Origin of the sequence: Bifidobacterium sp. M0399 (assembly GCF_016100595.1) — a bacterium.
In the GTDB taxonomy this organism is placed as follows: Bacteria; Actinomycetota; Actinomycetes; order Actinomycetales; family Bifidobacteriaceae; genus Bombiscardovia; species Bombiscardovia polysaccharolytica.
Window position 1 is genome coordinate 229,531 of sequence record NZ_JACFSD010000002.1, and the last position, 57,671, is coordinate 287,201.

At 59.7% G+C, this 57,671-nt stretch carries 46 protein-coding genes and 2 tRNA genes (2 of these 48 only partly in view); 16 read left to right on the top strand and 32 right to left on the bottom strand.

The window, feature by feature from the left end:
• From argS to H3V09_RS05600, 4 genes are all read right to left on the bottom strand, one after another.
• A protein-coding gene (argS, locus tag H3V09_RS05585; protein ID WP_198191326.1) for an arginine--tRNA ligase crosses the window boundary here: on the bottom strand, positions 1 to 1,279 show its 5' portion. It extends 479 nt beyond the left edge of the window; the window shows 1,279 of its 1,758 coding nt (coding positions 1-1,279); it begins with the start codon at positions 1,277 to 1,279; the stop codon falls past the left edge of the window.
• 43 nt (positions 1,280 to 1,322) lie between these two features.
• A complete protein-coding gene (locus tag H3V09_RS05590) occupies positions 1,323 to 1,712 on the bottom strand; it encodes a Rid family detoxifying hydrolase (protein WP_198191325.1) in 390 nt (129 codons plus the stop codon).
• 103 nt (positions 1,713 to 1,815) lie between these two features.
• Positions 1,816 to 3,570, bottom strand: coding sequence for a pyruvate oxidase (gene spxB, locus H3V09_RS05595; RefSeq protein WP_110425807.1), 1,755 nt, complete (start codon positions 3,568 to 3,570; stop codon positions 1,816 to 1,818).
• 281 nt (positions 3,571 to 3,851) lie between these two features.
• Positions 3,852 to 3,927 (bottom strand) — tRNA-Arg (locus H3V09_RS05600).
• Positions 3,928 to 4,290: 363 nt separating this feature from the next.
• On the opposite strand from H3V09_RS05600, the gene H3V09_RS05605 reads away from it, so the two are divergent.
• Complete coding sequence (locus H3V09_RS05605) at positions 4,291 to 4,920, top strand: hypothetical protein (protein ID WP_198191442.1); 630 nt, start codon at positions 4,291 to 4,293, stop codon at positions 4,918 to 4,920.
• Between the two features lie 36 nt (positions 4,921 to 4,956).
• On the opposite strand, the gene H3V09_RS05610 is transcribed toward H3V09_RS05605, so the two are convergent.
• The 3 genes from H3V09_RS05610 to H3V09_RS05620 form a co-directional block, all read right to left on the bottom strand.
• A complete protein-coding gene (locus H3V09_RS05610; RefSeq protein ID WP_144178344.1) occupies positions 4,957 to 5,922 on the bottom strand; it encodes a co-chaperone YbbN in 966 nt (321 codons plus the stop codon).
• Positions 5,923 to 6,039: 117 nt separating this feature from the next.
• Positions 6,040 to 7,065: a hypothetical protein gene (locus H3V09_RS05615; RefSeq protein WP_198191441.1), complete on the bottom strand. Its 1,026-nt coding sequence runs from the start codon at positions 7,063 to 7,065 to the stop codon at positions 6,040 to 6,042.
• Positions 7,066 to 7,067: 2 nt separating this feature from the next.
• Positions 7,068 to 8,117, bottom strand: coding sequence for a hypothetical protein (locus H3V09_RS05620; protein WP_198191324.1), 1,050 nt, complete (start codon positions 8,115 to 8,117; stop codon positions 7,068 to 7,070).
• A gap of 112 nt (positions 8,118 to 8,229) precedes the next feature.
• Here H3V09_RS05620 and H3V09_RS05625 point away from each other — a divergent pair, with 112 nt between their 5' ends.
• Complete coding sequence (locus tag H3V09_RS05625; protein ID WP_198191323.1) at positions 8,230 to 9,165, top strand: FKBP-type peptidyl-prolyl cis-trans isomerase; 936 nt, start codon at positions 8,230 to 8,232, stop codon at positions 9,163 to 9,165.
• Between the two features lie 91 nt (positions 9,166 to 9,256).
• Here H3V09_RS05625 and H3V09_RS05630 read toward each other — a convergent pair whose 3' ends face one another.
• The 15 genes from H3V09_RS05630 to H3V09_RS05700 all read right to left on the bottom strand — a co-directional run bounded on the left by H3V09_RS05630 (position 9,257) and on the right by H3V09_RS05700 (position 22,623).
• Positions 9,257 to 10,168 (bottom strand): cysteine ABC transporter substrate-binding protein, encoded by a 912-nt coding sequence (locus H3V09_RS05630; RefSeq protein ID WP_198191322.1) that lies wholly within the window; start codon positions 10,166 to 10,168, stop codon positions 9,257 to 9,259.
• Between the two features lie 86 nt (positions 10,169 to 10,254).
• A complete protein-coding gene (locus H3V09_RS05635) occupies positions 10,255 to 11,127 on the bottom strand; it encodes an amino acid ABC transporter ATP-binding protein (RefSeq protein ID WP_232339455.1) in 873 nt (290 codons plus the stop codon).
• Positions 11,120 to 11,794, bottom strand: a complete 675-nt coding sequence (locus tag H3V09_RS05640) for an amino acid ABC transporter permease (protein ID WP_198191321.1) — start codon at positions 11,792 to 11,794, stop codon at positions 11,120 to 11,122. Before H3V09_RS05640 ends, H3V09_RS05635 begins: the two co-directional genes overlap by 8 nt.
• Positions 11,781 to 12,434 (bottom strand): amino acid ABC transporter permease, encoded by a 654-nt coding sequence (locus H3V09_RS05645; RefSeq protein ID WP_046323380.1) that lies wholly within the window; start codon positions 12,432 to 12,434, stop codon positions 11,781 to 11,783. The genes H3V09_RS05640 and H3V09_RS05645 overlap by 14 nt, the downstream gene beginning before the upstream one ends.
• 494 nt (positions 12,435 to 12,928) lie before the next feature.
• Positions 12,929 to 13,171, bottom strand: a complete 243-nt coding sequence (gene nrdH / locus H3V09_RS05650; RefSeq protein WP_046323381.1) for a glutaredoxin-like protein NrdH — start codon at positions 13,169 to 13,171, stop codon at positions 12,929 to 12,931.
• 226 nt (positions 13,172 to 13,397) lie between these two features.
• A complete protein-coding gene (nucS, locus tag H3V09_RS05655) occupies positions 13,398 to 14,201 on the bottom strand; it encodes an endonuclease NucS (protein ID WP_121912961.1) in 804 nt (267 codons plus the stop codon).
• Between the two features lie 89 nt (positions 14,202 to 14,290).
• Positions 14,291 to 14,587: a F0F1 ATP synthase subunit epsilon gene (locus tag H3V09_RS05660; protein ID WP_046323383.1), complete on the bottom strand. Its 297-nt coding sequence runs from the start codon at positions 14,585 to 14,587 to the stop codon at positions 14,291 to 14,293.
• A gap of 2 nt (positions 14,588 to 14,589) precedes the next feature.
• On the bottom strand, positions 14,590 to 16,074 hold the full coding sequence (gene atpD / locus H3V09_RS05665; RefSeq protein WP_046323384.1) for a F0F1 ATP synthase subunit beta: 1,485 nt from the start codon (positions 16,072 to 16,074) through the stop codon (positions 14,590 to 14,592).
• Positions 16,075 to 16,082: 8 nt separating this feature from the next.
• Positions 16,083 to 17,033, bottom strand: coding sequence for a F0F1 ATP synthase subunit gamma (locus H3V09_RS05670; protein ID WP_198191320.1), 951 nt, complete (start codon positions 17,031 to 17,033; stop codon positions 16,083 to 16,085).
• A 3-nt stretch (positions 17,034 to 17,036) separates the two neighbouring features.
• Positions 17,037 to 18,695 carry a F0F1 ATP synthase subunit alpha gene (gene atpA / locus H3V09_RS05675; protein ID WP_198191319.1) on the bottom strand — a complete coding sequence of 553 codons (1,659 nt, stop codon included), beginning with the start codon at positions 18,693 to 18,695 and terminating at the stop codon, positions 17,037 to 17,039.
• Between the two features lie 46 nt (positions 18,696 to 18,741).
• On the bottom strand, positions 18,742 to 19,569 hold the full coding sequence (locus H3V09_RS05680; RefSeq protein WP_198191318.1) for a F0F1 ATP synthase subunit delta: 828 nt from the start codon (positions 19,567 to 19,569) through the stop codon (positions 18,742 to 18,744).
• 51 nt (positions 19,570 to 19,620) lie between these two features.
• Positions 19,621 to 20,163: a F0F1 ATP synthase subunit B gene (locus tag H3V09_RS05685; protein ID WP_198191317.1), complete on the bottom strand. Its 543-nt coding sequence runs from the start codon at positions 20,161 to 20,163 to the stop codon at positions 19,621 to 19,623.
• A 50-nt stretch (positions 20,164 to 20,213) separates the two neighbouring features.
• On the bottom strand, positions 20,214 to 20,441 hold the full coding sequence (gene atpE, locus H3V09_RS05690) for an ATP synthase F0 subunit C (RefSeq protein WP_015022486.1): 228 nt from the start codon (positions 20,439 to 20,441) through the stop codon (positions 20,214 to 20,216).
• Between the two features lie 131 nt (positions 20,442 to 20,572).
• On the bottom strand, positions 20,573 to 21,385 hold the full coding sequence (gene atpB, locus H3V09_RS05695) for a F0F1 ATP synthase subunit A (protein ID WP_110425819.1): 813 nt from the start codon (positions 21,383 to 21,385) through the stop codon (positions 20,573 to 20,575).
• Positions 21,386 to 21,576: 191 nt separating this feature from the next.
• Positions 21,577 to 22,623, bottom strand: a complete 1,047-nt coding sequence (locus H3V09_RS05700) for a homoserine O-succinyltransferase (protein WP_198191316.1) — start codon at positions 22,621 to 22,623, stop codon at positions 21,577 to 21,579.
• Positions 22,624 to 22,718: 95 nt separating this feature from the next.
• On the opposite strand from H3V09_RS05700, the gene H3V09_RS05705 reads away from it, so the two are divergent.
• Positions 22,719 to 22,795, top strand: a tRNA-Met gene (locus tag H3V09_RS05705).
• A gap of 194 nt (positions 22,796 to 22,989) precedes the next feature.
• Here H3V09_RS05705 and H3V09_RS05710 read toward each other — a convergent pair.
• The gene (locus H3V09_RS05710; RefSeq protein ID WP_198191315.1) at positions 22,990 to 24,516 is read right to left on the bottom strand and encodes a DUF2130 domain-containing protein; all 1,527 of its coding nucleotides are present in this window, start codon (positions 24,514 to 24,516) and stop codon (positions 22,990 to 22,992) included.
• Positions 24,517 to 24,634: 118 nt separating this feature from the next.
• The gene (locus tag H3V09_RS05715) at positions 24,635 to 25,015 is read right to left on the bottom strand and encodes a hypothetical protein (protein ID WP_144178328.1); all 381 of its coding nucleotides are present in this window, start codon (positions 25,013 to 25,015) and stop codon (positions 24,635 to 24,637) included.
• Between the two features lie 830 nt (positions 25,016 to 25,845).
• On the opposite strand from H3V09_RS05715, the gene H3V09_RS05720 reads away from it, so the two are divergent.
• On the top strand, positions 25,846 to 26,853 hold the full coding sequence (locus H3V09_RS05720; RefSeq protein ID WP_198191314.1) for an aldo/keto reductase: 1,008 nt from the start codon (positions 25,846 to 25,848) through the stop codon (positions 26,851 to 26,853).
• A gap of 204 nt (positions 26,854 to 27,057) precedes the next feature.
• Here H3V09_RS05720 and H3V09_RS05725 read toward each other — a convergent pair whose 3' ends face one another.
• The 4 genes from H3V09_RS05725 to H3V09_RS05740 form a co-directional block, all read right to left on the bottom strand.
• Complete coding sequence (locus H3V09_RS05725; RefSeq protein WP_198199039.1) at positions 27,058 to 28,683, bottom strand: extracellular solute-binding protein; 1,626 nt, start codon at positions 28,681 to 28,683, stop codon at positions 27,058 to 27,060.
• Positions 28,684 to 28,755: 72 nt separating this feature from the next.
• Positions 28,756 to 29,685 carry a carbohydrate ABC transporter permease gene (locus H3V09_RS05730; RefSeq protein WP_198191312.1) on the bottom strand — a complete coding sequence of 310 codons (930 nt, stop codon included), beginning with the start codon at positions 29,683 to 29,685 and terminating at the stop codon, positions 28,756 to 28,758.
• Between the two features lie 18 nt (positions 29,686 to 29,703).
• On the bottom strand, positions 29,704 to 30,696 hold the full coding sequence (locus H3V09_RS05735; protein ID WP_198191311.1) for an ABC transporter permease: 993 nt from the start codon (positions 30,694 to 30,696) through the stop codon (positions 29,704 to 29,706).
• A 244-nt stretch (positions 30,697 to 30,940) separates the two neighbouring features.
• Complete coding sequence (locus tag H3V09_RS05740) at positions 30,941 to 31,945, bottom strand: LacI family DNA-binding transcriptional regulator (protein ID WP_198191310.1); 1,005 nt, start codon at positions 31,943 to 31,945, stop codon at positions 30,941 to 30,943.
• A gap of 193 nt (positions 31,946 to 32,138) precedes the next feature.
• Between H3V09_RS05740 and H3V09_RS05745 the strand changes: the two genes are divergently transcribed.
• Complete coding sequence (locus H3V09_RS05745; protein ID WP_198191309.1) at positions 32,139 to 35,906, top strand: glycosyl hydrolase 115 family protein; 3,768 nt, start codon at positions 32,139 to 32,141, stop codon at positions 35,904 to 35,906.
• 2 nt (positions 35,907 to 35,908) lie between these two features.
• Here H3V09_RS05745 and H3V09_RS05750 read toward each other — a convergent pair whose 3' ends face one another.
• Positions 35,909 to 39,820, bottom strand: coding sequence for an LPXTG cell wall anchor domain-containing protein (locus H3V09_RS05750; protein ID WP_198191308.1), 3,912 nt, complete (start codon positions 39,818 to 39,820; stop codon positions 35,909 to 35,911).
• 157 nt (positions 39,821 to 39,977) lie between these two features.
• On the opposite strand from H3V09_RS05750, the gene H3V09_RS05755 reads away from it, so the two are divergent.
• The 6 genes from H3V09_RS05755 to H3V09_RS05780 all read left to right on the top strand — a co-directional run bounded on the left by H3V09_RS05755 (position 39,978) and on the right by H3V09_RS05780 (position 43,327).
• Positions 39,978 to 40,469 carry an inorganic diphosphatase gene (locus tag H3V09_RS05755; RefSeq protein WP_144178316.1) on the top strand — a complete coding sequence of 164 codons (492 nt, stop codon included), beginning with the start codon at positions 39,978 to 39,980 and terminating at the stop codon, positions 40,467 to 40,469.
• Positions 40,470 to 40,619: 150 nt separating this feature from the next.
• On the top strand, positions 40,620 to 41,066 hold the full coding sequence (locus tag H3V09_RS05760) for a DUF3290 family protein (protein ID WP_045924896.1): 447 nt from the start codon (positions 40,620 to 40,622) through the stop codon (positions 41,064 to 41,066).
• Positions 41,067 to 41,069: 3 nt separating this feature from the next.
• On the top strand, positions 41,070 to 41,714 hold the full coding sequence (locus H3V09_RS05765; RefSeq protein ID WP_198177229.1) for a DUF421 domain-containing protein: 645 nt from the start codon (positions 41,070 to 41,072) through the stop codon (positions 41,712 to 41,714).
• Between the two features lie 152 nt (positions 41,715 to 41,866).
• The gene (locus H3V09_RS05770; protein ID WP_198191307.1) at positions 41,867 to 42,184 is read left to right on the top strand and encodes a type II toxin-antitoxin system RelE/ParE family toxin; all 318 of its coding nucleotides are present in this window, start codon (positions 41,867 to 41,869) and stop codon (positions 42,182 to 42,184) included.
• A 48-nt stretch (positions 42,185 to 42,232) separates the two neighbouring features.
• A complete protein-coding gene (locus tag H3V09_RS05775) occupies positions 42,233 to 42,547 on the top strand; it encodes an addiction module antidote protein (RefSeq protein WP_232339485.1) in 315 nt (104 codons plus the stop codon).
• A 216-nt stretch (positions 42,548 to 42,763) separates the two neighbouring features.
• The gene (locus tag H3V09_RS05780) at positions 42,764 to 43,327 is read left to right on the top strand and encodes a manganese efflux pump MntP (protein ID WP_198191305.1); all 564 of its coding nucleotides are present in this window, start codon (positions 42,764 to 42,766) and stop codon (positions 43,325 to 43,327) included.
• Between the two features lies 1 nt (position 43,328).
• Here H3V09_RS05780 and H3V09_RS05785 read toward each other — a convergent pair whose 3' ends face one another.
• Positions 43,329 to 43,991: a hypothetical protein gene (locus H3V09_RS05785; protein ID WP_198191304.1), complete on the bottom strand. Its 663-nt coding sequence runs from the start codon at positions 43,989 to 43,991 to the stop codon at positions 43,329 to 43,331.
• Positions 43,992 to 44,152: 161 nt separating this feature from the next.
• Between H3V09_RS05785 and H3V09_RS05790 the strand changes: the two genes are divergently transcribed.
• The 5 genes from H3V09_RS05790 to H3V09_RS05810 all read left to right on the top strand — a co-directional run bounded on the left by H3V09_RS05790 (position 44,153) and on the right by H3V09_RS05810 (position 55,845).
• The gene (locus H3V09_RS05790) at positions 44,153 to 44,983 is read left to right on the top strand and encodes a winged helix-turn-helix transcriptional regulator (RefSeq protein WP_198191303.1); all 831 of its coding nucleotides are present in this window, start codon (positions 44,153 to 44,155) and stop codon (positions 44,981 to 44,983) included.
• Between the two features lie 61 nt (positions 44,984 to 45,044).
• A complete protein-coding gene (gene nth, locus H3V09_RS05795; RefSeq protein WP_144178516.1) occupies positions 45,045 to 45,692 on the top strand; it encodes an endonuclease III in 648 nt (215 codons plus the stop codon).
• 10 nt (positions 45,693 to 45,702) lie between these two features.
• Entirely contained in the window at positions 45,703 to 47,235 is a 1,533-nt protein-coding gene (locus tag H3V09_RS05800; RefSeq protein WP_198191302.1) for an ABC transporter substrate-binding protein, read from the top strand.
• A gap of 44 nt (positions 47,236 to 47,279) precedes the next feature.
• Entirely contained in the window at positions 47,280 to 50,021 is a 2,742-nt protein-coding gene (gene valS / locus H3V09_RS05805; protein WP_198191301.1) for a valine--tRNA ligase, read from the top strand.
• 364 nt (positions 50,022 to 50,385) lie between these two features.
• Positions 50,386 to 55,845, top strand: a complete 5,460-nt coding sequence (locus H3V09_RS05810; protein WP_198199040.1) for an RCC1 domain-containing protein — start codon at positions 50,386 to 50,388, stop codon at positions 55,843 to 55,845.
• Positions 55,846 to 55,933: 88 nt separating this feature from the next.
• Here the strand turns inward: H3V09_RS05810 and H3V09_RS05815 are convergent, their stop codons facing one another.
• The gene (locus H3V09_RS05815) at positions 55,934 to 56,290 is read right to left on the bottom strand and encodes a chorismate mutase (RefSeq protein ID WP_198191299.1); all 357 of its coding nucleotides are present in this window, start codon (positions 56,288 to 56,290) and stop codon (positions 55,934 to 55,936) included.
• A 95-nt stretch (positions 56,291 to 56,385) separates the two neighbouring features.
• On the bottom strand, positions 56,386 to 57,671 hold the 3' portion of the coding sequence (gene iolD / locus H3V09_RS05820) for a 3D-(3,5/4)-trihydroxycyclohexane-1,2-dione acylhydrolase (decyclizing) (protein ID WP_198191298.1). 604 nt of this gene lie beyond the right edge of the window; 1,286 of the gene's 1,890 nt are visible here — the last part of the coding sequence; its start codon lies beyond the right edge, outside the window; it ends in the stop codon at positions 56,386 to 56,388.

Below are 57,671 nucleotides of genomic sequence, written 5' to 3' on the forward strand. Positions count from 1 at the left end.
TACGGGCCAGGGAGTACCGGGCGGCATCCACACCCACGGCATCCACCAGATCGTCAATGGTGACCACGTTGCCTGCCCGCTTGCTCATGCGCACGGCCTGACCGTCCTTGATGACGTTGACCATCTGGCCGATCAGGATCTGCATGTTCACGCCTGGGGTGTCCCCGAAGGCTGCGCAGATGGCCATCATCCGGCCGATGTAGCCGTGATGGTCGGCGCCCAGCATGTAGATGGCCTCGTCGCAGGGATCCTTGGGCCTGCGTCGCTTGTTCAGGTAGTAGGCGATGTCGGCCGCCACATAGGCTGCGTGGCCGTCGGACTTGATAATCACCCGGTCCTTGTCGTCGCCGTAGGTGGTGGAGCGGAACCAGGTAGCCCCGTCCTTCTCGAAGATGTCGCCCTTGGCCCGCAGCTCATCAATGGCCCGGTCCACCTGGCCGGACTCATACAGGCTGTTCTCATGGAACCAGACATCGAAGTTGACCCGGAAGTCACGCATGGACTGCTGAATCTCGGCGAACATCATGGGCACGGCCCGGGTGCGGAAGGCCTCGCGCTGGGGGCTGTCACCTTCGGCGCCGTCCTCGTCCTGCACCCTGGGCATAGCCAGGATGTCCTGCCCCTGGTCGGCGGCTTCCTTGACTACCCGCGAGGCAATCTCGTCAATATACGAACCCTTGTAGCCGTCAGCAGGCACGGGCTCACCATGGGCCGCCGCCACCAGCGAGCGGGAGAAGCGGTCGATCTGCGTGCCGTGATCGTTGAAGTAGTACTCCCTGACCACCTTGGCACCGTTGGCCTCCAGGACCCGGGCCATGGAGTCGCCCACAGCCGCCCAGCGTGTGCCGCCGATATGGATGGGGCCCGTAGGGTTTGCCGAGACGAATTCCAAATTGAGCGTGCGTCCACTCAGATGATCGTTGCTTCCGAAGGCGGATCCCGCATCCAGGACCGCATCAACCACAGCAGCCGCCGAGGCCGAATCCAAGGTTATGTTGATGAAGCCGGGCCCGGCCACATCCACCTGGGCGATCCCATCGGCCTTTCGCAGGGCCTCAGCCAAGGCCTGCCCCAATTCGGCAGGCCTCATGCCAGCCTTCTTGGTCAGCTGCATGGCGATGTTGGTGGACCAGTCCCCGTGGGAGCGGTCCTTGGGACGCATAACCGCCAGATGGTCGGCATCAGGAACCATGTCAGGCTCCAGGTTTCCCAGGCGGCCCGACTGGGCCATCTGGACGGCGGTCGAAGAGATGATACGGGCAAGTGCTTCAGGACTCATGCCCTCAAGTCTAGCGACGGCGGGGACCAGCAACCGACCTGTCTCAGGCCAGGGCCACGACCTCGATCTCGACCAGGGCCCCCTTGGGGATGTCCGCGCCACCGAACGCCACGCGGGCCGGCCGCACCGAGCCGATGAAAACCTGGGAGTAGGCCTGATTCACCTCGGTGAAATCCTCCACACGCCGCATAAGGATGGTGGCCTTAACCACCTTTTCCATGCCGGTGCCGGCTGCATCCAAGATGTTCTTGACGTTCTTCAGAGCCTGGGTAGCCTGGTCAGCCGCAGTGCCCTCCACCAGCTCGCCGGTGTCCGGGTCGATGCCCAGCTGTCCGGAGACAAAGACAAAGCCCCCGGCCTTCACAGCCTGGCTGTAAGCCCCCAAAGCCTGAGGCGCATATGGCGTGCCGATCTCTTCCGGTCCATCTTCCATGAGTCCGTCCTTTCTTCAGGTCCGCCGCACCCATGCCGGGCCGAAGCCCCGGGCGGACACCGTCCACTATAGGAGTGCCCGCCCAGCAGAAGCGGTACCAGTCTCAGCCCTTGCGAGCCTCCTGACCCATCCAGTAGGCCAGGGAGCGCAGGTCGCCGGCCTCGTAGGTCTTGACGAATTTCTCGACCTGGTCCGGATCCGAGCAGGTCTCCGGGAACCGCATATAGCGGGTGTCCAGAGGGCTGGCTCCTGTCAGCTTGATGTCGATGACCGAAGATCTGTCAGCCTTGCGAGCCTCGGAGAAAGCGTGGCGCGCGTCGGCCACCGTGCGCACAGTGAAGCCCAAGGCACCCATGCCCTCGCCGACCTTGGCCCAGTCGGTGTCGGGCAGGTCCACCCCGCTCAGAGGCTGATGGCTGTCATCGCGCTGCTCGGCCTCGATGTAGCCCAAGGATTGGTTGGAGAAGACCACGTTGATGACCGGGGCATGGTACTTGAGCTGGGCCAGCACCTCCTCGCCGAGCATGGCGAATCCGCCGTCGCCGCTCAGGGAGTAGACGGTCGATTCCGGATGCTCCAGCTTGGCAGCCAAGGCGGCCGGCACGGCATAGCCCATGGTGGCGTGCTTGCCGGAGACGGTCCAGCGGTTGGTGGGCTTCAGGTGCAGCAGACGCAGGAAGTCGATGTCCACATTACCCACGTCGGGGATGACAATGTCATTGTCCTCAAGCTGCTGATCGATGATGTGGTAGACGGGCTCGGGCCTTAGGGGCGTGCGGGTGTCTTCGTTGAAGGAGGCCAGCCACTGGTCCCAGTTCTCCTTGCTGCGCAGGCAGGCCCTGTAGAAGACGGATTCCTCCTGGTCCTGGCCGGCGGCGGTTATCGCCTTGAGGGCCTCGCGGGCATCGGCCTGGATGGCCAGGACCACGTTGGCCTGGAAGCGCTTGCCCAGCTTGACAGGGTTCAGGTCGATCTGGATGACCTTGGTGTTGGGAGTGACGAACATGGACCCGAAGGGGTTGTCCGAACCCACCCAGACCGTCAGATCCGAAGTGTAGATGGCCTCCGTGGCGGTCTTGGTGGCCACACGGCCGGCCGACTGCAGGTAGGCAGGATAGGTGTCCTCCACAATCCCCTTGGCCGGGAATGTGGACACCATGGGCATCTTGAAACGCTCGGACATGGCGACCAGTTCATCGCGGGCCCCGGCAGCACCCTGGCCGAAGTAGAGCAGCGGCGCCTTGGCGGACTGAATGATCTCAACCGCCTTGCTGACCTGGTCGGCCGCAGGCTTCAGCGGCTCCGGCTTGCGGAAGTTAGGCGCAGATGCCACCGGGCGGTCGTCGATCTCGGCCCAGGCCAGATCCTTGGGGATGATGACCACGGAGACCCCATGGCTGGCATAGGCGCGGCGGATGGCCTCGTCCACCAGGGCCGGCAGGCCTTGGGCGTTGGTGGCGGCCCGGGCGAATACGGCCACATCGGTAAAGATAGGCACCTCATCCATGGCCTGGAAGAAGTCCATGTTCATAAAGGCCTGGGGCACCTCACCCACCAGGGCCAGCACCGGCACGCCGTCCTCACGGGCATCGTAGAGGCCGTTGAGCAGATGGACCGCACCAGGGCCAGACGAGCCGAAGCAGACACCAATCCGGCCAGTCAGCTTGGCCTCTCCGGCAGCAGCCAGGGCTCCGGCCTCCTCATGACGGACCTGGATGAAGTCGATGCGCTCGCGTTCGTTGTGGATGGCGTTCATCATAGAGTCGAAGGAACCGCCGGGCAGGCCATAGATGCGCGGCACCCCCCACTGCTCCAGGACGTGAAGGACAGCATCCCCTGCATTGATTCGATTGGCCATGTGAACTCCTTTGCTTCACCGGGGAAAGGATGCTCCGCCACAACGCGGAAGCGTCAGTCCTCCCCGACGTTCGGTCTTACTCTTTCACTATGGCACCTGAGAACGAGGACACAAGCGGGCCAAGGGCCATGTTCCTCAAAAGCTTAGTGATTCACCACACATATCGTGACACATGGGTGCGCTTATCCCATCAAGTGGATGCCGTAATCTCAGACATCATGGCAGAAGACATCGTCTGAAGAAAAATCCCAGCGATCTTCCTGACTACAGGGATTGTATCTTGGTGGGCTCGAAGGGATTCGAACCCTCGACCTTCTGTTCCGGAGACAGACGCTCTATCCGCTGAGCTACGAACCCGACAGCCACTTTCCAGTGGACAACAGAGACCATACTAGGACATTTTATGCATTTTCGCACCCATGCGCGTCCTGACGTGTCGGTCCGGCTCCAGCCACTCTCGGCGTGTTGCCGCAGGATTCCAGGCGTTTCGTAGGTATCGTGATGGCAAGGCCTCGTGCCACCGCCCCGGTTGCGCCATTGCATCCTCATGCGGTGGCGCGAAGCCGCCAACATTCCCGGATGATCTTCTCTCGGGATAATTTATACTGTAGTTCCTTCACCCGGCCATCACAAGCCGCCTTCACATACCTGGACTTTGAAACGGCCATGGACAGCAAATGGTGGCCTCAACCCGCCTACCGTACCATGGGAAGCATGGCCATGAATGAGGACGAGGACGATTTCGAGTTCGAGCGTAGATTCTTTTGCCGGGACCTTCCTCGGGAGCTGCTCGGGGAGAGCCGACCGACCCTGATTGTGCAGAGCTACTACGTGCATGAGGACAACTTCGCCCTTCGTGTGCGTCTGCAGGGCCAGGTGGATCCGGTGGTGCCCATGACGGCCCGGACCGATGCCCTCCACACTCTGCTTGAGGAAGGCGACCACTTCGACGCTGCCTCAATGACGGCCAAGGGGCCCTCCGTCGGCGGCACCCGCTACGAGGCCGAACGGGCCATCGATCCGGGAATCGCCCTGGAACTGATCCTGCGCGGCGGCATTCCCATCGTCAAGAACCGGTATGGGGTCTGGCTGGACGAGGACTGGTGGAACCTGGATGTCTTCGGAGACGGCAACGCTCCCCTGGTGGTGGCCGAGGTGGAGCGGACCGGCCCGGTGACCGACCTGACCATCCCCGACTTCTGCGCCACGGAGATCACCGACGACCCGCGGTTCTCCAACGACGGGCTGGCTGACCACCCATTTGGCGACTGGGCAACCGACTTCGACCGAGAGTTGAAGGCCAGTGGACCGCGCTTCCTGACCAACTTCGACGGGAACCACGAGTCCTGACCCAGGATCGGTTCAGGCCGATACGCGGCAACCTGATCAGTACATTAGCGTGGACAAACGGCGACGGGCCTTGGCCAGCCGAGGATCGGTCGGTTCAGGAATAACGAAGTACTCCAGCAGACGACGACGGATGGGATCGGTCTGATCCCGGTGCCCGGCCAGAAAGTCCAGCAGGCGATCAAAGGCATCCTGGATCTGGCCGCCGATCATGTCCACATCGGCCACATCCAACTGGGCCTGCAGGTCGTCAGGGGCATCTGCAGCCGCCTGACGGACCTTACGGACATCGGCCTGGGCCGACCGGGCCATAAGCAGGCACTTGGCCTGTTCACGCTTGGCCAGGTCGTCGGTCGAGTCGGCCTGAACCAGCTTGTCATAAGCCTCGGCTGCAGCTGCATAGTCGCCCTCTTGGGCCAGTCGGTGGGCCTCCTGATGGGCAGGCGGGATGGCATCAGCCGCTGCTTGTCCAGCCTGCTCGTCCTGCCCCTGGTCGTTGGTCTCCTGGTAGGGGGCGCTGCCAGTGATACCGGTCTTCTGCGCCATCTGGACCACCTGTGGGATGAGCTGATCGGTGATCTGGTTCATTTCCTCATCGGTGGGCAGTCCTTGCAGGATGGGCATGGGCCTGCCGGCCAACAGGGCAAAGAGGGCCGGGGCATCCTGCACCTGGAAGGTCTGGGCGATCTGCGGATTGGTCGCGATGTCGATACGGGAGAGCTGAATGCGCCCCTCCAGGGCGTTGACGGCCTGGGCCAGGCGTGTGGCCAGGGGGAAGAGGCGGTCATCGGTGGGCACCCAGAGCAGAATCAGAATGGGGAAGGTGGCAGAGGTCTGAACCATGGCCTGGAAACTGGCCTCGGTTGTATCGATAACATAGCCGCCGGCAGCAGGCGCCCCTCCCTGCTGGCCTGGCTCGGCGTCAACCTGGTGCTTGAGCGCGCCCAGGTCGACTGCTCCTGCCAGCGAGACGCCCGGCTGCCCCTGCCCGTTTTTGTTCGCCATGTCAGTCCTCCTTAACCTGGCGGCCGCCGACTGCAGCTTCGGTCCGCCCTCGAATGCAAACTCCTGGAAGCCAATCTAGTCTAAAGTCCGGGCTTTCACCTAGCGCAATCCCGCCGTTCAGACCGCTTCCACCTTGATGGGCTCGCGCTCGGCGCCCACGGCCCTGATGGGCTCGTGCGAATCCGCCGAGGGCACGTAGAGGGCGATCACGTTGACATAGGTGACCTTCATAGTGCTGGTGGGCTTGCCCTGTCCAAAGAGGGCCTTCTCGGCATCCGAGGCGGGCGAGGACTCGCGGCCCTCACCCGCCTGCCTGGTCCAGACCGAATCAATCCGGGCCACGACCAGGTCGCCCCCATCGGAAGAGTGCATGACCCGCAGCTGCCCCTGTGCCGGGGTGAAGATCTGCGACTGGCTGCCCTTGTTGGCTTCGATTCCCTGCTGAACCACCTGAGTCAGCGTACCCAGAGAGTTGCGGAAGTCATCCTGGGCGAACTCCTTGGCATATTTGCTGCCCTGGGGATTCTGCAGGAGGTCGGCATAGCGGCGCACGGCCTCCACCGGCGTGGCCTTGAGACCCTGATCGTCGCCCTGCCCCATCCTGGCACCGATGGTGGCCACCGGGAACTTGGGCAGCTGGGCTCCTTGGAAGAGCCGTGCCACACCCCAGAGCTTGTAGTTCTCATGGGCGGACTCCTGATCCAGAACCAGGAGGCGCTTGGACTGCTGATCCTGCGTGGTGGTGGTAATCGAGAAGACCGAACGTGGCCACCCCGGATCGCCGGGAATGACTGTCTGGGCGATGGTGGTGGGAATGGTCGTCTTGGGATCCAGCTGCCCGGTGGCCCGGGCTATGGTCAGCTCGCTGGTGCGGATCTCCAGCTGGGGTCCGCTGACTCGCCGGTCCAACCCGGCCGGGTCCCTGGCCTCGTTGGCCTGGTCCAGAACAGCCCCGATGCTCTTGCGGATGCGGGCCTCCTGGGCCGGGGTCAGGTTGGGCGCAGGAGCAGTGGTTGCAGTGCTCTGAGGCTCGGTCCGGCTGGCCTGGGGAACCTGCCCCTCACAGGCAGACAGCCCCGGCAGAAGGCCCAGGGACAAGGCCAGCGCCGCTGCAACCCCTACCCTGTTCATCGGTTTGTTCATACTCATTGGCGCTCCTCCTCCCCCTCGTGGGCAAGCCTGGCCAGGTAGGAGGCCATCTCCTGGCTGCTGATGACCCTGGTAGACGACATATCATCGGCTCCCCGATCGCCGCTGACGGTACGGCCGTCGCCATCCTCCTGTTGGTCAGCGACCAGGTTCCGATTGCGCGGATCAATCACCACGGGTGGCCTGGGCGGGGGTCCTGGATCCCCCTGCCGTGCCTGTCCGCGAGCGTGACGCAGGCGTCGGCCTGAAACCGAGCTATGCCGATTTCCGAGACCAGGCAGAATGGCGCTGCCCAGGGCCTGAGCCACACTGACCTCGGGAGTCTCTTCAGCCTCTTGTTCAGGTTCGGTCTGCTTGCGGCGCTTGACCGGATCCATAGCGAAGACTGTTGCTGAAAGAACGGCCAGCAGGGCCAGCAGCCCGCCGGCAAAATAGAAGGGCATGGCGAAGTTGGGCAGCCTGTCCCGCTGCCAGAGCATTTCCAGACCCAAGGAATGGGAACCCTGAGGGACCGCCACCAGCAGGACGGCCTGCGGGTCGTCGGTCTTCAGGGACATGGACACGTCGTTGTCGGAGCAGGTGACCTGTTTCCACATGTCCGAATCCTGAAAAGCCACGCCCTGATTACTTTTGACGGCCTTACCGGGGCTGGTGTCCCTGCCGACGGACAGGGTGTGCCAATCATCCAAACCTCTCACACGTGCCACATCTTGCCCGGCCGTCCAACCAGCTGCATCCTTGGCCGTGGTCAGGGCCATACAGACGGTAGGCTTCTGTGAATTCGAATCTGCGGACGCGGCAGTTCCATTCGATGTTACATCCACTCGCATGGTCACTTTGCTGTCCACCAGGGGAAGCACGCCTGGATCGGTCACCACATAGGCTGCCTTCGTACGCGCATGCGCATCCACATGAGCCGAAGGCTTCCAGACCGTGGCGTTGAAAATACCCAGCACAATGGCCGTTACAGCCAGCAGTCCGAAGATGGGGGTGACGATGCCGCGCATGATCGTGCTATGACGCGAAGGCTTTTCAGGCCGCGTCATCTCATCTTTTTCCTCGGGTACTCGCTCCATATTATCGACATTCTACCGTCGGCTCCCTATGATCTGGTTCCAAGCACAGGGAAATCACCCATAAGCCCTAAACTGTTCTTCTATGACCATCATCGCAAGGAAATCAGGCAGCAAGCGTCTGCTGGGCGCCATGACGGCTCTGGCCCTATGTCTTGGGCTGTCAGCCTGCAGCGGGAAATCTGACGGGGACGCGCACGCGGGCGACACCATGCAGGGCGTATCAGCCAGTGGCAAACTTGGCAGCAAGCCCGACATCAGCTTCAAGACCCCCTTCAAGGTCGAGAACCAGGCTCATCAGGTCATCCAGGAGGGCAACGGCGAGGTCATCCGCGACGGGGATCGTGTATGCACAAGGAGCCTGGCCCTGGATGCCAAGACCGGCAAGGTGCTCAACTCCACCTGGGACAAGAGCAGTCCGGAGTGCTCGATCGTCATCAGCAAGAAATCCATCCCGGCATACTACGACACCTTCAAGGGCCTCAAGGTCAACTCCACCGTGGCCGTGGGCATCGATGAGTCAGGCTCCGGCAGCAGCCAGGCGACCGACTCCTATATCATGGCCCTGACCTTCGTCTCCCGGTCCAAGAACCTGACCCGCGCCCAGGGCCAGAAGGTGACCGACCTGCCCAACGACCTGCCCAAGATCAGCCTGGACGACAAGGGCAAGCCCTCCCTGGATCTCAACGGATACAAGCCCGAGGCAGGATTGGTCGTCCAGCCCCTGATCAAGGGCAAGGGGGCCAAGGTCGGCCAGCATCAGAGCGTCAGCGCCAATTACACCGGCTGGCTGGCTTCCAACGGCAAGCAGTTCGACTCCTCCTGGGACCGGGGACAGCCCAGCGATTTCAGCCTGGACCAAGTGGTCAAGGGCTGGCAGCAGGGTCTGGCAGGCCAGACGGTGGGCTCCCAGGTTCTTCTGGTCATTCCGCCCGACCTGGGCTACGGCAGCCAGAAACAGCAAAGCATCCCGGCCAATTCAACCCTGATCTTTGTGGTTGACATCCTGGCCGCCTACTGATTCGGCAATCCATCGAGTCAGATGACAGGGCCCGCACCCATCCAGTCGCATTCGGATGGGTGCGGGCCCTGTCATAAGCCAGACGGCCAGGTCAGTCCTTGCCGCCCTCGACCACAATCTCGTCGGGGTTGGCCTCACTTCCATAGACCGGCTCCAGAGTCTTGCGGTAGTCCTCATGGAAGAACCGCTCCTGGCCCAGTTTGACCAGCTCCTTGTTGATGTAGTCCAGCAAAGGCTTGTTCCCCTTGCGCACGGCCGGGGCGATGACCGCCTCGTCTCCAAGCTTGGTGATGCCCACCGAGAATCCCTTGTTGGCCTTGGCCCAGGCCAGCACCTCGGTGTTGTCCGTACTCATGGCGTCGCCACGGTGATCCAGCAGTGCATTGTAGGCATCGGCGTACTGGTCGTACTTCTGCAGCTTGACTTCCGGGTAGTGCTGCTCGAAGTAGGGCTCAGCCGTGGTCCCCTTGGCGATGATCAGAGTCTTGCCGTTCAACTCCTTGACATCTTTGATCGGCGCCGAATCCGGGGAGACCACGCCCAGGAAGACCTTCATATAAGGCTTGGCGAAGTCCACCTTGCGAGCGCGATCATCGGTGACGGTGAAGTTGGCCAGAACCACGTCCACCTTGTTGCTGGACAGCACATCCACACGGGCGGCCGGGTCCACCGAGGTGTATTCGGGCTTGACGCCCAGATCCTTGGCCAGGCGCTCGGCCAGGACCACATCGTAGCCCTGGTTCTTGCCGTCCTTGTCCACGTAGCCGAAGGGGGCCTTGTCAGTGAAGACCGCCACCTTGAGTTTTCCGGACTTGGTGATCTGCTCCGGGGTGCGTGCAGACCCGGATGCTGCCGAGGAGCCGGAGCTGCTTGCTGAGCCGCTTCCAGCGTCACTGGGAGCGGCCGCCGAAGGGCCGCAGGCCGCCATGGAAGACATCATCGCGATCGTCGCCCCCGTGGCCAGCGTCGCCCGTATCAATCGGTTCACTACCCTTGCGGTCATGATCCCTCTTTTCCTCTTATCTTTCCTATGGCCGCCCCTGGAGGCGGTTCCGGCGAATACCACCGGACGAATATGCGAAGTCCTCATCAGGACTCCTGATCCTGGTCCTGATCCCGCCTGCGCTCATAGGTGAAGGTGGACAGGAAACGTTGCGCCCGGTCACTGGCCGGGTGAGTGAAGAAGGCCTCCGGATCGTCGGACTGTTCAACCAGTGAGCCTCCATCCAGGAGGACGATGTGGTCGGCGATGCCCCTGGCGAAAGCCATCTCGTGGGTGACGATCATCATGGTCAGCCCCTGGTCGGCCAGTTCCAGAATGACCTGGAGGACCTCGCGTACCATCTCAGGATCCAGAGCAGCCGTCACCTCATCGAAGAGCATGATCTCGGGATGGAGAATCAGCGCCCGGCAGATGGCCACCCGCTGCCGCTGGCCGCCCGAAAGCTGGCTGGGCCAGGCATCCCGGCGGTCGGCCAGACCTACCCGGTCCAGCAATTCCAGAGCCTCCTGACGTGCCTGGTCCCGCTTGCGCTTCTGGACCAAGACGGGCGCCAAGGTCACGTTATCCAGAACGGTCCTATTGGGAAAAAGATCGTAGCTCTGAAAGACCATGCCGATCCTGGTACGCAAGTCGGAGCTGCGACTGCCCGACATAAGGCCGCCAGGACCTCCGCTGCGCTTGCCCAGGGGGTGGCCGGTCTCCACCACCTGACCGTCCAGGAGAATCCGGCCGCCCTGTATGGGCTCCAGTCCGGCTATGGTCCGCAGCAGGGTGGACTTGCCTGAACCCGAGGGGCCCAGGACCACAAAGACCTTCCCCTTGGACACCTGGAATGAAATGTCATTGAGCACAGGGGTCTGCGCCTGCGGATACTGCTTGACCAGATGCTCCACGGTCAGCACCGCCCGTTCCTCCTGGTCATCCTGTGGCTGGTTCGCCGTCGTTTGCCCCTCAGTCATGGGCCCACCTCTTTTCCAGATGCCGGGCTGCCAGAGACAGGGGCCAGCAGATGAAGAAATACATGAAGAAGATCACCCCGTAAATCCACAAGGTCGCTTGAGGATAAGCGAATCGGTTGGCATCGATGATCTGCTGGCCGACCTTGATGACCTCAACGACGCCCAGCAGGGCAGCCAGAGAGGTGGTCTTGACGATCCTGGTGGCCAGGTTGACACTTGCCGGCAACAGTCGGCGCAGGGCCTGCGGAAGGATGATCCTAGAGAAGGTCTGCCAGGACCCCAGTCCCAGCACGTAGGCCGACTCCACCTGGGTACGGGGAATGGACTCCAGGGCCCCGCGGACCAGATCGCCCAGCTCGGCCCCGCCCCAAAGCACAAAGACCAGCAGGCAGGCACCGGTGGCGTCAAGATTCAGGTTCCATGCCCTGGACAGCCCATAGAAGGCGATGAAGAGCAGGGCCAGCTGGGGCATGATGCGGATGAAGTCCAGATAGACCCTCATCAGGAAGCGAATCAGGGGGTTGCGCAGGGTCATCAGCCATCCGACCACCAACCCCAAGGGCAGGGAGAGTAGAACCGAGACGCCGGCTATCCAAACGGTCACCCAGAGCCCCTGAAAGAGCCTGGGCATGACCCCTGGCTGGAAGAGCACCTCAACGCCGTGCATAGTCGAACCTCCGCTCAAGAATTGTTCCGATGACGGAGATAGGCAGCAGTATGACCAGATAGGTGACGATAAGCAGGGTCAACGACTCGTAGGTGTCGTATGAGGTACCCATCAGATCCTTGGTGACATACATGACATCGGCCAAAGCGATGGCCGAGACCACCGATGATTCCTTGATCAGGAAGATGATGTTGGCCACCACGCCCGGTATGGCGCTGCTCAAGGCCTGGGGCAGCACGATCCTGGACAGGGTCTGGCCTCGGGTGAATCCCAGAACGCGGGCCGACTCGATCTGCACTCGAGGCACCGCCTCCAGTCCCCCACGCATGGCTTCGGCCATATAGGAGCCGCCCAGGAAGGCCAGCCCGACGATGGCGCAGGTCTGGGCGCTCCAATTGACCCCGAGCTTGGGCAACCCGAAGTAGAGGAAGTAGAGCTGAACCAGGAGCGGGGTGTTTCTCGACAGTTCGATGTATATCCTGGCCACCTGCGAGAGCAGAGGGACCCTGAAGACCTCCAGCCCGGCGCAGACCAGCCCGATCAGCATGGAAAACACCACGCCAAAGAAGGAGATGAAGACCGTTACATAGGCTGCATTGACGAAGAAGTGCAGATTCTGCGCCATGAAAGTCCAATTCATGCCCTCACCCCCCTACTTGCTTGAGTCCTGTTCATCGTCTCCTCTTCACTGCTTTCCGCTCGCTTCCCGCCGACTGCGGCATATAGTCGCCAATCCTAGAGAAGACGAACCGTTTTCCTTTGCTTTTCGATATACGAATACCGGATACCGCGTTATCATCCGCTCTCACAGCAACCTGAACGGTGATTCGTATCCATGCCGCAGCCGAACGGCAGGAATGAGATGGCCTTAGCCCGCAAAGGCTGATCGACCAGTACACTCCACAGACGACAGATGATCGCTCTGTCATTGGAATACCTATCAACCGAACAGTGCCAAATCAAACAAGGCCAACTCATTAAGCACTTGCAGAACAATAATCAGCCAATTACTCACCTACCCAGCATCTACTAACCAAGTAGGCATACAAGGTGATTTTCACTGCCCCGACTGCTCGCCAAACTATCAAAAAAGCCCGGTCCACATATTCGTGAACCGGGCTCCGAGTGCTTTGATCAGGCAAAGACCTTGGCGCTCTGTGCTATCTTCCTGATCAGATCGGGGCGATACCCGCTCCACGTTTCCTGGTCAGTGACTACGATAGGGGTCTGCTTGAATCCCTGGGCGATGAACTGGTCAATCAAGGTCTGATCCTCGGTCAAATCCACCTGCTCGAACTCCAGCCCCTGCTTGGTCAACTGACGCTTGGTGGCATCACACTGGGGACAGTGCGCCTTGGTGTAGACCGTGATGGACATGATCGCCTCTCCCTTAAATGTAGCCGTGGTGTTCCAAGCTCTATAGCCCTCTACTCGGAACCTGATGATTGCACTCTACACACTCCCAGGCGCTGGCACAATACCACCTGTAGTGGCGTGTCAGGCCATAAACCCCAATATCTAGTAGCCTTTCAAGTCCTGCAGATCTAAACGAGAATATATGTGAGCTATCTTACATACATGTTGTTTAAGACCGAAAACTGGCTTAGAAGAGGGTCAGTTCGTCGCTGTCAGCGCCCTTCATGGCCTCGTAGTCCAGGATTAGGCACTCGAATCCCCTGTCCTCGGCAAGAACCCTGGCCTGGGGGGTGATGGTCTGAGCAGCGAAGATCCCGCGGACCGGGGCCAGCAGGGGGTCGCGGTTGAGCAGGCGGCAGTAGCGGGTCAGCTGTTCCACCCCGTCAATGCCGCCATGCCGCTTAATCTCGATGGCTACATGCCGTCCCTGGCCGTCCACGGCCATGATGTCCACCGGGCCGATGGGCGTGGGATACTCCCGGCGCACCAGAGTAGCTCCTGGACCAATCCGGTCGATCTGTTCGGCCAGATACCGCTGCAGATGCGCTTCCACGCCATCCTTGACCAATCCCGGATCCTCTCCCAGGTCGTAGCTGTCGTCGGCATATACCTGGTAGAGCCTGATGGTGAGCACATCGCTGGATTTGACAGCCGAAACGCGCAAAACCTTGCGTACATGCCGAGACTGGTCCTGATCCTGCTCCTGGGCAATCAGCGCATCGGGCGCGGCGGCTTCAGCTACCTCATCCGGACCGGTTCCAGCCACGGAACCAGACTTGACGCTCACGCCGTCCTGGCTTGCCTCTTCGGGTTCGATTTCCCTGATGGTACAGGGGGCGCACATCCAGTTCAGTGGCTTGTAGGAGCCCAGCTCCGAAAAGATCAGGCAGCTCATGTCGGCCTTGATCAGCAGGACACGTCTGGCCGGCGGCAGGCTGGCATTGAGACGCCCGGAGTATTCGGCGGAGCAGTCGGCAACAATGATTCGCACAGATGCCAATATATCAGTCGCCGTTCCAATCGAAGTAGAAAAAAGCCCGACCGATGCAAGTGCACCAGCCGGGCGGAAGAGAGAGGAAATCAGGACTTTTGGCCCTGATCAGCGTCCTCCAGGTAGTGGTCCACGGCCACAGTCAGCTTGTTGCTGTCGAAGGAGGCGAATCCGCTGTCCACATGGAAAGACTGACGACCGCCATCGGTGGCCTGAACCCGGATGTTGCCCTCCTGCAACAGGGCCAGCACCGGCTCGTGGTCAGGCATGATGCCCATGGACCCCTGGGTGCCAGGCACGGTGACCGACCGTGCCTGGCCCGACCAGATGGGCCTGTCTGCCGAGACGATGTTGACCTGCATGGAGGCCTTGCCCGTGTCCGCCATGACTACCGGTATTCCTTCTGCATATCGTGCCACTTGTGTTCAAGGTCGTCGATGCCGCCGATGCCGGAGAATGCCTGCTCGGGCACGTCGTCGTAGGCGCCGTCACAGATCCGGGTGAAGGCCTCGATGGTCTCGTCCGCAGGCACGTAGGAACCCTTGCGGCCGGTGAACTTTTCGGCCACATAGAAGTTCTGGCCCAGGAACTGCTCGATCTTGCGGGCGCGGTTGACGGTGGTCTTGTCTTCCTCGCCCAGCTCGTCGATGCCGATCAGAGCGATGATGTCCTGAAGCTCCTTGTTCCTCTGCAGGATGGCCTTGACCCGGTTGGCGCAGTCGTAGTGGGCCTGTCCCACATAGCGCGGGTCCAGAATCCTGGAGGTGGATGCCAGCGGGTCCACAGCCGGGTAGATGCCCTGGGAGGCGATGTCACGGCTGAGCTCGGTGGTGGCGTCCAAGTGGGCGAAAGTGGTGGCCGGGGCCGGGTCAGTGTAATCATCGGCCGGCACGTAGATGGCCTGCAGGGAGGTGATCGAATGACCACGAGTGGAGGTAATCCTCTCCTGCAGGGCACCCATCTCGTCGGCCAGATTGGGCTGGTAGCCCACGGCCGAAGGCATGCGGCCCAGCAGGGTGGAGACCTCGGAGCCGGCCTGGGTGAATCGGAAGATGTTGTCGATGAAGAGCAGCACATCCTGATTCTCCACGTCGCGGAAGTACTCCGACATGGTCAGGGCGGTCAGAGGCACGCGCAGACGGGTCCCCGGGGGCTCATCCATCTGTCCGAAGACCAGTGCGGTCTTCTCCAGCACGCCGGCCTCGTCCATCTCGCCGATCAGATCGTTGCCCTCACGGGTACGCTCGCCGACGCCTGCGAAGACGGAGACACCGCCGTGGTTCTGCGCCACGCGCTGGATCATCTCCTGGATGAGCACGGTCTTGCCCACGCCTGCGCCGCCGAACAAGCCGATCTTGCCACCCTCCACGTAGGGAGTCAGCAGGTCGATGACCTTGATGCCGGTTTCGAACATCTGGGTCTTGGACTCCAGTTGGTCGAAGGCAGGCGGGTTGCGATGAATGGGCCACCGCTCGGTGACCTTGATCTGCTCGCCCTCCTTCTTGTTGAGGATATTGCCGGCCACGTCGAAGACGTGCCCCTTGGTCACGTCGCCCACGGGCACCGTGATGGGCCCGCCCGTGTCGGTTACGGTGGCGCCGCGGACCAGGCCGTCGGTGGGCTTCAAGGCCACGGTGCGAACCGTGGAATCGCCCAGGTGCTGCTCCACCTCCAGCATGATGGTGGTCAGTGACTCGCCCTCGGTGTCCGAGGACTTGCTCAGATTCACGGTCAGGGCATTGTAGATGTCCGGCAGGTGACCTGCCGGGAACTCCACATCGATGACCGAACCCTGGACTCGGGTGACGCGCCCCTTGGAGGCCGAATCCGGCTTGTGGCTCGCTGTGGTCGGCTGTTCTTGCTGTGCAACCATTGGCGTTCCTACTCTTCCTCTTTGTTGAGCGCATCGGCGCTGCCGACGATCTCGGTAAGTTCCTGCGTGATGGCCGCCTGACGGGTGGCATTGAGCTTGCGCGTCAGGTCGTCGATCAGCCCCTTGGCGTTATCGGTGGCGGTGTGCATGGCGTTCTGTCTGCTGGCGGTCTCCGAGGCGGCCGAGGTGAGCAGGCATTCATGGATGCGCGACTGAATGTACTTGGGTAAAACGGCATCCAGCACCTCCTGGGCGCTGGGCTCGAAGTCATAAAGGGCCGCATAGCGGTCGCCCTGGCGTCCATGCTCGTCGTCCGGCACGGGGGCATCAATGGCCTCCTCAGGCTGCTCCTGGTCAGGCCTGATCAGCTCAAGGGGCAGCATGCGCAGCACCCGAACCTCCTGCACCACCATGTTGATGAATTCAGTGAAGACGATGTAGAGCTCGGAAACGCCCCCCTTGGCCGCTGGAGTCATGTAGGTTTCCAGCAGCGCCTGGGAGATCTCCCTGGCTACATCCACACCGGGCCGATCGCTGTCGCCTTCCCAGGTCTTGACGATGCTGCGGTTTCGGTAACGGTAGTAGGAGACGCCACGGCGACCGTAGACGAAGAGCTGGGGCTGTCGGCCCTGCTGGTCCAGTCGGGCCAGCAGAGATTCCGTCTCTCGGATGACCGAGGAGGTATAGGCTCCGGCCATGCCGCGATCGGCCGTCAGAGCCAGCACAGCCACGCGCGGATTCTTCTCGTCCTTCCTGACAATGGGATGGCGGATGTCGTCCGTGTGGGCCACCAGGGCTTGGACTGCATCGAAGATCGCATCGGAGTAAGGCTTCGCTTCCATGGCCACGGTCCTGGCCTTGGCGATATGCGAGGAGGCTATCATCTCCTGGGCATTGAAGATCTTCTCCAATGCCGAAGTGGAGGCGATCCTTGACTTGAATGCGAGTTGTGAGGCCATGGTCTACCGCTTCCCGGCCTTGCTGCCGCTCTTGCCGTCGGCCACCAGCTTCTCCTGCTGGACGGCCACCGGCTGCTCCTGATCCTGATCGGCCTTGTGGCCGTCCAGAGTCTGACCCTTGTGGGTCACAAAGGTCTTGGCGAACTCGTCCACGGCCTTGTCCAGGGCCTTTTCGGTATCGTCGGTGAAGTCCTCCGTGTCGCGGATGGTCTTGAGGATGTCGGTGTTGTGGTCCAGGTAATCCAGGAGCCCGGACTCGAAGGGCAGCACGTCCTCCAGATCCAAATCATCCAGCTTGCCATGGGTCCCCACCCAGACCGAGACGACCTGCTTCTCCATGGAGTAAGGCGTGAATTGGGGCTGCTTGAGCAGCTCTGTCAGCCTGGCGCCACGGGTCAGCTGGGCCTTGGAGGCCGCATCCAGATCCGAGGCGAACATAGCGAAGGACTGCAGGGAGCGGTACTGGGCCAGGGAGATCTTCAGAGTCGAGGAGACCTTCTTCAGAGCCTTGGTCTGTGCGGCACCGCCCACGCGGGAGACCGAGATGCCCACGTCCACGGCGGGACGCTGGTTGGCGTTGAACAGATCGGACTGCAGGAAGATCTGGCCGTCGGTGATGGAGATCACGTTGGTCGGAATGTAGGCCGAAACATCGTTGGCCTTGGTCTCGATGATGGGCAGACCGGTCATGGATCCGCCGCCCAAGTCATCGGAGAGCTTCGCGCAGCGCTCCAGCAGACGCGAATGCAGGTAGAAGACATCGCCAGGGTAAGCCTCACGCCCCGGCGGACGACGCAGCAGCAGGGAGATGGACCGGTAGGCCTCGGCCTGCTTGCTCAGGTCGTCAAAGACGATCAGGACGTGCTTGCCGTTGTACATCCAGTGCTGGCCGATGGCCGAACCAGTGTAGGGGGCTATGTACTTGAAGCCTGCAGAGTCGGAAGCCGGGGAGGCCACGATGGTGGTGTACTCCATGGCGCCGGCCTCTTCCAGGGAGGAACGGACCGCTGCAATGGTGGTGCCCTTCTGGCCGATGGCCACATAGATGCACCGCACCTGCTTCTTGGGGTCTCCGGACTCCCAGTTGCGCTTCTGGTTGATGATGGTGTCGATGGCGATGGCCGTCTTGCCGGTCTGCCGGTCGCCGATAATCAGCTGACGCTGACCGCGGCCGATTGGAGTCATGGCGTCGATGGCCTTGATACCGGTGGCCAGGGGCTCGTCGACGGGATGCCGGTGCATGACGTCGGGGGCCTGAGCCTCCAGGATTCTGCGGCCCTCGCTCTTGATTTCGCCCAGGCCGTCGATGGGCTCGCCCAGAGGGTTGACCGTACGCCCCAGATAGCCGTCACCGACGGGTACTGAAAGCACCTCACCGGTCCTGTGGACTTCCTGGCCCTCTTCGACACCTGCGAAGTCGCCCAGGATGACCACGCCGATCTCTCGGGCGTCCAGGTTGAAGGCCAGACCCAGCGTGCCGTCCTCGAAGGTCAGCAGCTCGTTGGCCATGCAACCAGGCAGTCCCTCCACGTGCGCAATGCCGTCACCTGCCGTACGGACGTAACCCACCTCCTGGGTGGGGGTGTCCGTCGGCTTGTAGGACTCGACGAACTGGTCGAGCGCCTTGCGCACCACGGTGGGATCAATGGTCATTTCTGCCATGATCACTCCTTATTTCTGTTCTTGTTCAAGTCTGTCGGTTCCCCGCTCATCCTGCGACGGCCATCCGCCGCCTCAGGTGCTTCAGCTGGGTGGCCACCGTGCCGTCGGTGGAGACCGAGCCGTACTGGACCTTCATGCCGCCTAGGACCGAGGGATCGACCACCGAGTTGATGTGGACCGGCTTGCCCAGCTTGCGCCCGTAGACCTTTTGCAGGCGACTGACCTGTTCGTCCTTCATGGAAACCGCCGTGGTGACGGTGACCATGACCTGGTCCATGTGCTCGGAGAAGCGATCCACCAACCAAACGATGGTGTCAGGGAAGCGTCGTCCGCGCAGATCAACGGTGGCGTTCAGGGCCATCTGCTCGGTGACCGGATGCATATGCTGCCCAGCCAGGAGCGCCCTGAGCAGGTCGGCTCGAGCTCTGGAATCGCTGTACTCATCCGAGAGCCGGAAGAGCACAAGAGGCATACCCAGCAGGGCCGAATGAATCTCAGCCAGCTCGCCGGCCACCTGGTTGGTGATGCCCAAAGCATCGGCATAATAAGCGGTGGCATCCACCGACATGTCCTCGGCCGCGTTGGCGATGTGCACCACACGGCTCCACTGATGATCAGTCAGATCATGGAGGATATCCACGGTCAGCGGGTCGGCCTTGTCGGCCAGGATGGTGTCAATCACCTGCCACTTGTCCTCAGCCGGACGGGAGGGGTCGGTCAGCGCACGCTCCAGGGGCCTGTTGGCATCGAGCAGGGCCACGAAGGTATAGAGCTCCATGGCCACGCGGAGGGCATCCTTTCCCTTGCTCTTCAGTAAAGGGGCATACTTGGCCCTGGTCTCCTTGTCGGAGCTCAGCGAAGTCTCTCCTCGCATGTCACCTCCCCTTTCGCGGAATCGACGTACCCATCGTCCGCCAATCAGTCATCATGCCTGCCGCTTGTCCGAGGACTGTCCGCCCTGGTCCTCGATGATCGAGTCGATCATGGAGGACTGCACGGCATCATCCTGAAGCTGCGAACCCAGGATTTTGCCGGCAAGAGCCGTAGCCAGCGTACCCACCTCGCCCTTGAGCGAGACCAGCGCCTGCTGCTGCTGGGACTTGAGTGATCGCTGGGCGTTCTCGGTGATCTGGTTGGCCTCGGTCTCTGCCCGGGTCCTGGCATCCGCCACGATCCTGGAGGCCTCGGCTCGGGCGTCATCCCGGATCTGGGAAGCTTCCACACGAGCCTTGCTCAGCTGATCCTGATACTGCTTGCGGGCCTGATCCGCCTCTTCACGAGCCTTGGCGGCCTTCTGGATGTTGCCCTCGATCTTGGACGATCGCTCATCGAAGATGGCCTGGAACTTGGGCATGAAGAACTTGTAGAAGAAGACGGCCAGGATGACCAGGATGACCAGCGACCACACAATGTCATAAATCTGGGGAATGAATAGCTGAATCCCCTTGCCTGCCGCTAGAGCGTACATTGGCTCCTCCTTTCCCTTATCGAAGCCGGATCATGCAGGAATCGCACGGCTCAGGCGATGAAGAGCGCCACGAAGCCCAGTAGGGCCAGCACCTCAATCAGAGCCAGACCGATGAACATGGTAGTACGCAGCTGTCCGCTGATCTCGGGCTGGCGAGCCATGCTCTCGACGGTCTTACCGACGGCGATGCCCAGACCCAGTGCGGGGCCGAGAGCTGCGATGCCGTATCCCAGGATGCTCAGATTGCCGGAGACCTCAGCAAGTGTGATGATGTCCATTTATTTTCCTTTCCTCCACCGTTGCCGGTTCTTGGATTGTGGTTCGGCCCCGACCCCCGTCTACTGGTCGGAACCGACGAATATGTGGGCTGCGACCGCCTGAAGCGCCGACCGCGGCTTTTCTTTTTCGCTCAACCTTCCTCAGGGTAACTCATGGAGATGTAGACCGTGGTCAGGATGGCGAAGATATAGGCCTGAAGGGCCGCCACAAAGATTTCAAAGGCCGTCAGGGCGAAGCCCAGAACGAACCAGCCCACACCAGCCAGGGCCAGGAGCTTGTTGCTGGCCTCAATGATGTAGAACTGGGTGAAGGCCAGGCTGACAGCCACCAGCAGATGGCCGGCGATCATGTTGGCAAAGAGTCGAATGGTCAGGGAGGCCGGCTTGACGATGACCATCTCCAGCAGCTGGATGGGCGTCAGAATGATATAGAGAGGCCAAGGCACCCCAGCTGGGAAGAGCTCAGACTTGAAATAGCCCCAGACGCCCTGCTCCCGGAATCCCGTCACCATGTACTGGCAGAAAGTCCAGATGGCGAATACCAAAGGCATGGTGATGGTCGCAGTGGCCGCGATGTTCATGCCTGGCACGATGCCGCAGAGGTTGAAGACCAGAATGGTCAGGAAGATGGTCGTGATCATGGGCACGTAGCGCTTGCCCCGAATCTCGCCCAGGGTGTCGTAGACGACCGAGTCGCGGATGAACTCAATGACCCATTCAATAGCCCCCTGCCAGCGGGAGGGGATCAGCTTAGCCCTGGCGGCAGTGATTCCCAGCACCAGAAGGATAATGACCATAGCCACGAACCTGATCAGAATGATCCTGTTCATGGCGAAGGGCGTTCCCTGGAAGAGAATCTCAGGAGGCAGGAAATCTTCGATGGTGGGTAGCTCGCTCGGCTTGGCCATGGCCAGACTGAAAGCACTTCCCATTGCCTCTAGCATCTATCGCCTCCTGAACGACACAGTGAACACTATAGCGCGTATGCGGCTCATGGCTGCACCGTATCGGTAGTGTAGCCCACACCAAGAGCCACGGTAACCATGGATTCATCCAGTGTGTCACAGATAGCGGCCACAGGTCGAATCCGCCCCGCGGTGTGGACGGGTTGATAACGAATTTAATCCAAACGTCATTAACTATTAACAACGCCAGGAATAAGCCCATATCCGTCACCAGCCAAGGGACGATACCCATCGGCGCGTGGACATCCAGGAGCGTGTCTGATGGTTCGGTCGGTGCCTAGTTGGCCCGCCGCCCGCAGAGTCGGCACCTGGTCCAGATCATAAGGAGTGGTCTCGTATACCCAGTTCAGCCAGTTGCGCCAGAGCAGGTTGGCGTGGGCCCGCCAGGAGAAGACCGGCTCCAGTGCGGGATCGTCATGGGGGTAGTAGTTGACCGGAAAAGGCACCTGGTCCAGACCCTTGGCCATGTCACGCTGGTACTCGTGAGCGAGAGTGTCACGGTCATACTCCCAGTGGCCCAGCACGAAGATCTCTGAGAAATCCTGGGTGCTGATAAGCCCTGGACCTGACTGAGGACCCCAGGTCAGCACCTGCAGATCCGGGCAGGCCCGCACTTGGTCCTCGTCCACCCCGGCCCAGCGGGAGTGGGGCTGCAGGGCAATCTCGTCGAAGCCATTGGTGATGAAGCAGTACTCGTCTTGCAGGTACTGGGGGAAAACCCCGAAGACCTTGCGATCCAGGTTGCGCTTGGCGATGCCATGACGGTAGTAGAGCCCGGCCATGGCCCCCCAGCACAAGTACATGGTTGAGAAAACATGAGTAGACGACCAGTCCAGAATGCGGGTCAGCTCCTCCCAGTAGTCGACTTGCTCGAAGTCCATCTGCTCCACTGGGGCGCCCGTCACGACAAGACCGTCATAGCAGTTGTCTTTGAAGGAATCCAGATTCTCGTAGAACTTGACCAGGTGATCCATGCTGGTGTGCACGGCCTGATGAGTGGAAGTCTTCATGAAGTCGATCTCCACCTGAAGCGGTGACTTGGAGATCAGCCGCAGTAGCTGGGTTTCTGTCTCCACCTTGGTAGGCATCAGATTGAGGATGACCAGCCTGAGCGGACGCATCTCCTGGCGCTCCGCCTCGTGGCTCTCCAAGGCGAAGATACGCTCCGAGTCGAGGATGGATCTGGCCGGCAATCCGGTGGGGATGGTGATAGGCATGACTCCATTATGGCCCAGCGTAGGCCTTCCCACACACGGACTTGACAAGCGCGCTGGAATCCGTAACATAGATAACTGCTGTGTTGAACAGCCGACGCGGGGTGGAGCAGTTCGGTAGCTCGCTGGGCTCATAACCCAGAGGTCTCAGGTTCAAATCCTGACCCCGCTACCAATAAGGCTCGGAACCGTTTGGATTCCGAGCCTTTATTTCTCTATCCTGTTTTTCTATCTCAGCATATTTGCGGCCGTTCGGAACATTGGCCAGTGTGGTGCAGTCAAATATGGACGGACGATGGACGACCCAACCACAAAATCAGAGATAGCCGTTTAGGTCCATCACCTCACATGACTGCATCGTTCATAGTCTCAGGATTCTAACGCCTTCGACTTATTTAGTTCGTCGAATTTGGCTTTCATCGTCTCATTGTTTCTGGTCAGTCTTCGTATGGTCACATCCTGCGCCTTGTTGTTGGCCAGGCGAAGCTGATTCTCGGAACCTAGCAGCGCGTCCTTTATCTTGTTCAGGTGGTTGATGGATTTGTCGATCTCCTCCACTGCGGTCTTGAACTTTTTTGAGGCGATATCGTAGTTGCGTCCAAAAGCACTCTTGAAGGAGTCCAGCTCTTCCTCGAAATGCGTTATATCGATGTTCTGTGCCTTCACCTCTTCAAGTTCATTCTTGTATTGCAGAGAGTTCTTGGCGGCATCACGAAGCAGGGTGATTATCGGAATGAAGAACTGCGGACGAACAACATACATTTTCGGGTAGCGATAGGAGACGTCCACTATACCCGTGTTGTACAGGTCGCTGTCAGGCTCCAGCAGGGAGACCATAATGGCGTATTCGCAGTGCTTCTCATGCCTGTCCTTGTCGAGCTCCTTGAAAAAGTCCTCGTTCTTGTGCTTGGTGGATGTGGTGTCCGTCTCGTTCTTCATCTCGAACATGATGGACACGATCTCCGTGCCGGAATCGTCCCAGTCACGGAAGATGAAGTCGCCCTTGCTGCCCGTCCTGGCATCGTTGTCCTTCTCGAAGTAGGCATTGGGAAAAGCCGTGGATCGCAGCTTGTTGAACTCGATCTGACAATGCTGCTCAAGCGTCTCCCCCACCATCTTGGTGGACAGCTTCGCCTTCAGATCACGCAGCCGCTCAATCTGCTCGTCACGATCCTGGATCTGGACCTCGTAACGCTCCTTGAGGGACTTGGCCTCGACCTTGCTCTGCAGCTCCGCCTTGTCCAGGCTGCTTTTCAGCTTGGCTATCTCGGAATCCTTATCTGCGACGACCGCCTGCAGCTGCGACTTCAGCTGCTCCTTGGAGAGCTTCTCCTCCGACTCCTTCTCAAGCTTCAGCCTCTCAAGCCTGCCCTTGAAATCATCCCGCTCCTTCTCCACCGGACTCAAAGCCTGAGCAAGCTCCTGCCTCTTCTGCAACTCAAAAGCATCCAACTGATTCTGCAATTTGACGATCTCGGCATCTTTGCCCGCAGCCGCCTTCTGCATTTCGCTCTTGGAATTGGCCTCTGCCAGATCGAGCGCCTGCCGCTTCTCCGACTCGGCCTTGTCCAGCTTGGCGCTCAGATCGTCTTTCTCTTTCTCGACCTTCCTCAAGGCTTCTGAAACAGCCAATTTCTTTGCAGCCTGTTCGGATTCCAGCTTTGCCTGCAGCTCCTGTATCTGGGCATCCTTTGCGCTTTTGGTCTTCTGCAACGTCTGCTCGGCCTGCGCCTGGTCCAGTTCGCGGATCTTGCTATTCTCGCGTTCAGCCTGCTCAAGCCGTTCATGAAGCTGCTTGTCAAAATCCTTGTCACGAACCTGCTTCAGAATGTCGGCATATCCGGCCTCTTCGGCAGTGAATACGGTTCCGCATTTGGGACATTTAATTTCGGGCATATGCAACCCTTTCTTTCCAAACCTGTGTTAAAAACTACCCTTGCTCTAAGCAGTCTGCATTGAAAACCGAGTACCTATGGCACTTAATAAAAACTATATTTGATCTACGTCGATATCATTACAAGGATTCGATAATCATGGACCAGGTAATAATCTTGCGGATCGCGCCACAAGCCCGGCGATAGTCTCCCGCCTGCCTTGCAGCCTCGAAAGCTGCTGCTACAACTGGCTCTTCAATGCCAACCGCCTCGGCAATCCACAACAAGGACGCAGCGTTCTCCAATTTGTTGAAACATCTTTTGGCGCTGTTATTCGGCTTCTGCCGGGAATAGGCGCCTGATCCATGGGTCGCGTTGTCTGCAAACCAGTGCACCATATGCTGTTTTTCTGTTCTTGCATGCGTGTCCGGCGAATTGTTTACCTCGCTAAGGTACCTATCGGAATAAGGATAATGCGAGCGTTTGAAACGCAACAAATGCGAAAAAGCAACGCAGCTCATATCAGTTCTTCTTGCCACGTGAGCCCTCTTCGTTAAAGGTTAGCTTCAACTGTTACATCAATTATATCAACGGAGAATAATGACATATCCAGTTGGCGACTAGCCTGCCCGCATTGCTCGGATCGTACCTATTCCAAAGAACAAAGTACGTATATGACCCACGTGCATAAATGAACATCAGTCACGACCTGTCGAGGCAGTTATATTTGGTATTCAATTTCACCGTTAACAAGACTCGAGACTGCAAGGTTGAGGACTGGCTGACCCCAAAACTACTCCCAGAAAATAAAGCAACCGGTATCGACGCATTCTGGGGCACTGAACAAAACAACCGGACATAGCGTAAAAACCTCGAACCTTAACAAAAGGCAATATGAAGGAATCACCTCTAAACAGTATTCGTGAGCTCTTCAAAGGTGCAAAGGACCAAAGTGCAGATGAATCCCTTTGAAGCTATACATTCGGTTTTTTAATCCCAATGACCTTCGGTCGGCAATACTTTTTGTTCCAACTCAATGACGGAAGCGCAGAGGATCCCAAGGCAGTGTCCACTCGACTTCGCTCGCCCAAAAGGTCATTACACACATTCAACTGGGCAAGTATCAAGCCCAAAGCCCAACCCTTGCCATCAATAATGACTGCATTCACTCACATTCAAGCTCTTTACCTTCTTATACTGCTTGTTACGGTTCATAACAGGTCATCGATAAAAGGCTCAGACGACCTTTTCTCTGTATTTGCTAACTGCCCAAACCAAAGAAGTAGACCTCCACCGACTCGAACTTGCTAGCATGATTGCGTCTGCACCAAGGAAGGCCAAGGGGGCTTAAATGCAGTACACACGACTGGGCGAAACGGGCATCAATATATCGAAGATCTGCGTGGGGTGCATGAGCTTCGGCAAACCAGGCACCATGCATGACTGGACACCGAACGAGGAGGGGACTGACGCGGTCGTTGCGCACGCACTCGATCTGGGCATCACCTTCTTCGATACGGCCAACGGCTACTCTGCTGGAACCAGTGAGGAGTATTTGGGAAAGGCGCTTAGAAAGCATACAAGCCGCGACCGGGTGGTCATTGCATCCAAGGTCTATTTCAATGAGGGGCGCCTTTCGTCCAAGGCCATCCATCGGGAGATCGAGGGGACGCTCAAGCGGCTGGGCACCGACTACCTGGACCTCTATATCATCCACAGATTCGACTATGAAACTCCCATCGAAGAGACCATGGAAGCACTGAACGATCTGGTTCAGGCCGGCAAGGTGCGGGCGCTGGGGGCCTCAGCCATGTATACCAGCCAATTTCAGGACATGCAGAAAGTCGCCCAAGACAACGGTTGGACCCCCTTCAGCGCCATGGAGAACCATTACAACCTGCTCTACCGGGAGGACGAGAAGGACCTGATACCCTTCTGCAAAAAGACGGGTGTCTCGCTCATGCCCTACAGCCCTCTGGCCGCCGGCCATCTGACACGTCCCACCTGGACAGCCGACACTCTGCGCAGCGCCACCGACAAGGTCTCGCGTGGCAAGTACGACCGGGCCGAAGACAACGACCTGGCCATTATCGACCGTGTACAAAAGGTGGCAGAGCGACACAGCGTTCCTATGGCCCGGGTAGCCATTGCCTGGCAGTGGGCCAAAGGTGTCGCTTCACCAATCATCGGCGCCACGAAGGCCCGGCATCTTGACGACGCAGCGGCTGCGCTGGATTTGAAGCTCACCCCTGAGGAGATCGCCTCCATGGAGGAGCCCTACCTGCCGCACGAGACCGTGGGAGCCATCGACAGTAATCCGCCCCAGGGAGTGGTGCTGCTGGACGCTGAGGAGAATTGACACCGTCACCCTTCGCGTCAGAACTTCTGCGGCATATGCTTCGAAGCCGATATCCCCAGCTATACGAAGATTCAGACGTAACGCAGAACTGGCGGCAGTGGGGCCAAACATAAGGCGGGCGGTCCACTAAAGGATCGCCCGCCTCGACCGTTGGATGCTTTTCAAACAAATACGAACAGCCCAATCATTCGCTTGACCAGATGTTTACTTTGCGTAGTACTCGTCATAGGCCTTCTGCTCCAACTTGATGTTCTGGTCCAGATTGGCCTTCTTGAGGGCGTCCAGGTACTGATCCCATTCGGCATCCACTCCCCCCTTGGTGGTCCATTGCGCAAACTTGGTCATGGCCGTATTGAGTATGGTCGTGTTGTTGTTCTGCAAGGTGCTGTTGTCAGCCGAAGAGAATTTGAACCCGCCGGGTAGGATGTCACGCTTGGGATCGACATGGCTGAGGATGGGTTCCAAGGTCTTGACCTGGCTATGGGCCTCCTGCACATCCGCCGGCAGCTCGATCTTCAGGTCCGGGCGAATCCAGTATGGCGAACCATCGGCCAGGGTCTGCGACCACTTCCATGTCGAGGGATCCTTGGTGGAATCTGCAGGCGGCAGAATCTTATAGGACTTCTCACCGATCTTCTGGATATCCTTGCCCATGTCGCCCCAGAACTGCTGAAGAGACACTTCCTGGCCGTAGAGGGCGTTGACCACCTTGAGCACAGCATCCTTGTTCGAAGGTTTGGCTGACATGGCCAAGGCTGATTCATTGTAATCGTACTTGTCTCCTACGTGGTCGTAGACCAGCTCGTCAGGATTCTGATCAGGCTTGGCCTTGAGCGTCGACATGGTCACGTACTGCTTGGCCAGCTGAGCGCCGAACCGATCAGTAGCAGTCCAGCCCCAGGTGAAGCCTACCTTGGCGTTGTCGCCCTGGCCGCGGGCGGTGGATTGCGCCGTGGAGTAATCGTGGGTGAAGGCATCCTTGGCGATGACCCCGTCCTGCCAGAGCCTGTTCATAAACTGCACGACCTGCTTGTACCTGGGATCAGTGAAGAAGGACTTGACCTGACCCTTGTCCACGTAATACCCTTGAGCGCTTCCCAATGATGTTACGATTCCCAGGCTATTAAGAAAGAGTACGGGCTCGTTCTTGCCGAATCCGGCCGGGGAAGGCGAGTAGAAGTCGAAAGGCACCTCGTCAGCCTCGCCATTCCCGTTGGGATCCTGGGTCTTGAAGGCCTTGAGCACATTCTCCAGCTCGTCCCAGGTGGTCGGTACCTGCAATCCCAGCTTGTCCAGCCACTGCTTGTTGATGAATGTGTGGCTGGCATCGGCCGGCATGATCCCCTTGGCCACTGAGGGCAGGATGTATATGGCTCCGTCCTTCATGGTGACCGATCGCTTGGCGGCAGGATCAGTAGTGAACATCTTCTTGACGTTGGGCATCTTGTCCAAGTCCTTGCTCAGATCCTCGAACAGGGTGCTGTAGGTGGCCAGATCGGCCAGAGTAACGCCCTTTAGGATCAGATCCGGCACGTCCCCGGCTGCGAACATGGCCTGTTTCTTCTGATCCCAGTCGGAGCTCGCCTCCTGCCAGTGGATCTCGCAGCCGCATTCCTTCTCAACCTGCTTGGGCCAGGCCATCTTGGACATCTTCTGCGTCAAGGGGTGCTTAGCCACAGCTATGGTGACGATGGGCTTGCCCTCGGCATTGGTTTTGGGCTTGCTTGATGAGCCGCCACACCCTGCCAGCAGCATGGACAGGGCGACTATGCCCGCGCCCACGGCAGCCAAATGGGTGCGAATGCCCCTTGGTTCATGGTTTTTCATCATGTTTCCTTTCTCTCGGCTGATGATTTGTTTGATCACGGCTATGCATTGCTGCAACGACGAAGCAGGGACCGGTCAGCCCTTGATGGCCCCGATCATGACACCTTTGTTGAAGTACTTCTGGATAAATGGATAGATGACCAGCAGGGGCAGGGTAGAAACGATGATGACCCCATACTTGATCTGGTCGGCGTATTCCTGGCCGTATCCAGCCCCGGAAGTGACCCCCGATCCGCCCTGGAAAGCCTGATTCGACAGGAGGATGTCCCTGAGCACTATCTGCAGGGGCTGCTTGTCATAGGTGCGGATGTAGACCAAGCCGGTGAAGAAGTCGTTCCAGTGTCCCACCATGTAATAGAGCCCGATGACCGCAACGATGGCACTGGATAGGGGCAGCACCACGCGAGTGAGATAACGGAACCAGCCCGCGCCGTCGATCTGGGCCGCGTCATGCAGATCCTCGGGAATGCTGGTCTCGAAGAAGGACCGGGCGATGATCAGATTGTAGACGCTGACCACTCCGGGGATGACGAAGACGGCCCAGGAATCCAGCAGGTCCATCTGCTTGTAGAGCAGGTAGGTGGGAATCAGCCCGCCGTTGATGAACATGGTCACAGTGAAGAAGAGCATGATCAGACGGCGACCTCGCAGCTCGCGGCGCGAAAGGGCAAAGGCCGCAGGCATGGTGACCACCAGATTCAGGGCAGTGCCGACAACCGTGTACAACAGGGTGTTCCTGTAGCCATTCCAAATGCGTCCGTCGCCGAGGATCTGCCGGAATCCATACAGGGAGAAACCCTTGGGCAGCCAGTTGACCTGCCCGGTATTGACCATGGTCTGGTCGGAGACCGAGGCGATGATGATGAACCATATGGGGTAGATGATGCTGGCGACCACCGCCAGGAGGAGAATGACGATGACCAGATCGGCAAATCGGTCCTTCCAGCTCTGAGGATGGGTCAGCCGCCGGATACCGCTGCTCTTGATGCCATGGTTGATGCTCATGTCGGCTTCCTTCCGGATTCAGAAAATGCTGGTGTCGGAGATGCGCTTCGAGATTTGATTGGCGGTGACCAGGAAGATCAGATTGATCACCGTATTGAACAGGCCTATAGCCGTCGAGTAGGAGAACTGATTCTGCAAAATGCCGATTTTGTAGGTGTATGTACTGATGACCTCGGAGGCCGGCAGATTCAGAGTATTTTGCATGAGGAAGACCTTCTCGAAGCCCACGTTGAGCACACCTCCCATGTTGAGGATGAGCAGGATGCCGGCAGTAGGCAGGATGGCGGGAATGTCGATGTAGCGGATCAGCTGGAAGCGGCCGGCGCCATCCATTCTGGCCGCCTCATAGAGGGCCGTATCCACAGAGCTCAGAGCCGCCAGATAGATGATTGAATTCCACCCCATATGCTGCCAGACTTCGCTGATCCAGTAGATAGGGGTGAAGGCTGCGGGATCACCCATGAAATTCGGATTGACCACATGCAGGAAAGCCAAAAAACGGGTCAGCAGGCCTGAGGAGGGAGTAAGGAAGAGATTGATCATTGCCACAATGACGACGGTGGAGATGAAGTGGGGCATATAGGTGATGGTCTGCACAAATCCCTTGACCTTGCCGGAATGGATCTGGTTGATGAGCAGGGCCAGAATGATGGGTGCGATGAAACCCATGACCAGGGTCCACAGACTGATGCGGACCGTGTTGATCATCAGTGGCTTGAACATGGGCGAGGCGAAGAACTGACGGAAGTAGTGGAAGCCCACCCATTTGCCACCGGTCAGACCCTTGGTGAAGTCGAAATCGCGGAAGGCCAGCTGGATGCCGTACATGGGGCCGTAACGGAATATGGCCACAAAAACGATGGCAGGAAGCACCATCACCCACAGGGGCCAGCAACGATGCGCATATTCAGCGAAGCTCTCCCGACGGCGCCCACGCCTGTTCGAGGTCTGTTTCCGCCGGAAGCGGGATGATCCGCGCTCTGAGTTCAATGCATCCTTGTGCGAGGTCATGACATGTCCCTTCTTCATCGAGTGGGATGCGCAGGAGCCGAAAGGATCAACCTCGATTGCACTTGAAACCGGACCAGACGACCTGCGGCCCTAATGCCTATCGGCAACTCCGACACTGGTCATGATAAGAAGGAAAGAAAAGTTTGTCAAATGAAAAAGTTTCTTAAGATTAAAGGGCGAAAGACTCGCTTATGGCGGTGAAATTGCGATTGCAGTGATATCCGAAATTGAGCGGCAAACGGCTTTAGAGCGGCATTCTGGTAGAGGCGCGCTGGACCAGCGTGCCCTTGACGCATTCGATACCTTGGTGACCTCGGCCGTCCAGCATATCAGCAAGGCAGCTGGCTGCCCTGGTGCCGATGGCCTTAAGATTCAGGTCGACGCTGGTCAGCGGAGGACGCGAGTTGCCGACAATGACCGACCGATTGTCAACCCCAACCACCGATACCCTATCCGGAACGGCAATATGCCGATCATGCAGGATATCCAGACACCCCCGGGCTATCTCGTCGTTGCCACAAGCCACGCCGTCGAAGTCGATGCCCTCATCCAGCAAGCCAATCATGGTGCGACGTCCGGTCTCTTCGTTCCAGCCCCCATACCGAACTGTACGCACAGCAGCCAGCCCACGGCTATCCAGTTCGGCCATCTCGCCCTTGAGTCGCCTGACCGAGGACTGGAAGGCTGGATCGCCAGCAATCAGCACGATTTTTTTGGATCCACCCTCGACCAGATGCCGTACCATCAGCCGCCCGATATCCTCGTTGTCAGTGATAACCGAGCAGTCATGGGGATCCAGAGACGCCTGATTGGCATAGACAACCGGCACCGGGCAGCTGGTCAGCGCTGGCCGCGGATCGGTACGCCATCCGACCATCAGCAGCCCTTTGACGCCATAGGCCAGCAGATTATCTATATGGTGCTGTTCAAGAGCCGGATCCCTGCCTGCGTTGCAGAGAAAAACCGGAATGGACTCGACTCCGAAGTAACTTTCCGCGCCGATCAGGATGGGCATGGAAAACTGACCGTCCAGGTCCGAAGTGACCAGCCCCACCGACTTTGGCAGGCTGGGAGGTTGGGACTGTTTCTGACGCTCATTGAGCGAAAAGGAGAGCTCCGCCGCGGCCTTGAACACCTTGGCCCTTGTCGGACCGCTGACCTGTGCGCTGTTGCGTAGCGCCTTGGAGGCTGTGGACACCGCAACCCCCGCCTTGGCAGCCACGTCGGCCAGCGTCACTTTCTTGCTCATCGGATCGCCTCCCGGCTCTGCTGGACTGTGAGCGTCTCCAACTATGGTAATGGAGAGAGGCGGCCATCGAGCACTGCCAGCCGCGTTCATCTTTTTGCTTATTGAAAATTTTCCTAATCAGGTGTTAGCCTATGGGTGTCCGAACACAGGCGGCGGAGCATCCGCCTGATCAGCAGACAGTGGGAGCGCCACCATGGTCACCTTGTTTCATCCCCAGCCCGGAACCATCCCAGTGAATGCCGGGTCGGGCGCAGTTCTGGCCGATTCAGGGGTCCAGCCTAATTGGCTGCTTGATCATGGTGAGGATTCGGCCGTGCAAATTGCGGCAAGCAACCTGATGAGGGATTTTGCGACCGTCACGGGCCGGACCCAGAGACCGACCAATCTGATCGACGAGAGCAGCCCGACCATCTGCCTGGGCACCCTGGGCCATTCCAGTTGGATCGACTCGGCTGTCTGCTCCGACCAGCTCGATCTGACCCCGCTCAAGGACCCCCAAGGAGAATATCGATGGGAAGGTTTCACCTTGCAGGTCATCGACGGCACCCTCTATATCGCCGGGACTGATCGGCGCGGAACCGTCTACGGGATCTACGCTCTCAGCCGGGCCATCGGCATCTCACCCTTGCACTGGTGGGGGAACGTGCCGGCACGTCACCATGAACGGATATGCCTGCCCGACGATCTGCGCGTCTTCGACTGGCCCTCGGTCAAATACCGGGGCTTCTTCATCAACGACGAAGAGGAGCTGGACGACTGGGCTCGCCTGCACACTCCCGACGGAACCATCGGGCCGACGACCTACGAAAAAGTCTTTGACCTGATTCTGCGGCTGGGCGGCAACTATCTGTGGCCGGCCATGCACGTCAACGCCTTCAATGCTGATCCGCGTAACGGCAGGCTTGCCCAGAGCATGGGGATTGTCATCGGAAGCAGCCACTGCGACATGCTCCTGCGGAGCAACCAGCATGAGTGGGACCCCTGGGTGGCCTCGCAGGGCACGCATGTGGACTATGACTATTCGTTGCCCGGACACAACCGGGATATGATTCGGCGCTACTGGTCGCAGAGCGTGGACATGAACCGGAACTACGAGGTCACCTGGACCCTGGGCATGCGCGGCATACACGACACAGGCCTGACCACGCGCGCCATCGACGAGGATCCGAACCTGGACCAGGAGGGTCGCCTGCGAGCGCGGGTCGATCTGCTCGGTCGGATCATTCGCGACCAGAGGGACATCCTGCGTCAGCACCTGGGTCGACCTCCACAGGAGGTACCCCAGCTCTTCATTCCCTACAAGGAGGTGCTGCCCCTCTACGACGCGGGCCTGGACCTGCCCGAAGACGTGACCATCATGTGGGTCAATGACAACTACGGGTATATGCGTCGCTTCCCCAATCAGGCCGAACGGACACGCAGCGGAGGCAATGGGGTCTACTACCACAGCTCCTACTGGGCGCCACCGAGGACCAGTTACCGCTGCACCTCATCCACTCCCCTGGCTCTGATGAACGACCAGCTGGGCAAGTGCTGGGATCGGGGCATCCGCCGGGTATGGATAGATAATCTGGGAGCCATCAAGCGCCTGGAGCTGGAGGGATCCTACTTCCTCCACCTGGCCTGGAATGCAGACGAGGATCACCACAGTCTGTCGGCCCGGGACTTCGTGGCCGCCTGGTTCGACCAGACCTTCGCCGACGATCGCGGCTCTGAGGTGGCCGACCTGTGCATGAGCTACTACCGGATCAACAATCAGACCAAAATCGAGCACCTGCACGAGGACTCCTTCACCCAGACAGGTTACGACGACGAGGCCGGCGGCCGCCTTGCAGCCTTACGGGAACTCGCTGAGCGCTCGCACAATCTTGGCAGGAGCATGAAGCCAGAGTTTCGCGAAGCCTATCGATCGCTGGTGGACCTGAAGATCGCCATGGCCTACTACGTGAACGCCCAGTTCTACCATGCGGACCGCAGCCGCCTTGAGGCCGCCAGAAGCGCCTTGCCAGCCGCCGACAGGCAGATGAAGATCTCCCATCTCTTCCAGGGGATGATCCGGGCTCTGCTCCATTGGTACAACAAGGAGCTGGCACAAGGCGGTTGGGACGGCATCCTCACTCCCAACAGGTTCCCTCCTCCCACGCTGCCTCAGTACCCGGCTTGCAGGCCGGTGAGGGTTCAACCAAACCAGGGACTGATCCTGACGCCACAGGGAGCACAGGAGGGCGTCATAGTCCCGGGCGATGGCAATCACGCCAAGCTGGTCTTCGATCCCTATGGCATCACCGACCGTTGGATTGACCTGGACCTTATGGGAAGCCCTGCACAGGAAGTGTGCATCAGCGCCGATCAGGACTGGATCCGTCTGCCAGTGGAACGACGAATTGTCAGGGATGAATGGCGAATCCATGTCCAGGTCGAAAACGCCTCAACACATGCGGGTCGCCAGGGTACTCTAACCATCATCACCCGTCCCAGCAAGCCGGAGACAACTGAAAAAGCCTGGTCTACCCCGATCAGGGTCGATGTTCTAGTAGGCGAGAATCCTGGCCTCAGACAAGGATTCACCGGCTACGTCGAGGCGGATGGCCACATCAGCATGGATCCCTCACGCGGACGCGTCAACCCCGACCTCACTCAGGCCACCGCTTGGCTAGCGACGCAAGACCTGGGACGTTTTGGCCCAAGCCTGATGCAGACCAAGGGCTGGAGCGACCCGGAAGCAGGAAGCGGGGCCTGTCTGAGTCTGGACTTCTGGCTGAAGACTCCCGGCCGCCATCGTCTGGAGGTTCACCGGCTGCCCACTCTAAACTCACGTGGGCGAATTCGCCTGCGTGTCAGCCTGGATGGCGACCAGGGCGAAATCCTGGAATCTTCCACCACTGACGAGTTCCGTGGCAACTGGCAGGAGACCATCGTATACAACGCCGAACAGCTGGCCATGATCCTGCCCTATTTGAAGGCCGGACCCCACCGGCTGCAGCTGATCGCCGTGGACGACTCCTTCGGCATCGACAAAGTCGTGATCAACACCGGCCGGGAACGGCCCAGCCGACTGGGACCGGCCTTCAGTACCTGGGTGACAGGTAGACAGCCCTCCAAACAGACCGACAACCGGAGCTCTCACACATTTCATAAAGACAAGGCTCAGACCGGCAATCAGATTACGGACCATCAGCCAACGCCCACGGCCGAGGTCTTGGACCGCCCCTTACGGAACCTGGCCATCAGTGATTACGGAATCGATCCGGACCACACCCCGGAAGAACCTGTACCCTACTTCGATCAGGACTACTGGCTTCACGGCGGTTTGTATACACGGCCGAAGCTGGTCTGGCCTGCCGGGCATCAGCATGAGCAGAAGCTCAGCCAGGACAATGACGCCAACAAGACCCCAGAGCATATCTACCTTGAGCCCGCCGACTGCCTAAGACAGGACGAAAACGCCTGGCTGTCACAGAATGGTCCACAGAATGGCAGGCGTCGGAAGGGCTGCTGGGTCCCTACCAACGCCCCCATTCACAGGGGCCGGGGCCTGGCCATGCGGACCGAGCCAAGGCAACAGCTCTGGCCCAAACCCGGCCGAGCTCCCGGCATAAACCTGGCCTTCCAGGTTGACAGGCCAGGCAACTACCGGATCTGGCTCCTAGCCCAGTTCGCCTCCGACCTGGAGGACTCCTGCCATGTGATCTTGGACGGCGACCCGCTGGCCCCGGACGACATCTTCCCCCGAGGGGGAAGACTGATGACCTTCGCCACGGAGCATGTCTGGGGATGGTCGGAGATGGCCGCCGTCCACCTGACCGGCGGTCGGCACGTGCTGACCTTGGAGCCGGAACGGGCCGGCATGCGCATCGCACGTGTCTACCTGTCCTGCGATGGATCACGGCCTCCCTTGGATGAGCAGTGGCCCAGCGAGAAAGACGACAGACCAGGGGACACGCATGGGCTGGACGTGTGAAATCAGCGGTCACTGCCGCCCCTACGGCCCTTGGACGCCCGCCTGACCAGGCCGAAGAGGAGCGAGCCAGTCATGACTGCCGCTGCAACGATGGCCAGAGGAAGAGCTACAGCTGCCCCTGTTCCGGGCAATGCTTCCCCAAGGGCGTTCCAATCGTCGCTATTGGAACGGACAGCCCGATCCGAACACAGCAGACGGCCGTCGACCATCACGCCCCGGGAATCAGGCCGTACAGAAGCCTTGCCGGCATCTTCCCGCTCAGGAAGGGTCGCATCCTCTTCTACCGGACAGGGCACCAGGGGACTGCCGATCACCCTGGCCCTGTCGGTGTGCCGACCTGATATGCCCGTCACCGTGGCATGCACGGCTACAGACTGGCCAGGTCGTAGCATCAGGGTCGACCAGTTGTCGGGATAGCGAATCCCAGTCACCCGCCCCTGACCAACGACTGTCTGATCCTCCAAACGCAGTTGCCGGGCGGGGAAGATGGCTCCGGTCCCATCGCCGGGATCGCGAGGAGAATCATTGGTGATCCGGAAGACAATGGGGACATCATCATGAGTTCGAAGGGCCTGTTCCGGCTGATCCCGATCACCCTTGGGCAAACCGCCGGCCTGATCAAACTTCTCGATATGCAGTGCCGGGGTCATATCGGGCGTTCTGGTCCAGACCGTGTTGGAGACCATGGTCTTGTCCTGATAGAACTCAGTAAATCGGTTCTCATGACGTTCAACTTTCTTCAGCCGTCTACATTGCAGGTAGGCCCTCCAGCCGACCGGGCGGTCGCCTGAAGCGCTGACCAATGCCAGATATCGCGGTGTAGCCTCCACTTTGACCAGACCTGCCGGGTCTGCGGTCATCGTGAACAAGGGACCGCCATGAATATCTGCGGACATATCCGAACCAGCCATAATCCGTCCATGATGAATCAGGATGCGCCCATTCTCGTAGAGATCCTGGTTGGCGTAGACGGCCCAATGGCCGGTGAACCGGTCCACAGAGGGGTCCAGCCGATCCTCGATCCGCCAGGTTTTCACCTGCGGATAGGCCCGTCCGGCCGGCAGCAGACTTGAGTCCAGACGATAGAGGAAGAGCCGGCCACGGTAGAGACTGCTGCTGTGAGCGCTGTCCCCGCCCACGTCCACTACCACATCCTTGGCGGGATTGAGCGGTTTGACCGGATTAGCGACCACATTGGTGGCTTTGCGCATGTCGTTGACTATCTGAGTCGCCTGGTTGCGCACCACGTGACCAGGCTCTGCACGGATGACCGTGTAAGGCAGGACCAGATCGTAGGTGCGCCCCAGCAAGCCTTGGTCAATGGCCGGCTCCCTGAGGGGACTATGGCCTCGGGCAGCGGCATAGGCAGCCAGATCGGGAGGCTGAGGATCTCCTTTGAGGGTCGCACCTGTGGCCGGAACATAGGTGTCCACAGTTTTGGCGAAGACCAGAACCATACCGTTTCTTACCTGGATATTGAAAGCCTTGGTGTAATCGCGGCCGTCGGAGCCCAGGACCTCAATGCTCTTGGGATCGATATCCAGATGCCGAGCGTCGTAGGCATCCGTCATGCCCAGCCGCCAGACCGGGTAGGCGGTGTCTTTACGGCGGGCGTCCAGACTAATTCGATAAACTCCCCGGTCACCCACAAAGAGCACCTTGCCGTCGATGCTGATGCCCGGATCATGCGCGCTGACATCGCTCTTTGAGGGATGGAAGTCAGCTGGTGGATTGCTCACTTGGTTGGAGGGGGTCAGTGAATTGTTCAGCGTCAGCAACCACTGATTGCCCACCCGATGATCCCTTGGAGCCTTGGGATCAACCCTGCCCTCAAAGCGCAGGCGGATTCTGGGTTTGCCCCCGGCCCGCCACTTGCTGATACGGGCGGGGTTGGTAATGGCCACCCGCAAACTGTGGTCCTTGTCCTTCCACTTTGTGGCGTATCCGGTCTTGGCGATGATATCGCCGCTCTGCAGGTCAGTAACCTCAAGGGTCTGCTTGTCGGGCACAAACCAGCGGTCATACACATCCGTCAGGATGATTGATTTGACAGGATAGGCCAGATTGTCGGGCAGGCTGGGCTGGGTATCCAACTGATATTCCAGTCGCTGACCGGGGAAGACCCCCTTGCCGTCAACGCTGGCCTGCTCCCCGCCCTGACCAGCCTCGGAGATTACATCCTTGCGTACCGGAGGCAGGTATCCGCAAATGCCTGGCTTGTTGGTCTCCACACTCTGCGTGTTGACTGTCTGGGAACCCGAGTTGGTCAGAGGCTCGCCTTGGCTGCCATGGCCATCAGGAGCCCGGCAAAAGGTCAGCTCCTGGTCAGGTGCTCCACCCATATCCTTGCGGACCTTGGCTGCGCCGCCGCCGTTGGCAAAGCGGACCGTGAAGGGAACCAGCATGGTGACCTGCATAGGGTCCTCCATCCCCTTTAAGCCGTTCAGCCATCCGCTTTTGGCTTGTGCCCGCGCTCGTGTGCCGGTCACGCTGATCTCGAAACGGTCGGTCACATCCCTGCCCTTGGCAGCAATGTCCTCGATGCTGCTGCGGCGGTAGTGCCCGTCTGCATCCGCCTTGGCCTTGGCAACGAAGACGCGAATGGCCCGAGCCCCGTCCTGATCGACCAGATAGTCAGCAGCGCTCCAGTCGTCAGTCAGGGCGAAAACCTTGGGTGCCTCAATCAGATGGGCTTCGACAGTGGCGTTGACCACCGACCCCACTCGATCCCCATCCAGAAAGGCATGCCCGTCGGCCCCAGTTCCGTTACTCCACTGCGGGTCTATGACGCTCTTCCACACCCCCGTAGTCGTATCTCGCAGGATCCAGGATTTGTCGGGCCTGGGCTTCCATGTGGGTGTACGACGTTCCGGAGTCGACTGGTCAATCTGCCGGGCGGCGCCCTTCCAGTGGACTCCTCCCTGGTCCAGAATCACCCCGGTCTCTGGCCGCTCGACAGTCACATCCAGCTGCCACACCCAGCGGTGTTTCTGCGGCAGAGCACCGCCCTTCCAGGTTGCTGTGGCCCGGCCACCAGGCGGCCTAGCTCCTTCGGCGGTGTTGAAAATGAATTTGTCAGTCAAATCTTCACCGCTGGTCTGGTCCCTGACATGCTGGCCGCTTATACGGTACTGCTTGCCCTGAGGATTAAAGACATCGCTAAAAGTCAGTTCTCGCCCGCCGTGACCGGTTTCAGTGACGATACGGGTGCGATTGGTCATCCCATCCGCGCTTGTTCCACGATCTACTTCCTTGTCAGGGGGATCCGGCGGCAGATCTGCCGGCTTGGGCTCGTAGTCGTTGAGCATGATCACCACCAGGGAAATGTCATTCTCGTTGCCTGCATACTCGTCAGCAAATTTGTCCAGACTGTCCTCGGGCTGATCCCAGAATGGGTCGCCGGTTCGGTAGGTCACCCCGCGGTTGCTAAAGGTGCTGTTGGCCACCTGGCTTCGCCAGTTATCCATCCAAAGCTTGTGAATAGCCACACAGATCCCGTCAAAGATACGTTGGGATCCCCGATAGCCAGCAACCACTCCCACGCCGGTTACCCGGCAGTGGCCCTGTCCGGATTGGTCTGCATGGGCCTGGTTAAAGCGCGCCTGACAGTTGCCGTTAGCCTCATCCAGAGCCTGACGCTTGACCCGGGCCGTAGTGGCATTGCCCCCATCCACCACACCCATCTGGGACAACGCCCTGTCTATGCTGCCTATCTCATAACCGCCAAAAGCGCCCTGGTCGTCATCCTTGTAGGCCCAACCCTGCCAAATCCGGACATTTTCGCCGCCGGGGGGCACAGGTCCGCCACCGGCATGACCCGATCCTCCGCCAGCCACGGCAGGAGCCGCCGGACCGGCAAGGGTCGCCAAGGCAACCAGAGCCGCCAAGAGGCTGACCCGTCTATGCTTGTTCATACTCGTCCTCACTCTTCGCCCGCTCCATGCCTTGAGTATGAGCGACTGCCGGGCGTACAGGTGCGTGAGCGGGAGATTGTGGTCGAATGTGCCGCGGGACGGTTATGCTGTGTATAACACATACCTATGCTGTCCAGACCGAGAAGGAGACAGGACAATGGCAGAGACATTCGACGTGTTGGTCGAGATCCCCCGGGGCTCCCGCAACAAGTATGAGATGGACCACGATAGCGGCCATATCAGGCTGGACCGCACCCTCTTCACCTCTATGGGCTACCCCGACGACTACGGCTACATCGACGGCACCCTGGGCGAGGACGGCGATCCCTTGGATGCTCTGGTCATGATCCCCGATTCGGTCTTCCCGGGCTGCATCGTCGAATGCCGCGCCGTGGGTCTCTACCACATGGTCGACGAGGCCGGCGGGGATGACAAGGTCCTCTGCGTGCCTGCTGATGCCCGCTACGATGCCATCAAGGACATCGACGACGTCTCCGACTTCCACAAGCAGGAAATCAAGCACTTCTTCGAGCAGTACAAGGCTCTGGAACCAGGCAAGGAGGTCATGCCTGGCGACTACTGGACCAACGCCGAGGCTGCTGAGACCCAGATCAAGGCTGCACGCGAGCGCCTGGCCGCCCAGCACTGACCTCTCAAGGCCGACCAGTCGACACAATCACCCCGGCAAGGGCCCAATCGAGCGCCCGAACCGGGGTTTTGCATGCCCAAATCCTCCCAAAACGCGTCTGGCCGTCTACGATTGCCAATTGCGGGTGCGCGCGCAAGGGCAGGAGCGGCTATGACTTTCTATACGTACCAATACCTCAAGGGCGGTCAGACCAACTGGACCATGATCAGGATCATCGTGGTCGTCGTTCTGGCCCTGGCCTTTCTCTTCTTCCTGTTCATGTACTCCCGCCACCGTTGGAACCACAAGTACAAGGATCTGTCCATCATCCTGGCAACCCTGCTCCTGTTGGCGGCGGCCATCCAGTACAGCGACTACACCAATCTGCGCACAGCCAGCCTGCAGAGCGGACAGCTGACCACGGTCATCGACAAATCCGCCGCCAAGCTCAAGGTCGATCCTGAGCAGATCAGCATCAACGACACCTCGCGCAACAACGACATGATCATCAAGACCCCCAAGGGCTACTACACCCTGGTATTCAACAGTTCAGGCTCCGAATTCCTGTTGCAGCGCGCCGACCTGTACCACCCAGACATCACCGTGATCGGAGAGTGACCCATGGATATCAATTTCTACGTCAACGTGGCCCTGAAGCTGATTGTCGGGCTGCTCTTCATCACCCTGCTCATCAATGTGACCGGCAAGGGGAACCTGGCGCCCACCTCGCCCATGGACCAATTGCAGAACTACGTCCTGGGCGGCATCATCGGCGGGGTCATCTACAGCGACAGCATCTCCATGGCCCAGTACATTGTCATCCTGCTGATATGGGCGGCACTGATCCTCATCACTAGGTATGCCAAGACCCACATCCACGCGGTAGGCAAGTACATCGACGGCGAACCGGTCACCATCATCAAGAACGGCAAACTGCTGGTCCAAAACTGTCTCAAGGTCAACCTGACGGCCAAGGAGGTGGACTTCAAGCTACGCACCAAGGGCATCAACGACATACGCGACGTCAAGCGGGGCATCGTCGAACAGAACGGCGGCCTGACCATCATCTCCGAGGGCGACAAGGACGTGCGCTATCCGGTGGTCATGGACGGACGGGTCAATCCCGACGTTCTTGACACCATGGGACGGGACGAGGACTGGCTCGACGAGCAGCTGGCCAAGCAGGGCATACACAAGGTCAGCGATGTGTACATGGCACGCTTCCAGAACGGCGAGTTCTACGCCGTCACCTACCAGGACCAGTAAGACCAGCAATACTCGAAAACCGGCAACGGAATCCGTTAGTCACCCGACATCTAGATGTCATGAGCAATTGCTCTAATGTCTACTGCAGTGTACACTTTTCTTGTGGGGAATGGGACGCATCTTCTCGAAAATAAGGGAGGGGAAGCGGCACCATGCCCCTGTCCATCATTGAAGTACTGGAGACTGAGGAATTCAGCCGGTGGATTGATGAAATGAAAGACACCCAGTCGGCAGTACGTATCCTGCACCGATGGGAACAAGTAAAGCTATCCGGGCACCTGTCAGGGGATTGGAAGACTTTGGGAGAAGGCGTATTCGAAATGCGTTTTCACTATGGTCCTGGTTACCGCACCTACTTTGGCCTGAAGAACAGACAGGTCGTGTTACTGCTTTGCGGCGGCAGCAAGGCTCATCAGAAGAGGGACATAGACCATGCAAAACATCTGTGGAAGTCATATCTGGAAAGCTGATGTCAGCCAACGGGCAAGGAAACGGACCACATTAAGGACAGGGTTGTGATGGTGTTGAAGATCAGGAAATTTCATGCAGGCGACCATATACATAGCGAGCAGGCGGCCGTCACCTACCTGCAGGTTGCCATGGAGGAGGCCGACAAGGCCGAAAACCCTCGGCAAGGAGCTGCCATCATCGCAAATGCACTCGGCGAGGTAGCGCGAGCGCAGAGGCATATGAGCGCCATCGCCTCGGATGCCGACCGATCCCGTTCGGGCATCTACAAGGCCCTGAGTAATCAGGGGGATCCGGCGCTGAGCACGGTCATCAGCGCCATCCACGCAGCGGGAGGCAGCCTGACAGTGACTATGGCTCACTAATGGGCCTATCCGATAGCCTGTCATGCTTGATTCTCCAGCGCTGACAGGTAAAATCTATGTCCATATTGTTATGGCGTAGCATGTGAACGGCATTCAACGAATTCAAAGCCGACTCGAATCGGCAGTTCCGCGCTCGACGCTCCCGAGGCGTAGGCGGGTTTGAGGAGACCTGGTCGAGGCCCATCCCACCGGGGATGAACCCTTTCGAGGAATGCCGTGTTCTTAAGATTGTTGTTTATCGCTTTAGGTGTATCTTCTGACGCTTTTGCCGTCTCCATCAGCAAGGGACTGTCCGTGGACCGACTGCGGGCCCGCCATCATTGGCTGGTCGGACTTTGGTTCGGTGGATTCCAGACTCTGTTGCCCCTGCTTGGCTACTTCGCAGCCTCCATGCTGCAGGACTCCCTGGCCGCTGTGGATCACTGGATTATCTTCGGCATTCTGTCGGCCATCGGGGTCAACATGATCCGCGAGGGCGTCTACGGCAAGGAAGAAGGAGCGAACGGCGAAGAGGGCTTCTCTTGGCGGCAAATGCTTCCTGCAGCCATAGCCACCAGCATCGACTCATTCGGCGTGGGCGCGGGCCTGGCCCTGCTGGGCATCAACATCTGGCTGTCCGCACTGGTCATCGGGTTGGTGACGGCTGCGGTCTCCATAGCGGGATTGCGCATCGGATACGTTGTCGGTTCCCGCTGGCGCAAGCCGGCCAGAATCGCCGGCGGCATCATTTTGATAGTCATGGGCATCCAGATCCTTCTGGATCACCTGATGAACGCCTAGCTCAGATCGTCGTCTGGAGGACGAGTGCCGCCAGTACCACGATGGCTCCGGACAGAAGCACCGACATCAGCGCCAGACCAATGGCCCCGTGCCGATCAGCTGCTTCTTTGGCCCAGCGATAGCCTGCGGCGATGAGCCCGATCAGCAGCAGCAAGGCCACCAACCCCACCAGAATCGGCATCAGGTCAGGTTGCAGGTCTCTGATCAGCTCTGGCAGGAAGACCCATCCCGAGGCGGCGACAGCAGTGACCCCGCCCATGGCTGTTGCAGAAATGCCCCGGATGACCATCCGCCTGTCCCGACGCAGCATCTGCCGAACGAACATGAATACGGCCAGGAGGGCAAGCAGGAACGCCGCAGTTGACAGCCAGACCCTGAAGGCGTCAGACCCCTGCACGACCAAGGCCGGAACCAGGCAGACCAAGGTCAGCAAACCGAACATGGCTCGGTCTGGGCCGGGGCGAATACCCCGACCCACCAAGGGCCAAGAAGCCAGCAGGGCCAAGGCCAGCATCAGAACCAGGACGGCCTGCACCCATCGGGCGACCCGAGGCGCGGCCAGCAAGCCCGCCGCCACGCCTGGCAGGATCAGCGCCGCCAGGGCCAGCAGCTGCGTCAGGGCGGGCGCGCGCCCATCCCGGGTTTCTTTTACGGTCTGCGCCATGGGTCCTCCTGCCTGTCCCCATCGGGGAGCCATACGTCACATCCTAGGGCAAGGCCATCCTGTGAACTCGAAGCCCTGTGACGGGCCGATTGTACAATGATGACGACTGTTCAACGAATCCACCCCTCTATGGACGAACGGACAGGGAAGAAGGTACCCCCGTGACGGATCTGACCTTGATGACCTGCGCCGAGGACCCGGCATCGGTTCTGCCAGCCTTGGCCCTGCTCTCCCATCGGGTGCGCGTTCTGCCTTTGGACGCCGCCTCCCTGGTAAGAATGCCCGAGGACACAGTGCTGCTGATCGATGCCAGCGACGACCTGGCCGAGGCCAAGACCCTCTGCAACCTGACCCGGGCCTCAGGTCTGTCCACGCCCATCATCCTGGTTCTGAGCGAGGGCGGCTTCACCGTGGTCAATGCCAGCTGGGGCGTGGCCGACGTCATCATTCAGTCCGCATCCCCCGCAGAGGTCGAAGCCCGGCTGCGTCTGGTCTGCCAACGCGTGACCCCGATACGCAAGCCGGATGCTCAGCCCGAAGAGGCTGAGGACCAGGTGCCCACTGGTCAGGTCCGCTCGGGCGATCTGGTTGTGGACACCGAAAGCTACACAGCCCGAATCCACGGTCGTCCCATCAACCTGGCCTACAAGGAGTTCGAGCTGCTCAAATACCTGGTTCAGCATCCCGGCAGGGTCTTCACCAGGGCACAGCTCCTCCAGGAGGTCTGGGGCTATGACTACTACGGCGGCACCAGGACGGTTGATGTGCATGTGCGGCGGCTCAGGGCCAAGCTGGGCAGCGAGTACGAGCACCTGATCGGCACGGTCCGCAATGTGGGCTACCGGTTCGACCCGCCCTCGTCAGCACGGACGACCTCAGCCCCCAAGCCCGAGCCGGATGTCGGGGCCAACCCAGATCCAGCCGAACAAGAGGACAACCAGTCAGAACAATCCCAGGACTCCAAGAAGAAGAAAACCGATCATAGTGACTGATGCATCATCAAATCGAAAGCGTCCCCAAGGCAGGGAAAGCAAGGCCCACCGCCTGGCCCGCATGCACGAGGAGTACCGCATCCTCTGCCAGGTCTTTCCCGAGGCGGTCTGCGCCCTGCACTTTCACAACCCCTTCGAACTGCTGGTGGCCACTGTCCTGAGCGCCCAAACCACCGATAAGCGGGTAAACTCGGTGACCCCTGAACTCTTCGAGCGCTACCCCGATCCCGCAGCCATGGCCCAGGCCCAGCCGAACGAACTGGAGGCCATAATCCACCCGGTGGGCTTCTACCACGCCAAGGCCCGCCACCTGCTGGGGCTCTCTCAGATGCTGACCGAAGACTACAACGGCAAGGTCCCCCAGACCATGGAGGAACTGACCAGTCTGCCCGGCGTGGGACGCAAGACCGCCAATGTAGTCCTCGGCAATGCCTTCAACATCCCTGGATTCCCGGTGGACACCCACGTCACCCGGGTCACCGGCCGTCTGCGCTGGCGGACCGACTGGCGCAGCACCCACCCCGATCCAGTGAAGATCGAACATGAGATCTGCGACTGTTTCCCGCCCGAGGACTGGACCAATCTGTCGCACAGGCTGATCCTCCACGGCCGAGCCACCTGCCACGCCCGCAAGCCAGACTGCCTCCACTGCCCCTTGGCCGAAACATGTCCCAGTGCCGAACTCCTGGCCGGACCGGCCTCTCGATAGGATCAAAACCATGGCACGCGGCAGACACACACAAATCAGATCCGGGATCATCTTTCTTCTGGTACTGGCGGTCCTGACTGCGGGCACCTATATAGCCTGGCCGCTGGTGACAGGTCAGGGAAGCTGGCAGCTGCCCTGGGCCCAGGGGAGCTCGGACCAGATCGTGCGCATTCGAGCCCGCCAGGCCCCCGTCTCCCTTGACATCCGCACCGAACCCGGATTCGCCACAGACCAGGCCTTGATGGGCAACGTCTACCAGACTCTGACCAGGCCCGACGCCAAAGGCCGGCCGACGCCCGGCCTGGCCCAGAACTGGGAGGTCTCCGCAAACGGGCTGCTCTACACCTTTCATCTGCGCAATGACGCCCACTTCGCCGACGGACGCCGCCTGACCTCGGAGGATGCCCTCTGGTCCCTGCAGCAGATCATCGACCACCAGTACCAGGGCCATCGGGACCTAGACGGACTGGCCAGGGTCACCAACCCCGATGATGCCACACTGGTAATCGGCCTGAAGAGCCCGAACGCCAGGCTGCTGACCGCACTGAGCGGTCGGGCGGGCATAGTCTACGACCGCCGGGCCCGGGTCAACTATTCCACTCGATCAGCTGGCTCAGGCCCCTACCAGGTGGATGACTGGCAGCCGGGTACCAGCCTGACCCTGACCGCCAGCAAGTCCTACCAAGGCCCGGACAAGGCCACCATCCACAAGGTGATCTTCAGCTATACCGGCAGCCCGCAAGAGACCATCAAGAATCTGGACCAGGGACGCCTGGACGCTGTAGTGGACATGGATCCCGCCACCGCCAAACAGGCCGGCAAGGCGCCGACTGCCACGCCCAGCACAAACAATGTGGTCCTGGCCTTCAACAACGAGGCATCCAGCCTGCTATCCGACCAGCATGTGCGCGAGGCCGTCCGCTATGCCGTGGACCGCCAGGCGCTGGCCGACCTGGAAGGCGGCGGAGCCAAAGTATTGGGCGGGCCGCTCAACCCGTTGAGCCCCGGCTATGATCCCGGTCTGCAGGCTTTCCCCTTCGACCGCATCCAGGCGGCCCGTCGAAACTCCTACTACGCCCCGTCCTACTATCACGGCGGTCTGCGCCTGGTCTACCCCCAGGAATTCGGCAGCCAAGCGGGCGATCTAATCAGCACGCAGCTGAAGGCGGTGGGCATCCCCAGCCAGGTCTCCATGGTGGACCAGGCTGCATTCCGCGACCAGGTGCTCAACCGCCACGACTATGACATGACCCTGCTGGTCATGGACAATGATGAAATCGACCGCTTCGCCGACCCCGAATCCACCATGCACTTCGACAACGTCGATATTCAGAATTCCTGGAAGCAGGTGACGGACTGCACCGACCAGAACACCTATGCCGAGCGACTGAAGGACTTTGCCCGACAGGTCAGCGACCTCTCCCCCAGCGACTGGCTGTATCAGCGTACGCCCCTGGTCCTCACCGCCCCCCGCCTGCAGGGCATGCCCAGCTCTCTGGTGGACCGCTACCTGCCCCTGTGGAACCTGCGCATCCAGGGGTGAAAAGGCCGGTGCCCCTTGTCACTGTTCGTCCATAAAATGCTGGTATGTCTGCTGAAAACCAAGGAATCGTCAATGCCCATCTGACCCCCCTGCCCGACAGGGTGGGCGTGGATGGCCTGGAGGAAAAGTGGTGCCGCGACTGGGATGAGTCCGGCGTCTACCGCTTCCGCAACACCCGCGAGCGCTCCGGTGTCTACTCCATCGACACCCCGCCGCCCACGGTCTCGGGGCATCTGCATGTGGGACACGTCTTCTCGTACACCCATACCGACGTGATCGCCCGGTTCAAGCGGATGCAGGGCTACGACGTCTTCTACCCCATGGGCTGGGACGACAACGGTCTGCCCACCGAGCGGCGGGTCCAGAACTATTACGGGGTCCGCGTGGACACCTCGCTCAAGTACGATCCGGACTTCAAGCCCCCCTTCCACGGGACCAAGGGCAAGAAGATCAGCGCCAAGGACCAGGTGCCCGTCTCCCGGCAGAACTTCATCGAACTATGCGAGGAACTGACCGCCGAGGACGAGAAGCTCTTCGAGCAGCTCTGGCGATCGCTGGGCTTGTCGGTGGACTGGTCGCAGACCTACCACACCATCGGCGAGCATCCCCGCCGGGTGGCACAGAAGGCTTTCCTGCGGAATCTGGCCCGGGGCGAGGCTTACCAGAAAGAGGCCCCCGGGCTCTGGGACGTGACCTTCCAGACCGCCGTGGCACAGGCCGAGCTGGAGTCGCGCGAATATGACGGCTTCTATCACCGTGTGGCCTTCCGGTTTGCGGACGGCACGCCAATTTACATCGAGACCACCAGGCCTGAGCTGCTGGCGGCCTGCGGCGCCCTGATCGCCCATCCGGACGACAAGCGCTACCAGAAGTACTTCGGGCAGAAGGTCTACTCTCCCCTGTTTAAAGTGGAGGTGCCCATCCTGGCCCACCCCGCCGCAGAGATGGACAAGGGCGCCGGCATTGCCATGTGTTGCACCTTCGGCGACGTGACCGACGTGCAGTGGTGGCGGGATCTGAACCTGCCCACCAGGTCCATCATCCAGCGCAATGGACGAATCGTCATGGATGTGCCGGACTGGATCACCGATGAAGGCGGACGGCGAATCTTCGAGCAGACCGAAGGCAAGACCACCTTCTCAGCCCGCAAGATCATCGTGGATGCCCTGCGCGAGTCCGGCGACCTGGACGGCGAACCCAAGCCCACCAAGCGCATGACCAACTTCTACGAGAAGGGCGACAAACCCCTGGAGATCGTCACCTCCCGCCAGTGGTACCTGCGCAATGGCGGCACCGACCAAAAACTCAACAAGGAGCTGCTGGAACGTGGCAAGGAGCTCAACTTCCATCCGGACTTCATGCGGGTACGCTACAACAACTGGGTCGAGGGACTTAACGGCGACTGGCTGATCTCCCGCCAGCGCTTCTTCGGAGTCCCCTTCCCCCTCTGGTACCCGGTCAAGGAAAACGGCGAGACCGACTACGCCCATCCCATCACCCCGGCCGAGGACAGGCTCCCCATCGACCCCAGCAGCGATGTGCCTGAGGGCTTCGAGGAGTCCCAGCGCGACCAGCCTGGCGGCTTCACGGCCGAGAAAGACATCATGGACACCTGGGCCACCAGCTCCCTGACGCCTCAGATCGTGACCCACTGGGCCGAGCCGGGCGAACAGGACCAGGCCCTCTTCAAGGCGACCTTCCCCATGGACCTGCGCCCGCAGGGCCAGGACATCATCCGCACCTGGCTCTTCAGCTCCATGGACCGCGCCCATCTGGAGAACGGCTGCCTGCCCTGGAGCGACACCACCCTGTCGGGGTGGATTCTGGACCCGGACCACAAGAAGATGAGCAAGTCCAAGGGCAATGTGGTGGTACCCGACGAACCCATCAAGAAGTATGGCGCTGACGCTGTGCGCTACTGGGCATCCTGCGCCCGGCTGGGCCTGGATGCCACCTACGATGAAGGACAGATGAAGATCGGCCGCCGCCTGGCCGTCAAACTCCTCAACGCCGTCAAGTTCGCCCTGGCCATCGGACGTGAGGATGAGAACCATAAGGTCACTCAGGCAGCGGAGGCCACTTGGGACCCGGCTGATGTGACGGTCCCGCTGGATCGCGCGGTCCTGGCCGGCCTTGCCCAGGTGATCGACCAGGCCACCAAGGCCCTGGAATCCTACGAGCACTCCAAGGCATTGGAGGTGACCGAATCCTTCTTCTGGGACTTCTGCGACAACTACATCGAGCTGGCCAAGAACCGGGCCTACGGGACCGCGGATGCCACCGGCAGGACCCCTGACGAAGCACAGGTGCTGAGCGCCCGCACAACCCTGGGACTGGTCCTGGACGCTCTCGATCGTCTCCTGGCTCCCTTCCTGCCCTTCGCCACCGAGGAGGCTTGGCAGTGGATGCATCAAGGGGACGGATCGGTTCACAGGGCCTCCTGGCCACGTTCAGAATCCTACCGTGCAGCTGCCCAGGGCCAGGATCCGGATCTTTTGGCCTGGGCAGGCACGGCCTTGGCCGCACTGCGGCGAATCAAGTCCGAGGCCAAGGTCTCCATGAAGACCCCCATCCTCTCCGCCTCCTTGAGCGTGGCGCCGGAGGGCCTGGAAGCCGTGAAGGCCGCCTTGGACGACATAGCCGAAGCGGGCAGGGTCACCGGAGATCTGGATCTGGTCGAGGAGACCGACCAGCCCGAGGCCAAGGGTGCCGGCGAGGATGAAGCGGGCATCCGGGTAACCACCAGCCAGCTGGGCGAGCCTCCGGCCAAGAAGCCTCGTAAGTAGGTTTCATTCCCGATGGTAACCGAGGCGGTTCGGCCATAGGCACCACCCCGGTTGCCATCGGTTTGCACTCGTAACAAGGCCGTTACAGTGCAACTAGCGTTACAGCCTGAAGGCCGGACGAACAATCGTCACCCATGCAAAAGCAGTACCAATCAGCATTCACGCAGTTTTGCAATCGAAAGCATGCCTGTTACGAGCTGCTCAGACCGAATTTGCCTGTGGAACAGCTTGATCACAACACTCTGCACCTTGCGAAGATTGTAATGCTAAAGTGGAGTTAGTAGAGGGATTTTACATGGTGTGCGTCGACGCAGTTATGGGGACTATGACCTGGGAAGTCAGCACGCTTGGGGAGGAAGATTAAATGGGGAATGCTCATAGCACCCGTAGACTGTTGACCTTAACGGCTATGATTGGACTGGCGCTGGTCGTAGCTTCAACCGGAGCATACGCAAACACCGACGACATGGCGCCTACACCTACAGCAGGCAGCAGCAGCGCGAACTCATTGCTCAAAACAGGTGAGCAGGCACGGGCTATGATGCCGACCGCATCACCATCGCCGCTGGCCAACAATAATCCCTCGCCGTTCAAGTCCATCCAACCATTCAATAAGCAAAAGACTGACAAGTCGCCCCAGCCCAGGGATTCATCCTCATATACCCTCACCTTTGATTCGGATGGGGGCTCGCTGACGTCCGGCTCGCCGGCCTTGAGCCAGACAGTAGCCTCAGGTCATCTGGCATCTCCTCCTGCCGTCACCAAGACAGGCTACCTGTTTGACGGATGGTTCGTCAAAGCAGCCGACGACAGCTCCAATGTGGCCTACGATTTCGGCAAGCCGGTCACCAGCACCAGCGCGAAGTCGCTGATAGCCCATTGGTCATCAGTCAAAGACTCCCAGTGGACGACAGCCAACGCCAGCGGCAACGACACAGGGGGCTCTTCAATCACTCTGACTCCCCCCAAGCCCAGAGGGGTCAGATTCGCACAGGTCAGCGCCGGCCACGACCACACCCTCGCCGTAGGCTCGGATGGCCACGTTTATGCCTGGGGCGACAACAGCAAGGGCGAGCTTGGCGATGGAACCACAATCAACAAAAACACGCCAGTGCGGATTACCGAAAACGAGGCCATCAAGGGAAAGACCTTCATATCCGTCAGCGCGGGAACCACATTCTCCATGGCCCTAGCCTCGGACGGCACCGTCTACACCTGGGGCGACAACAGTCGCGGCGAACTCGGCAACGGTTCCACCACGGATCCCGATTCCTCAGTACCGGTAAAGGCGAATCTCAACGTCACCATCACCGCCATCAGCGCCGGATACTGGCATGCCATGGCCCTGTCCTCGGACGGGACGATCTACACATGGGGAGACAACGAATACGGCCAGCTCGGCAACGGGCACACGGGTGTCAAAGTCAACGCTTCACCAGCAGCGGTCTCTTCATCCGGCGTCACCTTCACCACCATCAGCGCCGGATACGATTTTCAAACGGCGCTGGACAGCCAAGGACATGCCTACGCCTGGGGACGCAACCAGGGCGGCCAGCTCAGCATCGGCACCATGGACGGCACCAGCAGTGGTTCCAATGTCTACACTCCATCGCGCATTTACGGCGACTCAACCGGCAACCCAGACAGCACTGTCTACACCGACATCGATGCAGGGTACCTGCACGTCCTGGCACTGAGCAATTCAGGCAAGGTATATTACTGGGGTTATCCCCTGATCAAAGGAAATGACCCCAATGCCGACAGCGTTCACTCCTTCTATCCCAGTCTGGTAAGCTTGGACACGGGAGCGGCGACGCCTGTTTCAGTCAGCGCCGGGGACTCCTCCTCTGCGATGGTCGACTCTGCGGGCAGCCTGTACATGTTCGGCAGCAATTCCAGCGGCCAGCTGGGCGACGGAACCACAAATCCTAAATCAACCATGACCGAGGTGAGCCTGACAGGCGTCACAGTCGCCGCATTCGATGTCTGCCGGCACAGTCTGGCCATCGGCTCGGACGGGCTCCCCTACAGCTGGGGGGAAGCGAAAAGCGGCAAGCTGGGACAGGGCAGCAGCGGACCTCAAAGCGGCTCACAGACCAAGCCTGCAGCGGTCAGCCCACCCCAGATAGATCTGGCCAAGGTGACCTTTGGCAAGACTGATGTTGCCAAGACCGACAGCGGCAGCCCAATCAACCGAACTTCAGCAGGTGACGACACTTGGAGTACGAATACCCCATGGACGGTCACTACCCCGCACCACACCTACGGAACCACCAAGATCAAAATCAATGAATGGGCCATTGGCGGCGCAGCGCAACAAGGCCAGGCCATCGCCGACTATACATTCACACCCACTGCTCAAAAGGTCACCTTTGATTCGGACGGGGGTTCATCGGTCTCGGACCAGTCCGTCACATCAGGCAAGCAGGCTTCACCTCCCAGCGTTACCAAGGCAGGTTTCCTGTTCGACGGCTGGTTCGTCAAAGCGGCCGACGGCAGCTCCAATGTGGCTTACGACTTCAGCAACCCGGTCACCGGACCGCTGAATCTGAAAGCCCATTGGTCGTCGCCAGACACCAAATGGAAAACGTCGAACGCCCTCCATGGCGATGACACCGGTGGCTCCACGATTACTCTGACTCCTCCCAAACCCAGGGCAGTGAGGTTCGCGCAGGCCAGCGCCGGGCGCTACCACACCCTGGCTGTAGGTTCGGACGGACACGTATACGCTTGGGGAAATCAGGCCAGCGGGAGTCTGGGGAACGACAAAACCTCAGGCACGGCGACTACACCAGTACGGATCACCGAAAATGACGCCATAAAAGGAAAGATCTTCATAGCCGTCAGCGCCGGCGACGCTTACTCCATGGCCCTGGCATCGGACGGCACCGTCTACACCTGGGGCAGCAACAGCAAGGGACAGCTCGGCAACGGCACCACAGGAGCCTACTCCGCCGAACCAGTAAAGGCACAGACAGGCAATGCCAAAATCACCGCCATCAGCGCAGGACGGTCATACGCCATGGCCCTGGCCTCGGACGGCACGGTCTACACCTGGGGCAACAACGATGTCGGCCAGCTCGGCAACGGCAGCTCAGACAAGAACAGCCATGCCTCCCCTGCCAAGGTCACGGCGCTGTCCGGCATCACCGCCATCAGCGCAGGGTTCACTACAGGTACTGCCCTGGACAGCCAAGGCCACGCCTGGGCCTGGGGCAAGAACGAAAAGGGACAGCTCGGCAACGGCACCATCGATAACAATCCGACGCCAAAACGTGTCCAAGACCTGGGCACCGGACAGCCTGATACCCGGTTCTATATCGCCATCAGCGCGGGCTATCAGCATGTGCTGGCGCTGGATACGGACCATAACGTCTATGGGTGGGGCTCCGGCACCGCCATCGGCTCCTCGACTGATACCAATGTCAGCACGAAAGGATCCACTAAGATCAGCTTCGGAGACGACGTTGTCAACATCACCGCCATCAGTGCAGGCGACGATGGATCCGAAGCCATAGACACCAACGGAAGAATCTACACCTGGGGCAATCAGAGTTACGGCCAGCTAGGCAACGGCAATAACGATGCATGGCAGACCAATCCGAAAGCCATCACTCTGGCCCAATCGGTGAAGGCCTGCGCGGTAGCCACCTCCGGCCATCACCAGACAGCCATCGGATCTGACGGATTGCTCTACACCTGGGGATACAACTACTACAACCAGCTGGGGCAGAACATATCGGCATCAACGCCCGGCACCACACAGCCACCACAAATCACCCTGACCAAGGTGACCTTCGGCACCATGGCCAGCAGCACCAAGCCAGCCACGAACCTGACCCAGACAAGCAAAGACACCTGGGATAAAAACCGGGATTGGACCTTCGTGACGCCAGCGTACCCGTACGGCCCGTCCAGTTTCACCATCACATGGAACATTGCCGGCGATGCCGGGGACTCAACGCAAACACAGCAGTTCGACTACACCTTCGATCCGACCAACAAGCGCATAGATCTCGACCCCGATGGAGGCATCGGGGCTGCATGGACAAGCAAGGACATCAAGGAAGGCGAATTGGTGCCCCGACAGACTGTCACCAAAGCAGGCTTCCTGTTCGATGGCTGGTTTATCAAAGCATCCGACGGCAGCTCCGATGTGGCCTATGACTTCGGCAAGCCGGTCACTGGCCCGCTGACCCTGGTCGCACACTGGACGCGTTCATCTTCAATGACTGTCAACCCAACCATCAGTCCATCCACCGGCGGATACCAGGTCACCATCACGCCGCCCTCGCAGCGCGGCATCCGTTTCGCCCAGGTCAGCACGGGCAAAAACCATTCCCTGGCTGTCGGCAGCGACGGCAACGCCTACGCCTGGGGAGGCAACGGCAATGGGCAGCTCGGCAACGGCAGCACCGATAGCAGCAAGACACCCGTTCAAGTGAAGAAGCCCGACAGTGTTGCCGACAAGGACAACTTCTCCTACATCCAGGTAAGCGCTGGTTATGGATTCTCGCTGGCCCTCGGCAGTGACGGCAACGCCTACGCCTGGGGAGGCAACGGCAATGGGCAGCTCGGCAACGGCAGCACCGATAGCAGCAAGACACCCGTCCGAGTGAAGAAGCCCGACAGTGTTGCCGACAAGGACAACTTCTCCTACATCCAGGTAAGCGCAGGAGGCTATCATTCCCTGGCCATCGGCAAGGATCATCAGGTCTACGCCTGGGGAGACAGGAGCAGAGGCGGACAGGTGGGCGACGGTAGCACGACTGGGAACGTCCCTACTCCAGTAGCTGTCAACGCAAGCGCCACTAGCCCTGGATTCCAAGTCAGACAGGTCAGTGCAGGATATCAGCACTCGCTGATCATCGGCATAAGCGGGCAAACCTACGCTTGGGGATTTGGCTACAACGGCAGACTGGGCAACAATTCCACAGCCCCACAAGCCAGCCCCGTATCGGTGTCGTCACCCAAGAAATACGAAGACGGATCGACAGGATTCTTCGCCACTCAGGTCAGTGCGGGAGGCTCACACTCCTTGGCCATCGGCAGAGACGGCAAGGCCTACGCCTGGGGTACGAACACCGACGGACGCCTGGGCACCGGAGACACCAACGATGCCGCAATACCTACCCTGGTGGCCGATCCTGACGGAGGCAGCGATGGATTCAAACCCACCGAGGTCAGCGCTGGAGGATACTTATGCACGGGAATCGACGATAAAGGGAAAGTATACACCTGGGGAAGCAATGGTCAAAACGCCCTGGGCAATGTCTCCATCACCGGATCAATCAGCGTATCCCCCGTTCTGGTGAGCAAAGACGGCAGCACCATACAGATCACTGCAGGCGAGCGCCAAGTCCTGGTCATCGACTCCGACGGCAAGGCCTACGCCTGGGGCGACAACAGCGGCAGGCAGCTAGGCACCAATTCCGACAACCCATCCGTCAAGGCGTCCACCTTGGTCTGCCCGCCGCAATTGACCATCAGCTCGGTCACGGTCGGCACGGACCCGGATACCGTTGCAGTTCTCCAACTGACACGGAACGGCACGGCAGACACCTGGGGATCCTGGAATACCTGGACCTTCTATACCCCAGCGTTCAAGTCAGGCTCGACAAAGGTCAACATCACCTGGAACATTGGCCAAGGCAGCTCTCAGACCGAGAACCTGGACTTTTCCTACAGGGATGTTCTGCCCCTGACCGGCAGCCAAGGCCTTCTCGCCATGCTGCTTGTCGGTCTGTTCGTTACGGTGACGGTCCTGGCATCAAGGCAGCACTACCAGGAAACGGCTCATCAGACTAAAGCCAGCACTCGCTGACCAGGCGATTCCGTCATCGCTAATATCTAGTGGTCGATGGCATAGTAGTTCATCTACGCCATCGACCATTAGCGTGCTATGGATTCCCTCAGCGCGAACCTAGCTGACTGGCCAACTGTTCGTGGCCCTGTTTAGCAGCGTCAGCCACCAGATGCAGATAAGCCTCAGCCAGATTCGGATCGAGGCCATAATCTTCAGCCTTGTCTCGCAAGGCCGCTATCTGTGAAGCCTCCCGACGTAGGTCAGCTGAGGCGAATCCCGCCTGGGCCTTGAGCAGACCGATGCGGTGGGTCACCCTGAACCGTTCGGCCAGCATGCCGACAATGGCGGCATCGATGGTGTCCACATCGGCACGCAGTTCCTCCACCTGGCGGGCGGCCTCGGCCTGGGGTCCCCCGCTCTGCGCCTGGTCATCGATCACTGTTTCCATCTTCTCAGAGCTCATGGCAACAGTGTAATCCTGCCACCAAAGTTCCGACGGCCTGGTCTAAGGACAGAGCACTGCTAATACAAATTTTGGTCATTCCCGAAATCCGCAGGTCATAGATAGTTCCGCTGCAAATCGCGGATCCTCTCGTATTCCTGATGGGCCTTTATCGAGGATTCGATATGCGCCACCTCAGGAGTGGCCACCTCCCAGTAAGCGTCGGCTGCATCATCACGTTCCACCGGTGCCACCTTTGCATAGATGGCGGTGATTTGATCACTGGCGAGCGCCTTTCGCAAAGCCTGACGCAGTTGGTCCGCATCCTCGACGGTATAGGTTTTGACCCCGTACCCTTCAAGAATCTTGGGAAAATCGACCTGCAGCGGTTCCTTAGGATTCTGCCGGCCGTTATCTCCCCGGTAGTAATACTTGGTCTCAAATCCTTGAGAGCCGACCTGCATGGACAGTGAATGAATCGATCCATAGCCGCCGTTATCCAAGAGCAGCAATATGATTTTCTCCCGCTCCTGAATCGCCGTCAGTACATCCTGGTGGTACATGATGAAGGAGGCATCGCCGATGAAGGAGAAGATCTCCCTGCTCGGATCAGCCATTCGCATACCCAGGGCTGCAGGAATCTCATAACCCATGCAGGAATAGCCGTATTCGACCGAGTAGCCAAGCGGACTACCCGCCTTCCAGAGCTTCTGAAGATCACTGGGCATGGATCCGGCGGCGTTCACGACCACATCCTGGGGACGGGCGAATTCGTTGACGATGCCGATGACCTCCTTCTGCCCCAGCCCTTCAGTGCCCGGGATATGCTGGACCATGCGGTCTACAGCCTGCCGTTGCTCGTCAGCCTTGGCCACGGCCTCACGGCGATAATCCTCGTCCACCTGCCAATCGCCCAAAACCTCCTGCAGCTCGCTCAGCGTCTCACGGGCATCGCCAATGACCGGAATGGCTGCCTCCTTGTGCGCATCGAATGAGAGGACGTTGATATTGATGAAGTGCACCTGGGGATTCTGGAACATCGTGTTGGATGCCGAGGTGAAATCCGTATAGCGTGTGCCGACACCGATGATCAGGTCTGCAGTGTGGGCCAGGCGGTTGGCAAAGCGCAGTCCCAGAGCACCCATGGGGCCCGAGTTCATCGGATGGTCATAGGGCAGGGCGCCCTTGCCTGCCTGGGTGCTTCCGACCGGAATCCCGGTCCTTTCGGCGAATTCCGCCAAAACCTTACTGGCTGACGAATACACGACACCTCCGCCAGCAATGATCAGCGGGCGCTTCGAACTCTTGATGGCCTCAGCAGCCTGGGCCAGGGATTCCTTGTCTGGTCTGGTCCTGGGGATTCGCCAAATCCGCTCACGGAAGAGGTCGAGGTCGAAATCAT

What these genes read in the sequence shown, in the direction of transcription:
- H3V09_RS05715 (WP_144178328.1), bottom strand. Translation starts at nt 25,015, where the DNA reads ATGAGCTGCGTTGCTTTTTCGCATTTGTTGCGTTTCAAACGCTCGCAT.
- H3V09_RS05775 (WP_232339485.1), top strand. Translation starts at nt 42,233, where the DNA reads ATGGTGTTGAAGATCAGGAAATTTCATGCAGGCGACCATATACATAGC.
- H3V09_RS05615 (WP_198191441.1), bottom strand. Translation starts at nt 7,065, where the DNA reads ATGAACAAACCGATGAACAGGGTAGGGGTTGCAGCGGCGCTGGCCTTG.
- H3V09_RS05700 (WP_198191316.1), bottom strand. Translation starts at nt 22,623, where the DNA reads ATGCCTATCACCATCCCCACCGGATTGCCGGCCAGATCCATCCTCGAC.
- H3V09_RS05785 (WP_198191304.1), bottom strand. Translation starts at nt 43,991, where the DNA reads ATGGCGCAGACCGTAAAAGAAACCCGGGATGGGCGCGCGCCCGCCCTG.
- H3V09_RS05770 (WP_198191307.1), top strand. Translation starts at nt 41,867, where the DNA reads ATGCCCCTGTCCATCATTGAAGTACTGGAGACTGAGGAATTCAGCCGG.
- nrdH (WP_046323381.1), bottom strand. Translation starts at nt 13,171, where the DNA reads ATGTCCATCACGGTCTACACCAAGGCGCACTGTCCCCAGTGTGATGCC.
- valS (WP_198191301.1), top strand. Translation starts at nt 47,280, where the DNA reads ATGTCTGCTGAAAACCAAGGAATCGTCAATGCCCATCTGACCCCCCTG.
- H3V09_RS05680 (WP_198191318.1), bottom strand. Translation starts at nt 19,569, where the DNA reads ATGCGAGGAGAGACTTCGCTGAGCTCCGACAAGGAGACCAGGGCCAAG.
- H3V09_RS05800 (WP_198191302.1), top strand. Translation starts at nt 45,703, where the DNA reads ATGGCACGCGGCAGACACACACAAATCAGATCCGGGATCATCTTTCTT.
- H3V09_RS05740 (WP_198191310.1), bottom strand. Translation starts at nt 31,945, where the DNA reads ATGAGCAAGAAAGTGACGCTGGCCGACGTGGCTGCCAAGGCGGGGGTT.
- H3V09_RS05730 (WP_198191312.1), bottom strand. Translation starts at nt 29,685, where the DNA reads ATGAGCATCAACCATGGCATCAAGAGCAGCGGTATCCGGCGGCTGACC.
- H3V09_RS05670 (WP_198191320.1), bottom strand. Translation starts at nt 17,033, where the DNA reads ATGGCCTCACAACTCGCATTCAAGTCAAGGATCGCCTCCACTTCGGCA.
- H3V09_RS05760 (WP_045924896.1), top strand. Translation starts at nt 40,620, where the DNA reads ATGACTTTCTATACGTACCAATACCTCAAGGGCGGTCAGACCAACTGG.
- H3V09_RS05685 (WP_198191317.1), bottom strand. Translation starts at nt 20,163, where the DNA reads ATGTACGCTCTAGCGGCAGGCAAGGGGATTCAGCTATTCATTCCCCAG.
- H3V09_RS05645 (WP_046323380.1), bottom strand. Translation starts at nt 12,434, where the DNA reads ATGAATTGGACTTTCATGGCGCAGAATCTGCACTTCTTCGTCAATGCA.
- H3V09_RS05590 (WP_198191325.1), bottom strand. Translation starts at nt 1,712, where the DNA reads ATGGAAGATGGACCGGAAGAGATCGGCACGCCATATGCGCCTCAGGCT.
- atpB (WP_110425819.1), bottom strand. Translation starts at nt 21,385, where the DNA reads ATGCTAGAGGCAATGGGAAGTGCTTTCAGTCTGGCCATGGCCAAGCCG.
- H3V09_RS05610 (WP_144178344.1), bottom strand. Translation starts at nt 5,922, where the DNA reads ATGGCGAACAAAAACGGGCAGGGGCAGCCGGGCGTCTCGCTGGCAGGA.
- H3V09_RS05745 (WP_198191309.1), top strand. Translation starts at nt 32,139, where the DNA reads ATGGTCACCTTGTTTCATCCCCAGCCCGGAACCATCCCAGTGAATGCC.
- H3V09_RS05630 (WP_198191322.1), bottom strand. Translation starts at nt 10,168, where the DNA reads ATGACCGCAAGGGTAGTGAACCGATTGATACGGGCGACGCTGGCCACG.
- H3V09_RS05710 (WP_198191315.1), bottom strand. Translation starts at nt 24,516, where the DNA reads ATGCCCGAAATTAAATGTCCCAAATGCGGAACCGTATTCACTGCCGAA.
- H3V09_RS05620 (WP_198191324.1), bottom strand. Translation starts at nt 8,117, where the DNA reads ATGACGCGGCCTGAAAAGCCTTCGCGTCATAGCACGATCATGCGCGGC.
- H3V09_RS05625 (WP_198191323.1), top strand. Translation starts at nt 8,230, where the DNA reads ATGACCATCATCGCAAGGAAATCAGGCAGCAAGCGTCTGCTGGGCGCC.
- H3V09_RS05720 (WP_198191314.1), top strand. Translation starts at nt 25,846, where the DNA reads ATGCAGTACACACGACTGGGCGAAACGGGCATCAATATATCGAAGATC.
- H3V09_RS05635 (WP_232339455.1), bottom strand. Translation starts at nt 11,127, where the DNA reads ATGACTGAGGGGCAAACGACGGCGAACCAGCCACAGGATGACCAGGAG.
- H3V09_RS05765 (WP_198177229.1), top strand. Translation starts at nt 41,070, where the DNA reads ATGGATATCAATTTCTACGTCAACGTGGCCCTGAAGCTGATTGTCGGG.
- H3V09_RS05640 (WP_198191321.1), bottom strand. Translation starts at nt 11,794, where the DNA reads ATGCACGGCGTTGAGGTGCTCTTCCAGCCAGGGGTCATGCCCAGGCTC.
- atpE (WP_015022486.1), bottom strand. Translation starts at nt 20,441, where the DNA reads ATGGACATCATCACACTTGCTGAGGTCTCCGGCAATCTGAGCATCCTG.
- atpA (WP_198191319.1), bottom strand. Translation starts at nt 18,695, where the DNA reads ATGGCAGAAATGACCATTGATCCCACCGTGGTGCGCAAGGCGCTCGAC.
- H3V09_RS05605 (WP_198191442.1), top strand. Translation starts at nt 4,291, where the DNA reads ATGAATGAGGACGAGGACGATTTCGAGTTCGAGCGTAGATTCTTTTGC.
- H3V09_RS05725 (WP_198199039.1), bottom strand. Translation starts at nt 28,683, where the DNA reads ATGATGAAAAACCATGAACCAAGGGGCATTCGCACCCATTTGGCTGCC.
- H3V09_RS05750 (WP_198191308.1), bottom strand. Translation starts at nt 39,820, where the DNA reads ATGAACAAGCATAGACGGGTCAGCCTCTTGGCGGCTCTGGTTGCCTTG.
- spxB (WP_110425807.1), bottom strand. Translation starts at nt 3,570, where the DNA reads ATGGCCAATCGAATCAATGCAGGGGATGCTGTCCTTCACGTCCTGGAG.
- H3V09_RS05660 (WP_046323383.1), bottom strand. Translation starts at nt 14,587, where the DNA reads ATGGCGGACACGGGCAAGGCCTCCATGCAGGTCAACATCGTCTCGGCA.
- H3V09_RS05735 (WP_198191311.1), bottom strand. Translation starts at nt 30,696, where the DNA reads ATGACCTCGCACAAGGATGCATTGAACTCAGAGCGCGGATCATCCCGC.
- H3V09_RS05755 (WP_144178316.1), top strand. Translation starts at nt 39,978, where the DNA reads ATGGCAGAGACATTCGACGTGTTGGTCGAGATCCCCCGGGGCTCCCGC.
- H3V09_RS05815 (WP_198191299.1), bottom strand. Translation starts at nt 56,290, where the DNA reads ATGAGCTCTGAGAAGATGGAAACAGTGATCGATGACCAGGCGCAGAGC.
- atpD (WP_046323384.1), bottom strand. Translation starts at nt 16,074, where the DNA reads ATGGTTGCACAGCAAGAACAGCCGACCACAGCGAGCCACAAGCCGGAT.
- nth (WP_144178516.1), top strand. Translation starts at nt 45,045, where the DNA reads ATGCACGAGGAGTACCGCATCCTCTGCCAGGTCTTTCCCGAGGCGGTC.
- H3V09_RS05810 (WP_198199040.1), top strand. Translation starts at nt 50,386, where the DNA reads ATGGGGAATGCTCATAGCACCCGTAGACTGTTGACCTTAACGGCTATG.